This window comes from Veillonella sp. ICM51a (assembly GCF_000524355.1).
Classification (GTDB): Bacteria; Bacillota; Negativicutes; order Veillonellales; family Veillonellaceae; genus Veillonella; species Veillonella atypica.
In genome coordinates this window covers 1-48,306 of the sequence record NZ_JAPX01000041.1, presented here as the reverse complement: position 1 = coordinate 48,306, position 48,306 = coordinate 1, and the positions used below count along the sequence as shown (strand labels likewise).

Below are 48,306 nucleotides of genomic sequence, written 5' to 3'. Positions count from 1 at the left end.
TGTCTTTGCAAACACTATTTTATCAGAAAGCCATGAATCTTTTTTAGTTGCACTTAGATTATAAATTCAAGCCTAATAAAAAGGCTGCTACTACGGCTGCCACGATTGGCGAAATATACATAAAATTGGTTACATCCGAAACTTTCTCAGCATGTTCAAAGGCATAGCTCCAGAATACGAATCCTAATGCACTGGAAAAGAATGCTAGGTATACCATAGCAAGCTTCGCAGTGATTGGTGCGGCTCCAATCATTTCAATAGCATGATCTGCAAAAGGTAGTGCCATAATGGCACCTGTAAACATGGACCACATAGCGATAGTAATAGAGTTATAACCTTTCAGACTAAGCCCGCGATTTAGAATATTATAAACCGCAAACAGTATCATACCAATCAACGTCCATATGGCCCCCATTGGAATGGTCAGAGTGGAATTCCAAAAAATAATAACGGCCACACCTATAAAAGCAGTTATGGTGAAGATCCAACCTATAAGGCGTATTTTATCCTTATAGACTACCAATGCCATCAATGCTGTAGTCATCGGTGTCAAAGCCATAATAATACTAGATGTAGCGGCCGGTATTGTTCGCAACCCTTCATTAAAAACGACTTGGTAAACGAAGTTTCCTGTAGCCCCTAGCAGAATATATAGGCCCCACTCACGCCAAGATGTAGGTATATGTAATCCCTTAAATACACCAATAATTAGCATGAGTATAGCACCACCTACAACCCTCGCTACCGAGAGTGTCAATGCATCTACTGATTGCAATGCTACTTTACCAAAAGGAAACGCCGTAGCCCAAACGGCAATGGTGGCAGATGCCCCTAAAATGGCTTTCATACGATTTGTCATTAGCATCTACCTTTCTACGTAATTCCATAATCAATACTATCTAAATATTACCATAATAACACCCTACAATTCCAAGAAGATCCATCACAATATATCGAATACTTTCCATTTATTGATACAAATTTTCATTATTTAAAAATAATACAAAAATTAGTTCTTTCAAATATACACATCTAAATAAAGCAAGTTAAGTACTACACTTTCAATATATTTACATAGTGTTTTCAATATTATTAAATTACAAATAATATCTATTCTTACGAAATTTGCATAGTATGTATTGAAAATTCATATCATTTATATATTGTGAGTTTTAGATAAACATTGTACACTAGATATATCAAAATCTATAGTTATATCCATTTATGGAGGTGCAAAATGCAACATACTGCATGGAAAGATTTTAACACAGGTGTGTGGGATAAAGCGATTGACGTACGCGACTTTATCCAAAGAAACTATGTTCCCTATGAAGGGGACGACTCCTTCCTAGTTGGTCCTACAGAACGTACTACAAAATTGTGGGACAAGGTAATGAAACTATACGAAGAAGAACGCGAAAAAGGTGGCATGCTTGATGCCGATACTTCCGTGGCAACACACATCACTGCGCATGCGCCAGGATATATCGACAAAGACCTTGAAACAATCGTTGGTTTACAAACTGATAAACCTCTAAAACGCGCTATGTTCCCTTATGGCGGCCTTCGTACAGCAAAATCTGCTATCGAAGAATATGGCTTTAAAATGGATCCTCAAACAGAGGACTTCTTCAAAAAGCACCGTAAAACGCACAATGACGGCGTATTCGATGTTTACACTCCAGAAATGCGTGCCGCTCGTACAGCACACATCGTAACTGGTTTGCCAGATGCATATAGCCGTGGCCGTATCATCGGTGACTACCGTCGTATCGCATTATATGGTATCGACTACTTAATCGAAGAGAAAAACCAAGAATTCAGCATCACTATGGGTGATATGCTAGAAGACGTAATCCGTGACCGCGAAGAAATCAAAGAACAAATCCGTTCCTTGAAAGAATTAAAAGAAATGGCTGCATCCTATGGCTACGACATTTCCGAACCAGCTAAAGACGTTCGCGAAGCTATGCAATGGATTTACTTCGGTTACCTTGGTGCCATCAAGGAACAAAACGGTGCCGCTATGTCCATCGGCCGTAACTCTACATTCCTTGATATCTATGCTGAACGCGACCTTCGCAATGGTACCTACACTGAAGAACAAATCCAAGAATTCGTAGACCATTTCATCATGAAATTGCGTATGGTTCGCTTCGCACGTATCCACGAATACAACAACTTGTTCACAGGCGACCCTGTTTGGACTACTGAATCCATCGGCGGTATGGGTACTGACGGCCGTACATTGGTTTCCAAAATGTCCTTCCGTTACCTACATACATTGACTAACCTTGGTCCTGCTCCAGAACCAAACCTCACTGTACTATGGTCCCCTCGCATGCCAATCGGCTTCCGCCGTTTCTGTGCGAAATTATCCATCGAAACTTCTTCCATCCAATACGAAAACGACGAATTGATGCGTCCTAACTCTGGTGATGACTACGCTATCGCATGTTGCGTATCCCCAATGCGTATTGGTAAAGAAATGCAATTCTTCGGCGCTCGTTCTAACCTAGCAAAATGCTTGCTTTACGCAATTAACGGCGGCGTTGACGAAAAACTTAAGAAACAAATCGGTCCTAAATACCGTCCTATTACATCCGAATACTTAGACTTTGACGAAGTATGGGAAAAATTCGACGACATGATGGAATGGTTGGCAGGCGTATATGTAAACGCATTGAACATCATTCACTACATGCATGATAAATACGCTTATGAAAAACTAGAAATGGCATTGCATGACCGCAAAGTAACTCGTTGGTTCGCAACTGGTATTGCTGGTTTATCCGTAGTAGCTGATTCCTTGTCCGCTATTAAATACGCTAAGGTAAAACCTATTCGTGACGAAAACGGCATCGCTGTTGATTTCGAAATCGAAGGTGAATTCCCTAAATATGGTAACGATGATGATCGTGTAGATAGCTTGGCTTCCATGGTTGTTTCCACATTCATGAACAAGGTGCGTAAACATCCTACATACCGTCAATCCGTTCCTACTATGAGCTTGTTAACAATTACTTCTAACGTAGTGTATGGTACTGCAACAGGTTCCACACCAGATGGCCGTAAAGCTGGTCAAGCTTTCGCTCCTGGTGCTAACCCTATGCATGGTCGTGATTCTCACGGTGCCGTAGCTTCGTTATCTTCCGTTGCAAAAATGCCATGGCGCGATTGCTCTGACGGTATTTCCAATACCTTCTCTATCGTTCCAGACGCATTAGGTAAATCTGGTGAAACATTTGTATCCGTAGGCGATTTTGATATTGAGTTAGACCCTTCTCAATTGCCTAATAGCAATACAAACTTCGCTTGCAGCGAACCAAATGTTACTATAGAGGAAGATAAATAATCTTCCACCGTATTGTATGCTTTCACCGGCATCAATACTCGTATTTTGGTTGAAAGGAGGAATACCCATGAGCAACCAACAACAAGTGGATAACTTGGTAGAATTATTGGATGGCTACTCCCAAAAGGGCGGTCACCATTTGAACGTTAACGTGTTCACTCGTGAAACATTGTTAGACGCTCAAAAACATCCTGAGTTGTACCCTCAATTGACTGTTCGTGTATCTGGTTATGCAGTACACTTCAACAAATTGACGAAACAACAACAAGATGAAGTTATTTCCCGTACATTCCATCAACAAATCTAATCGAGGTTTTCTATGACAGGACGTATTCATTCACTAGAAACGATGGGTACGGTTGATGGTCCAGGCATGCGCATGGTGGTATTCCTTCAAGGATGCCCCATGCGTTGTGCCTATTGCCATAATCCAGACACGTGGAATGAAGAAAGCCAAGAAGCTAAGTTCATGACCGTCGAAGAGATTTGGCAGCAATACGAACGTAACCGTCAGTTCTATACGAACGGTGGCATTACTGTCACAGGTGGGGAAGCATTGATGCAAATTGACTTTGTCATCGAGCTTTTCACATATTTTAGTGAAAGAAACGTCCATACCTGTTTAGATACAAGTGGAATTTGTTTTGATCCCCACCAAGAGGTGGCATACCGTAAGTTACTGAGCGTAACGAGTCTCGTCATTTTGGATATTAAGGACATCGATCCTATAGTCCATAAATGGCTAACCGCACAGCCTTTAGAACCAATCCTTCAATTCGCAAAACTGACAACTGATGTAAATGTGCCGATTTGGGTGCGTCATGTGGTGGTACCTACCGTTACAGACAATGCAGATCGTCACTATAGGCTAGGCTTTTTCTTAGGATCACTACGCAACTTACAAGCCGTCGACTGTTTACCATATCATGTGATGGGGGTTGCCAAATACAAGGAATTAGGTATTACCTACCGCCTTGATGGCATCCCGGCCGCTACAAAGGATTTAGCTGCCAAAGCGAGCAAAACCGTTGTAGAAGGCATAAAAGCATATCGTAGACATTGGTGGTGTCCCATCAAAACACCAACTAATCATAATCAAGTTTGAGGATAACTACCTCCCTTGATATATATACTATATATATTAAAAACTTGATCTATGATCTAGCCCTAAACGAAAATAACCCCTGACCACACAACCGGTCAGGGGTTATTTATCTATCTATTAAGAGACAACATTAATAGGTTCACTTTTCAAAAAGGCTTGTACATTATCGCGAATAATACCCACCAAACGTTGACGCGTTTCGAGGCCCTTCCAGCCCATATGAGGTGTGATAATGACATTATCTAATGTATACAGAGGGCTATCCTCTGCTGGAGGTTCTACCTCTTGTACATCAAGGCCAGCACCGTGAATGCGTTTAGCTGCCAAGGCGTCACATAAATCCGCTTCATTAATAAGTGCACCGCGCCCCGTATTAATGATGACAGCATTAGATTTCATCTTAGCGATTGTATCCTTATTAATCAAATGTTTTGTCTTATCATTCAATGGGCAATGTAAGGAAATATAATCACTTTGCGCGAGTAATTCATCAAGGCTTACATAGCAAATACCCTCGCTATCTTCCTTTGGCGTACGCGTATGAATTAAAATGTTCATATCTAACGCCCTTGCAACCTTTACAACAGCCATGCCGATATGACCGGCGCCGATGATACCTAATGTTTTACCATTAACTTCGGTGTGAGGGACTTGTAAATGTTTAGTAAAATTGCTACGGTCGCCTTTAGCAAGCATACCGATTTGTTGCTGCATAGTAGATGCAAAATTTAGAAGCATCATAATCGCCGTATGAGCTACTCGTTCCGTACTATAAGCTGGAATATTGCACACCGTAATGCCCTTAGCACGCGCCGCATCAAGGTCGATGTTGTTATATCCAGTACCAGCTTCTACGATGAGTTTCACAGATTCAGGAAATTGTGAAAGCAACTCTGGCCCTACAGGTATTTCTTTTGTTACCACTACAGTAGCGCCTTGAATGCGTTCAATAAGCTCAGCATTTGTGCTATCGTCATACACTTGTACATCATTTGATAATACAGAAAAATCTAGCAAGTGATCATAATTCATCTTACCAGCATTAACCACTACAACTCGTTCGTTCATCATATCCTCCTAACAATTTCTATTAAGGGTAAATGTATTATATATTAATTATACTACAAGCTACTACATATTATATGCTAATTCATCATAGTCTATGCAGATTAAGACTAATTACTCCCTGAATATAAAATCAAATGAAATTTCAGCATAAACTTTCACAAAAACTATTGTTTAATTCCCTAAAAGTTATACAATAAAAGTAATGTATTTTAGGAGTGAAATGATCATGAGACCAACATATTTAACGATTGATACAAGCTTGGTTCGCGAGAACCTACGAAAAATAAAAGACAGCCTCCCAGAGTGGAGTACATCCACAGCGGTTATCAAGGCCAATGGCTATGGTCACGGTAGTGTTATGATGGGGCGTATTGCTGTCGAAGAAGGTTATGAATCCTTAGCCGTCGCTATTCCAGAAGAGTCTGTACCACTTCGCAATGCTGGCATTATGGTGCCTATTTACCTATTAGGCCTAACGAGACCACAATCCTTTGAACTTGTAGCGGATACGAATTCCATTCCTGCTGTTTGCGAATCTACCGATTTAGAGGCCCTAAACAAAGTGGCTGACAATCACGATATGATTATCCGCGTTGCCGTAGCCGTCGATACAGGCATGCATCGCATAGGTATTAAACCAGAAGATGCGGTAGAGTTCATTAAGCGCGTTGAATCCTATCCAAATCTTGCAGTAGATGGATTCTTTTCACACATGAGTAATGCCGATGCAGCAGACCAAAGTCACGCTCATGGACAGGCCCAAAAGTTCCATACAATGGTGGATGAAATTCGCGCCTTTAGACCTGATGCGGACTATCGATTTTCTCTCGCCAACAGTGCCGGTCTATTATCCGTAAAGGACAGTCTATTCACAGATGCACGACCAGGTATCATCCAATACGGCATCATGCCATCTCTCGATGTGCCAAATCGACTAGGTCTAAAACCGGTTCTCTCCTTCCACAGTGAAGTCGTTCATGTACAACATCTCGAAGCAGGCGAAGGCATTGGTTATGGATCTACCTATGTCACACCAGAGCCTATGACAATCGCTACCATTCCTGTAGGCTACGCCGACGGGTATCCACGCAGCCTATCTAATCGTGGTACCGTTCTCATCCAAGGTACCCGTTGCCCTGTTGTAGGACGCATTTGTATGGACCAATTCATGGTAGCAATACCTGATACGATTACGGTCAAACCAGGCGACAAGGTAGTACTATTGGGTTCTCAAGGTCATGAAAGCATCTCTACCCTTGAAATTGCAGCCCTTGCCTCCACCATTCCTTATGAAATCTTCTGTGGCTTCTCTGATCGCGTGCCACGACAATACATATAAAATAAAGAGGATGACACCAGTGATTTCAATGTCATCCACAAAAGCAAAAGCACCACCGAAATTCGGTGGTGCTTTTATTCTCCTATACCATACACATATGGATTGTGTGTGTTGTGTGTGTATTGTGTGTTGTGAGAGAGATATTTTATATACATCATGTATATACTTATGAATTGGGAAGGAACCCTTCATAAGGAGGCCCTAAGGAGACAGACGGCATAGGAGAGAGTCAATGTTTGTCTGATCCACCAAAGGGCCCGCATCGGGGTGCACTGGGAGATTCTATGCACCCCACGCGCCGATGGAATGACGCGATGCATGTGTATTGGTATAGTAGATTATTTATGAGCTTTATCTGCTTTTTCAGCCTTTACCGCTGGTGCAGGTTGAGCTTTTTTATTGGATTTTACGACCTTAGTTGTTTTATGGTCTTTTTTATCCGCTTTTATAACCTTTGTTGTTTTTGCATCCTTTTTATCTGCTTTTGCAACTGCAGGAGTTGTATCAGCATCCATGGACGCAGCTGCAGGGTTTGCTACAGCAGGAACTACAACAGGTTGTGCATTTTCGTTTACTACAGGTTTTGCAGCTTCAGCTGTTGCAGGTTTAGTAGCCTCAGCTGTTGCAGGTTTAGCAGCTTCAGGTGCTACAGGTCTAGCAGCTTCTGGTGCTACAGGTTTAGCAGTTTCAGTCACTACAGGTTTAGTATTTTCATTTGCTACAGGTTTAATAGCTGCAGACACATCAATTTTTGGTGCTGTTGCTTCTTGTTTTACTACTGGTGCAGTTTGTACTGCTTCTTTTACTACCGGCACAGGTTGTACTTGTGGGGCTTCTGCTGCATAAGCAACTACGCTAGTGCCTAATACACCAGCTACTGCCAATGCAAGGCTAGTTCTTACGATAGATTTCTTCATCATGTCCTCCTAAGTTTCAAATAGTTAATTGCATATAAGCTATGGAATATAACCTATGTACAATCACATCTGTTTACCACCTAGGCCTATGGCGGCTAACTGAGACCATCTTAGCCACCGCGTATGAGATGCAAATTAAGATATCAGAACAGCTCAATTTATTGCATGAAATATATATGAATTTTCGGCTAAATTTCTATAGAATTTTTACAAATGTGATTCATGAATCATCAATTCATATTATGTCTGCTGATTTCTGTGAAAGCCCATAGCATGCAACATTTCCCATATTATTAAATACTAATTTTTTCAATATGACCCACAGCTAGATCATTCATGAGTAAATTTTTAGAAAAAATACTATATTTAGCTACCAAAAAGCTACCAATAGATTTGTAATTTTTAAAAAATAAATTTGAAATACTGGTTAGTAACTCTTGCGAGTTTTCCCTATTTATTGCTCGCAATATAAATTGAAAATAGGCATGGAAAAGACGATAGATTTTTTATTTCTATCGTCTTTAATACTTTATATTCCCTTCGACAAACTTGAAGTTGTTTACTTACAGTACTCCTCTATTTTGTAGCTATATTCTTTTAGAAGTCCCCGTGAATAAATCTTTTTATTTTTTGAATCTCTAACTTCTTTCCAAAGAATAGCCGCAACTTTTAACTTGTTAGAGTAATGATTGCTAAACTCATCTGCACAAAAATCCTTTAGAAATTGATTCCATTGGCAAGCTGAATTATCATACTTGGCGTAGTCTGACTCTCCATAGTATATTTTAATCATATCTTGGATTGTAAAATTTATGTTGTTGTCCCGTTTTACTTTTCGCCAAGCTGTTGCCATATCAGCATTAAATTTAAAGGGATTAACACCTGTTACAGCTGAAAAATAATCACGAAATTTCTGATTAAAGGAAAACCCACATTCAAGTAATGATGTATTTAGGGTTATTATTTCGGTTTGATTTTTATTTCTTTTCCTCAAAAATTTTTCTACTCTATTTCCCTTAAAATATTGTTCTATAATATGATTTAATTCTTTTTTTGTACATCTGTATTCTAATCCAAGGTACTTACAAATTTGTGAAAGCTCTTCTCGATACCAGTAGTATCTGTTAAATTCTTCAAATGATTTTATATCTCTAAAATCAGGTCTATTTTCTTCCAAATGCTCACCTCTACAACTCCAAATTTCTAAATGGGGTTTTTTTATATATTAGATACTTTCAACAAAACGCAACATTCCAGATACCCTAAAAAAGCTATTAAACATATATTGACATATATTAACATACTCTAATATATAATAAGAACCCCCTAGGCGATAACCTAAAGGGTTTTTTAGAGAGGACAAATTATAATCAACTTATAGACTATCATGAATATCTAAGAGTATCAATAAAGCTGGTATTATCTATATTTATTTAATCTATCCAATTCATTGATACTCACAGAAATTCATAAAATTAGTTGGAGCTGATAATAGGATTCGAACCTACGACCTACTCATTACGAATGAGCCGCTCTACCAACTGAGCTATACCAGCATGTGTATAGTAACATCCTACTCCTATTGCAGTAAGATGTCAAATACACCTATTTTACGCCTTTTACAGATACGAGTTCACCTGTGAAAGCGTCTACATGTACTTCAATTTCTTGATGATTAGCGGCACCAAATTCTACATCGTATACAAAACGACCTTTTTCATTTTTTACAGACCAGCTATTAAGGCTAGTTGCTTGGCCTTTTGTTTGAGCAAAGGCAAAGTTTACAACTGCGTCTGGCGTTAAAATACGAGTAGGATCAAAGGCCTTTTTCTCTAAACCAACCTTGTATGCGCCTTCTTTTGTTTCACCAATTTGATTTGTATTGTAGTTGTATTTCAACTCATACTTACCTGTTGAATCAAAGCCTTCAACTTCATATTTAATTTGACCATCTTCGCCATCAAATGCAATTTCTGTAATCGCTGCTTTTGGATGTTGTTGAATGAAAGCATTGAGCAATGTATTGGCGCCTACAATGGCTGCATGATTAGCATCAACAACTGCTACTGTCGGTTGTACCGGTACAATACTAGCCGCATCAACAACTGGTGCATTTACCCCAAATGCCGCTGCTAGTGCCAATGCAATACCGCCTTTTACGAACATAGATTTCATAAATTCCTCCTACATAAATAGTATTAGTAAATATTCCATATACTACTATTATACACAATAGTTAGAACTTTCACGAACAAAATCATAATCTAAAATGACACCCACGAATAGATAGCATATGTTACAATTTAATTAGTAAAACAATAGTTAATAATATATACAAGTGAGTACTATGATTTCTTTATATCCAACCTTTTACCATACATTTCAATGCAAAGCCAATCAATGTCATCATACATGTTGTCAAAAGTGGACTATCGATGTAGATGAGGAGACGGCTAAATTATATCAAACACTGCCTACACCATTAGGTGAAGACCTACGGAAATTTATGACCGTCGATGACGAAGGCTATTATTTCATGTTTAGCGACAAACAGCCTACCTGTCCGTTGCTACTGGAAGATGGATTGTGCCGCGTGGTCTTAGAACTAGGCGAAGATAGTTTATGCGATACCTGTCATATGCATCCGCGGTTCTATAAATATATCGAAGACCTCGAGCTCTGTGGCGTCGGTCTATCCTGCGAAGAATCGGTAGAAAAGTTACTAGCTACCGAAGGCGATCAATTGCTATTCACTATCGAAGATGATGACGGCGAATTTACTGCTGAAGACCGTCCCGTACTCGAAAATATCTTTGACCTCTTAGCATTAGGTATTAATCCTGCTATTTGTCAGTTTACACTCAATCATTCTATCCACTACTGCCAAGAGTTAGTTACTATATATAAGAAAACGGAGCCTATCGATGAGGAATGGACAAAACAACTAGCCCATTTAGAGGCCATGCTGTCATCGACAACGGCATCAACTACGATGGACTTACTTAAGGCTGACACCATCGATGTATCCGCACTCAACAAGGTGTATCAATACATCTTATACCGCCAAATTGATATGCTTGCAGAATACTCGTTAGAAAGCCTTGTGCGATACGCCTTTGACGCCACAGTATTCATCGCACTGCTAACACATCAATTCGGAAATCTGCCAGAACAAATCAGACGATGGTCTGAACAAATCGAATACGATGAAGATAATGTAGCATTCTTATTTAATGAATATGAAAACAACTACCTTGCCAAATAAGAATTATCGGACAAATCATGCGTAGTTGCTATATAACGATGAAAAGACACATTCCAAAAACGGAATGTGTCTTTTTAAAATAGTAGTATGCCTAAAAATTTTATGCCTACCCAGATGATGTACGCACCGCATATAACGAGAAGTCCTTCAAAGGCATTGCCCGAAACGGAGGCCCCCACAATACGTCCTACCACGGTGATTAAGGACATGGTAAGAAGAAGGCAAATAATCGTAAGAAATACGCCTAATAACAACACGAGGACGACAGGCGCTTTAGCGAAAGCAAATAGTACACCAATGCTCAACATGTAGATACCGATTACCACTTGCGCATATGCAATACAGTGGAATACACCGGTTAAAATAGTCATCGTATAGCAATGACGAGCACGCCATAATGCATAGCCGCTGATAAGTATAGCCATAACTAAAGCTTTCACAATCAGCAATAGCCATCTGCTCACATCCCACAGAGGTGTCGTCGTATTCAACTTTTGTAGCAATCCATTGATTTCAATGATATTAACCATAGGAAGTTGTTCAATTTTCATAAATGTGGTGGGATTCATGATGAAGTGTTTCATAGCCTCCGTATATACCGAATCACCTATAGCGGTGAATTGGTAACATATAACGGCTAGCACCATCATCACGACTAATTGAGTTATGCTGGTACGTTGACGATATATGCGTACGCCATCCGTATCGATAGGCCCTACTAATCGATCAAAGAATTCAATCATATGTCCTCTTAATACTTATTAATACAACACAATACAAAGTATGCGTCAATGCACATAAATAGTACATTATTTCATGAAACGCTCATTTATTATAACATAAAAGCAAGGTATAGAATATACCTTGCTTTTAATTTTATTATATTTTTATGTTATAAATAGTTTAATTTTACTCATAAAAAGTTATTGCAAACTTCCTAAGATTTTAGTCAAATTATCATCCATTCGTTCAAGATATGTTTTATCGTCTTCCTTGCTTTCGATAGTATAAATAGTTTCTACCTTAGCGCCTACTTCTTGAGCTAATGTCTTAGATACTTCTGGACTAGCCATTTCTTCTGCGAAGATTGTGGTAATCTTATTTTCCTTGCAGTATTCGATGAGTTTAGCCAATTGTGCTGCATTTGGTTCACCTTCTGCAAACACATCTTCTACGCTATTTTGTTCTAATCCAAAGTCACGGCATAGATATGCAAAAGCAGCATGACCTGTTACAAAGTTTTTGTGTGGAGCTTTTGCAAATTGACCTTCATATTTTTGAATCATCGCATCTAGTTTTGCTACATAATCATTGTAGTTCTTTTCGTAATAATCCTTATTAGCAGGATCTACCTTTACCAATGCATCCTTAATATTTTTAACTTCAATCTTAGCATTTTTCAAAGACAACCATGTATGAGGGTCTTCTGCGCCATGTTCTTTAATTTCGTCAGGATCTGTGTTTTTAATAGCCTCTACACCGTCAGATGCTTTCACAGATACAAGTTTGTCGTTTTTAGCCGCATCAATCGCTTGTTGCGCCCAAGGTTCCATGCCGAGTCCGTTATAAACAAATACTTGCGCTGATGCTAATTGTTTCATATTCTCTGGTTTTAATTCAAAGTCATGTGGTTCCGTACCATCTGGAATAATCGTAGATACCTCTACCTTATCGCCACCGATAGCCTTCGCAAATTCAGACATAGCATTAAAACTTGTTACCACTTGGATTTTCTTACCTGCTTGTTCCTTTGGCGCATCATTACCACAGCCTGCAAATAGAGCAGCCATCAGCACGCCAACTACTAACAATACCAGTTTCTTGACCATAGTAGGCCTCCTTTTTCTAAATCCTGAGTGCTCATGCTATTATAGTATATATAGTATTCTTTAATTGCAGTTGCGACTCAGTTGCATTTGTAATATAGTTATAGTATAAACGTAGTAATAATTTTGTCAATCAGAAAAGTGGTTTTTATGTTATCAATTCAACATCTTTATTTTTCATACCAAGGTCAACCGCCCTATGTGCTAAATGATTTAAACGTAGAGGTCCATAGCGGCGATTATATTTCCATCGTAGGCGACAATGGTTCTGGTAAAAGCACCCTCTTGCGCCTCATTCTAGGTTTTCTAACGCCTGTAAAAGGTTCCATCACATGTAACACGAACAATATTCGTTATGTATCACAAAAGAATGATTTCTCCCATGCTGGATTTCCTATTACAGTCCATGAAATTCTAGATTCCTATCGCAAGCTATTGAACATCAAAGATAAGCATGAAGTGAATCGCGTTCTTGAACTCACACATATGACAGAGTTTAAAGACCGCCTCATCAGCAAATTATCCGGCGGTCAAGCACAGCGCGTTTCTATCGCACGGGCCCTTATCGGCAATCCAGATCTCATCATTCTCGATGAACCATCAACGGGCATCGACCGCAAGAGCCAAGAAGGTATTTATGCCCTCTTGCGCACACTAAATCAGGAACACCATATTACTATTATTTCTGTAGAGCATAATTTGGAAATGGCTCTTGCAAATTCGACAAATATCTATCACATTGCAAATGGTCAAGGTCATCTCTGTTCCCCTGAACAATATGCTTGCGAAATCATGCATAACACAGGATGCAATTCTGTGGACCATGAAAACTGTTCCTGCTTTACAGATGTGACGGCTCAGGCTCATGATACAACATCTAAGGAGGTGCGCCATGTTTAATTATGATTTCATGCAAAATGCCTTCTTCGTAGCAGTCTGCATTTCTCTATTATGCCCATGCATCGGTATATTTATGGTACTACGCCGGTCCAGTATGATTGGCGACACCATGAGCCACGCATCCCTCGCCGGAATTACCCTCGGTTTATTGACCAATACGAACCCTATATTAGGGGCTTTCATATTCACCGCTATCTGCGGCGCTCTTATCGAGTTCTTGCGAAAATACTTTTCTCACCACCTCGATTTGATTCTTACCATCATCTTATCTCTCAGCATCGGTACAGCCATTACCCTCATCAGTTCGGGCAAGCTGAAAGCTAACGCTAACGTATTCTTCTTCGGTAGCATCTTAACCGTAAATACTACAGATATGATTAGCATTGCAGTACTCACCATATTATCTGTGTTAACCTTGTATTTCCTCTACAACTCACTGCTCTACATCGCCTACGATGAAGAGGTAGCACGAGTAGCGGGTGTAAAAGTGGATTTGATTAACTATGTATTTGCTATCTTAATGGCGGCAGCCGTATCCATTTCCATCAAAATCGTCGGCGTTCTCGTATTAAGTGCCATGATTGCCTTACCGGTAGCCTCTGCATTACAATTGGAAAAAGGTTTTAGAACAACCTTACTCTGCTCCATTGGATTTAGTTTACTGGCCATGATTATCGGTCTATTCGGATCCTATTATCTTAACGTGGCACCAGGTGGCTTTGTATCACTTACATCGGTATTCATCCTATTGGTAGTACTCATCATCAAGAATATTAAATCCATTATTCGGAGGATGCAATTTAGTAAATAAATATTATGTGTACAAGAGTGCATACAGTTAATAGTTAATCCATAATAGAAAGCGTTATTATGAATACAACACATTGGCCAGAAGGCATAAAAAAGACCAAACAGCGCGAAGCTATTTGGTCCGTATTAAACTCAACGGATAAACCGATTACCGCCATCGAAATTGCTGAACGATTAGGCGATGACAGCACCACCTGGATGTCTACCATTTACCGCACCCTTGAGTTATTAGAAACAAAAGATATCATTACACGTACCACCATCATGGGTAGCGACATGGCGTACTACGAAATTACCCCCCATACGCACCGTCACTATGCGGTATGTACGAAATGTGGAACTATGATACCTCTACATACCTGCCCCGTCGTAGAAATGCCACAGGAACTTACAGATGTAGGGTTTACAGTAACAGAGCATCACTTAGAAATTGCGGGAATCTGCAAGGACTGTAAAAACAGATAAAACGCCAAAAGGGCCCCTAATCTAATGTACTCGGGGCCCTTTCATATGGGATATCTAATATTAATCTATATAGTTTTTAATCGCTTCATTGAACAATGTTACCTTATATTCGCGAATCTCATAGGTTGCCAATTGCTCCGCATAATATGCGTCGAATTGTACAGCCTCTTCTAAGTCCTCAACTGTTCCTTGAGCGATAATAAGGCTTTCACCAGAGTTATCTGGTCTTGTGCCAAACATTAAAAATTTTCCTGCATCAAAATATGTTTTATACCAGATATGATGCTTCTCTCTCATTGCCTCGAATGCTTCCGGCGGGATGCGATTCATATCTAGCTTGATAGAAATCGTATACATAATAGGCTCCTATATACTCTTGCTTAACCACACTATATGTATCCCTCTCTTACCTATAGTATAGCATTTTTCCTATAATGTTTCTATTTTATAGAATATAACAGGGCGTAGTCGTACATGACCACGCCCTATTTATTATGTAAAGTATAGGATTTTATAGACTTTCACCAATTACAACATCAATGGAGCAATAACGAAGCCAAGTGCTACGGAAATAGCAATGGCCAGTACGCCTGGGATGAAGAATGGGTGGTTAAATACGAGATGACCGATTCGAGTCGAACCTGTATCATCCATTTGCACGGCCCCCAAAAGTGTTGGATATGTAGGCAATACAAAGAGTGCAGATACGGCTGCAAAGGATGCGATAATGATATATACAGACCCCGTATTTTCCGGTGTAATACCTAAAGCAAGGATTACTGCCGGTACAAGTGCTTGTGTAGTCGCTGCTTGGCTATACAAAAGCGTACTAGCGAAGAAGAAGGCCACTGCTAACAAGAATGGATATGCCGTTACCATGCTAGAGGCCATGGCTTTAATTTCAGGGATATGACCTTTTACAAAGGTATCGCCTAACCACGCTACGCCGAGAACACAGACGCAAGCAGATAAACCAGATTTGAATGTACTTGTGTTGACAAGTTGTGCTGTATCTAATTTACAGAAGAATGTGATAGCCGCTGCAATAATCATCATGAATCCGACGATGGCATCGTTTCGACCGAAGATAACCGGTTTAATGATACCGATATTCTTGGAAATCGCTGTTGCATAGAATACGATACAAATGATACCGATTAAGAAGATTAATACAGATTTTTTCGCACCTGGTTTTAAATGGAAATCAACATTCTTTTCGCGAGGTGGTGCCACATGGCCTGCTGCCAAACGTTCTTGGTAAACAGGATCAGAAGACAAATCATTGTTCGTAAAGGTCGACATGATAAAGGCAGTAATCATAACCGCAATAAATGTTGTGGAAATACAAATACCAAGCAATGTTGGATAGCTAACACCGAACGGTTCAAGGAATCCGCTCATAGCAACAACCGCTGCGGATACAGGGCTTGCGGTAATACCGATTTGGCTGGCTACAACGGCAATCGATAGTGGTACGGACGGCTTGATGTTCTCGCTCTTTGCAACCTCTACAATTACAGGAATCATAGAAAATGCCGTATGACCTGTACCAGCTAAGATTGTCAAGAAATACGTAACTGTAGGAGCTAAATAGTTGATGTATTTAGGATTTTTACGCAAGATATTTTCCGCAATGCGTACTAAATAATCTAAACCACCAGCCAACTGCAATGCACAAATTGCGGCAATGGCTGACATAATGATTAAGATAACATCCCAAGGAATTTGCCCTGGAAACATCCCCATACCGAGGCTCAGCAATACGACACCGAGGCCGCCAGCATAGCCGATGCCCATGCCACCGAGGCGTACGCCCAAGAAGATGGCACCGAACAAGATAATGACTTGCATAATTACATAAATGTCCATACGATGACCTCCTTTGAATATATATACTATACATATATAGTATCATAGATATGCAAAATAATCATCGTATTTTGAGAATGTATAGAATATATTTTACATTATGCAAGTAAAATGCTTTTTATTATAGAATGATTGGCTTCAAATCTTCTAATACGCCCTCTTCTTCTGTGGCACGTTTAATACTTTCACCTACGATGCGAACCATGTCTTCCAATTGTTCCACCGTGGATGCCAATGGTGGCATAAGGATAACCACATCGCCGATTGGGCGGCAAATAAGGCCTTGTTCACGAGCTAAAACGGCAACCTTTGCACCTACCGCATCATTTGGGCGATACGCTTCGTGAGTAGCAACGTCCTTTTCAAGTTCAATACCTACAATAAGACCTCGTTGACGTACTTCTTTAACATGTTTTAACTGTTCGATAGGTTTGAGTGCCTTTGTGAAAGCCTCAATCTTCGCAGATAATCCTTCGATAACCTTTTCATCGCGGAATACTTTCAACGAAGCCAATGCAACAGCACATGCCAAGGCATTACCGGTGTAGGAATGGCCATGATAGAATGTTTTCTTTTCTTCAAATGTGCCAAGAAATGCATCGAATACGCGTTTTGTAGTCAATGTAGCGGCCAACGGCAAATAACCACCCGTAATCCCTTTGGATAAGGTCATAAAATCAGGCGATACGCCTTCATGTTCACAAGCAAAGAATTTACCTGTACGGCCAAAGCCTGTTGCCACTTCATCAACGATGAGGAACACATCATGTTTAGAAGTTAACTCACGAACGCGTTTTAAATAGCCGTGAGGCATAACAAGCATACCGGCCGCAGCCTGCACTAATGGTTCCATAACGAGAGCTGTAATTTCGTCTCCTTCTTCATTGAGGATACGTTCCAATTCTGCTAAGGAATCTTCAAATGCTTTATCTCGATCTGCTACATCACGGTATACACCAGGGCTTGGCAAGGTTAAAGGTTTGAACAACAAATTATGGAATACTTGATGGAACAACTGAATCCCACCTACGGATACAGTACCTAATGTATCACCATGATAGCCCGCATTGAGTGCAATAAATTTCGTTTTCTTTGTTTGACCTACTAATTGACGGTATTGGTACGCCATCTTAATAGCGACTTCAATAGCCGTACTACCATCATCGGATAAGAATACCTTTTCCAAACCTTCTGGTGCCAATTCAACTAATTCTTTACACAACTGCGCTGATGGAGGGCTCACCAATCCGAGCAATGTACTATGCGCAATCTTATCAACTTGGTCCTTCAACGCTTGATTAAGCACAGGATGATTATGGCCATGAATATTAACCCACAAGGATGATACACCATCATAATACTTTTTACCCTTGTCATCGATCAAATACACGCCTTCACCGCGTTCGATAACTACAGGTTCTTGTGCTAACCAGTCTTGCATTTGTGTAAATGGATGCCATACAAATTCGTGGTCCCATTGTGCAATTTGTGAAAGTTGTTTCTCTGCCATCATAACACCTCATACTTAAGATTTTATATCTATACTATCTACTTAATTCCAGATTCCTTGTATATGGAGCTTTCACTAAATGCCCCATACAGTTTGCCAAATCTTAGCCGAATCTAAGAATGAACGCCCCCAACCAAGTTTGATATGAGCTTGATTAGGTCCTTGATATGGAGGAAGTACACCGAGCACCGGAATACCGGTATACCGTTCCATATCCTCAATATTCGTCTTTAATAAGAATGGATCCACCACAGTCGTATCATTTACAATGATTCCTTTTACATCAATATGATGCTGTTTTGCATACTCATACGTTAACACAACGCGATTGATAGAACCTAGACGCCCATCAGCAACCAATATGGCAGGATATGCAATATCCGTCATAAGATTTGTAAACGTAATATCCTTAGTAAGAGGCGTTGTAATTCCACCAGCCCCTTCTACAAATGTAATATCGTGTTGATTTACAACCCTTTTCACATGATTTACAATCTCTGGATAATCGATGTCCACACCGGCCAACTCTGCCGCCAAACGCGGTGAATAATCCCCTGCCAATGCAATAGGATTCACCTCGCGACGACGCGACTCAGGAATACCTACAGACTGCATCAAATAGGTAGCATCCTTACTTTCAAGCCCCATGCATATTTCATCTTCATCCATCGTTCCGCATTGAGAAAACGGAACCGCACTAGACGACACAGGCTTAACCATGCCCACATCAAAACCATCGTCCACTGCTAACGCCCCAAGCAAACCTGTGACAAACGTCTTACCTACATCCGTATCCGTACCAATAATAGAAACACCTAACTGTCTCATACGAGCACCTCTTTACCATATCGAATCAGCATTAACAACTATGCATATATAATTAGTTGACAATTTAATTACAGTATAAAACTTACAAATAGAACAGTCAACTATATACAATCTATACAGGTTGACAATTTTCGCTATAACAAGAGCCACTCATACCTTCGCAGCGACATTCCACTATTAAATATAGAGAGATTCCGCTATATTGAGCGGGTAAGCATAACCCAATGAGACTAGTTTACACGCAAAGTAAATAGAAATAGAGGGTCCCTTTCCACAGCGACTTTGGCCCTGCGAAGGCCGCAGGCCGGAGTCAGACCCGGCCGGTGTTTCTCTCATTAAATACAGAGGAATTCCGGAGTATTGTGGTTATACGTAAACTCGATGGGACCCAATTATATCTACAGTTATAGCAAGAGCCACTCATACCTTCGCAGCGACTTTGGCCCTGTTCCGTAGGAACAGACCCGGCCGGTGGAGCGAGACGGTGTGAGTGGCTCTTGATAACCTAAATGTAGAATTGTAATAGGGCCCCATCGAGTAGATGATTAAACCTCAATATAGCGGAATTCCCCTGTATCAGGATCCATCATCCCCCCATAGAATCCCATACCTCTTGGGAATAATGGATGGTGACGCAAGAATTTAACTGTATAGCGTACATTTTCTTCAGAAATGTGGAAACGGTCCATCCAATCGATAAGACCTGGTTCAATCATGCGAATGGCATCTTCATTAATGCCTTTGGCTTTCATAGATTCCATAAATTGTTCTGCGGAAAAGTCAATCATACCACAGTTTTCGTGACCGATGACGATTACATCTTCGATGCCCATACCGTATGTAGACACAAGCAAGCTTTGAACGATGTTATCAATCGGTTGCGTTACGCTGTTGCCGGCCGTCTTAATGGTGATAACCTCGCCGCGATCAAATCCTAAAGATTCTTCGAGCATCCCCACTAAACGCGTATCCATACATGTTACAATGGCTAATTTCTTTGTAGGATGACTAGTTAAACCCTTTTGAGCAAGCTCAGGATGTTTAGCTACATATTCTTTGTTTTTTTCAATAATGCCATTAATATCAATCATAATGCACCTCGCATATTCTATGAGACATGTTGATGTTCTCTACGTATTTTACTAGGAATCATATTTCATTAAGTATAATTATCCCGTATAAGATTATATAAAACTTTCACCATAAGATACAATACTATAAGCTATGTATACAAGATACTTAATGAGGAATCCCCCTCGATTAATTCCCCCGATTATGTTACTATTAAGTCGTAGTTTATTTATACATCCTGCGCGATACCGCAGCGATGTATGTACCAAGTAGGTACAGTTAGGAGGTTTTATGATGGGTATCAACGCAAAAACACTGCCAGGCATATTGCTCTGTGCAATTCTAGCCATTCCATGTTGGCTATTAGGACAGCATTTTCATTTTATCGGCAGTCCAATCTTCGCTATTATCCTCGGTATTATTATTGGTTCATTATTCACATCTTGGAAACGAGAAAAAACGGGCGCCGGCATTGGATTTACGTCTAAAAAAATCCTACAATGGGCCGTTATCCTTCTCGGCTTTGGTCTTAACATCACCCAAGTATTGCATGTAGGTTGGGTTTCCTTACCAATTATCATCTCAACCATTGCCACATCGCTTATCATTTCTTACATCATATTCAAAGCCACGCATATCGATTCTAACACAGCCGTTTTGATTGGTGTCGGTTCTTCCATCTGTGGTGGTAGTGCCATTGCTGCGGCGGCGCCTGTTGTGAAAGCTAGCGATCAAGATATTGCACAAGCTATTTCCGTTGTATTCTTCTTCAACGTAGTCGCTGCATTCATATTCCCACCTCTTGGCGATGCTATTGGATTGTCTAACATGGGCTTTGGCCTCTTTGCGGGCACAGCCGTTAACGATACATCATCCGTAACAGCTACTGCTGCTGTTTGGGATAGCATGAAGGGCACAGGCACGCAAGTTCTTGAATATGCAACCATCGTTAAATTGACACGTACATTGGCAATCATCCCTATCTGTTTAGGTCTTGCTAGTTATCAAGTGTACAAAGCCAAACAAGCGGCTAAGGCAAGCGATAACGCTGAATCTGTTAATATTGCAGCTATCTTCCCTAAGTTCGTTCTTTATTTTGTCATTTGTTCTCTTATTACAACTGTATTGTCCTATGCAAATGTAGATATTCACTTCTTAGACATATTCAAAACTATTTCTAAATACTTTATCACCATGGCCATGGTTGCTATTGGGCTTAATACAAATCTTGTTAAGCTTATCAAATCTGGTGGTAGTGCCCTTGCATTAGGCGCTGCATGCTGGATTTGCATCACCCTCGTCAGCCTAGGGATGCAACATGTTATCGGTTTATGGTAAAATAGAATAAAGCTTCGTTTAATACAGAATAGATTTCTATGTAGTACTTTATAACACTACACAGGGGTCTATTCTTTTATTATACGTACCAAATTTACCTAAACGTATCATCCATCAAGAAAGGAGGATTATCTATGTATTTCCTGCAAGGTTTATTAGTAGGTCTCGCCACGTTTGCACCGATTGGGATGCAAAATCTATTTATCATTAATACGGCCCTCGTCCAACCATTGCCACGTATCCTGTTAACTATCACTATCATTGGCCTATTCGATATGACCTTGAGTATGGCGGCCTTTTACGGCATTGGGGCGCTCCTCGAGGCATGGCCAGTCTTCAACCTGATCATTCTCATTGCAGGCGGCTTGCTCGTAGCCTACCTAGGATACAAAACATTTAAAACTACACCTTCACTCAAAAAGGTTGATACGAACATCCCCATCAAAAATATCCTGTTAATGGCACTTCTCGTTACATGGGGCAATCCGCAAGCAGTCATCGATGCATCCATGATGCTCGGCGCCTTTCGCGCTAATATTCCTGCTGAAAGCATATATCACTTCTTCTTTGGATTTCTCGCGATGACACCGATTTGGTTTGGATTCCTTGCTGGAACCATGTATGTACTAGCTAAGAAAATTAAGATATCCCATCTCGTATGGATCAATCGCGTATGCGGTACCGTATTAATCATATATGGCATAAAGCTCGTCTATGATGGCATTCTAATGATGCTGTCCATATAAACACAAAACAGGTATCGCCTGAAATCACTACACCATAAAGCTGTGTGGTTTTAGGCGATACCTGTTTTATTCATATATGTTGTTATTTAAAACTCATCGAGAACCTGTAGAAAAATATCTTTAAATGCCTCTGCATAGGTATTAGGATTTTGTGAACTCACATAGAAATAGTAATCCTTTTCTATAGGTTTACCATTATTTAATATACATTTTCGCTCAATACCTGGAATGGTATCCACTAGATACTTGAATCGGTCTACCAATAATATACCTTGTCCAGCACCAACGAGAAAACGAGCTTCTTCAAGATTTTTAACTTGTAGGAACGATCCCATAAATCCCATCGATTTTCGATAGTTTTCCTCTTCATCTAACCGTTGGTCATCATGACATACAAGAATTAACGGCAAATCTAATAATTCTTTCAGCTCTACAGACCCCTCCGGGGTATACCCCTTGGGCACCTCTGCTATAACGGTGGCCTTACTAATAGGATATGCTACATAATCATTATCCGACTTAATTTGCCAATAGTCATTAAAAATAATATCCACCAAATTATCATCGAGCATTTGATTCAATTCAGAATGGCTGCCACTATACATACGCACATCGAGGTCACGATACCGTTTTGTAGTGCGCATTAATGCCTGCTGCAATGCAATGCCACTATAGCGATTTAAATAGCCAATACGCAAATACTTACGCTCATTTTTACCGACACGCACCGTCTCATCTTGTAAATTTTTAACGCGCGTCATCAGCTGTTTACCATTCCGATATAAATATTCACCAGCCGGTGTTAGATGAAAGCTACGCTTTTCACGTATCATCAATGGAACGCCAAGACTAGCCTCCAAGGATTTAATTTGTTGTGAAATAGCCGACTGAGACACATAGTGCTCATAGGCTGCCTGTGTAAAGCTGTTATGCTCTACAACAGAAATAAAATACTCCAATTGTTTTAATAACATGATGAACTCTCTCAATACACATAATCCCAAACAATAAACCTGTCACTATCCAAACATCTAGATACTCTCACGCAACAGGCTACGCCACACAAATATAGCGGCTATAAAAAAGATACTAGCAGTACTCCAAAATACCATGCCGTAACCAAACCAATTAGCAATCATACCACTAATCATAGGGCCCAACACATTGCCCATCATGGCTACACTAGATACAGCACCAAAGACAATACTTCGCCGCTCTTTGGGAACAGCCTTTGAAATCAAGGTATTCGCTATAGGCGTAATAAAGCCCATAAAGAATCCTGCAATGGTTCTAAATATACCTAAGCCCCACACATTTGGCATAAGATATTGGAGGATAAAAAATCCGCCTACACCACAGGTGGCCGTCAATAATATATTCGGCATAGACATCCATTTAGTAATGCGCCCGATTGAAATCGATGCTAGTGCACTAAACAGACCGGCTCCAAAGATAATAACACCTACAATGGTAGCCACAAAATCATCATTTACTTGCATATAGTGTTTAATGTAAAGCGGCAATATAGGGCCTATACCGGTAATACCAAAATTACATAAAAATTGCATAACCACGAGCAATCGTACACGTGGGATAGCAAGAAATGATTTAATTAATGCCCATTGGGACTCATTACTATCTACCTTATGCGTATGCTGTAGATTAGGCATAAGTAGGTACACAGCTAACAAGCACAAGCCTGATAAGATTGAAAACATAAAGAACGGAGCCCGATAGCCTAATAAATCGGCAGCAAGACCGCCCATAAGAGGGCCAAAAACCAGACCCATCACCATCGACGCTTGATACAATCCCATCGCCCATGGTACGCGTTCCTCTGGTGTGATTAATACAATGATACCAAGTCCAATGGGTACAAAACCACCCACTAAACCTTGTAAGGTACGCAACACTAACAGCTGACTCGGCGTTTGTGCAAAACCGGCAGCCCCTACAGCTAGCATCAGGGTGGCAAGGATGAACATCATCACCCGCCGAGGCCCTAGTTCATTGGCTTTCCTGGACCAAAAGGGAGCACTCAAGGCTACCATACAAGGTGTTACACCAGATACAAGACCGGCCCACATAGCAGCCTCTCCTTGATTGGTCAACCCTAAATCTACCAAATATAAAGGTATAAATGATAATACGCCGATAATAGTAATGCCCGCACCGACTTGTATAGCGCAAATCAAATAGATGATGCGCTTCCATGAAATATCCATACAACCTTCAAGCAATTAAATAATATACATTATTTAGAATATATTTACCTAAATATATTAAGATAACTTACCTATATATTGTATCGTAAACAAGAAAAAAAGACCATCTCTTATGCACTAATAAGTAAAGATAGGTACGAAAAAAGCTCTCATCTCTTAGTAATAGACGAGAGCTTCTATTTATAAAAAATATATACTATATTCTTAGTATTGTTTTTGTTTAATCATCCAGTAGATGTAGTAGATTACCAATGCATATGTTAATACATCAAATACAGGTAAGAATGGTACCATTTTGGACAAACGACCAAAACCATGAACATGAATGTTTGCTGCAATGATGGCAATAAGATTTAAACGATGAATCCAAATCGCTTTCTTACGAGATACGGATTTTGCCATATTTCCAATCCAAGGTGTTAAGTATAGTACACCAAAGATAAGAGCAATAAACATGGCTCCAAGGGAGATATAACCGCCCCAAAAACCTAAGAAAGAGTTTACGGCCTTTAAGAAGTATACATACCAGTGAGCACAGACTAAGACAACGCAGACAATACCTACTATACGATGTACTTCAAACATTTCTTTTGGATTGTATCGTTTGATAAACCATTTTGGTTTTGTTGCAATATATGTCAACACAAGCCAAGCTGCATAAGGGATTAAACCTAAATGAACCTTCCAGTTACCAAATGGTCTGCCGCCAGTCACATACCCATATTCTACCATTCCCATTAAGATGAGTGCTAACACAGCAATCCAAATAAGAATATGGTACTTACTCTTAAATTGTTTCTTCACTACTTCTGCCATTACCGAGACTCCTCACAGTTAAATATATATGATGTTAAATAATTCCACATAAGATAATACCAATTTTCATTCTCATAGTAAAGTGAAAATGTATACCAATCTCACATAAAAACATGAATATTACTCATATAGCAGGAATATGCCCATATTATAATATAGACTTTAAATACTATCCAAGAGCAGATAAATACTAAAAGCCCTCACAGCCGTAAAAGCGACAGCTTTCACAACCATGAGGGCTATAAAAAAAACTAGTATACCGCATGCAATCGATATAAAGTTTCAAGTATTCAATTATACACGATCACGTTTGCGATATACGATGAACGGACGTGCTAAGTAGTTGAGTGGAACACTCAAGCAGTGTACCAAACGGCTAAATGGGAAGATAATAGCTACCACCATCCACGCTAACATGTGGAATTTAAACATGAATGGTACGCCTTCCATCAAGGATGGATCCGGCATAAAGGAGATTAGGCTACGGAACCAAGGGCCGATGGATACGCGGTAATCAAAGAAACCAGATGCATTAAGCAATGTACCAGCCATACCGCTAAAAATAGCTAATGTTAAGAACAAGTATAACCATTTATCAAGGCCAGATGTATTAACTTTCATAGCAGGCACAGTAAAGCGACGTTTCATCAAAAGCAAGAAGCCTACGATGAAGATGATACCCGCTACAGCACCCATGTATAACGCACCTTGATGGTACATATGGTCATTAATACCGATTGCAGCAGTCCAAGTTTTAGGGATCAACACACCTACTACGTGACCACCGATAACGCAAAGCAAGCCAAAGTGGAACAATGGATTGGCAATGCGCAATTGTTTTTTCTCTAAAAATTCACTCGATTTTGTAGTCCAGTTTCTTTCAAAGTAGAAGAAACGAACCAAAGTACCTACGATTAAGAAGGTGAAAGCGATGTAAGGCAAAGCGCCCCAAAGGAATAGATTCATCGTGCACCGTCCTCCAATCCATTTGCAACAGACAAGATAATATCAAACAAGAATGCATAAGGCAATTTAGCCTCAATGAAGCGTTCTCTAATGTATTCCAATTTTGGTTTACAATAGTCGTAAATTTCTTTTGCTTTTTCATCATCGATAACGGCACATAATTCAAGAAGTGCTGGAATATAGTCTGGCATTTCTTTTGGCAAATCATAGTCGTTTTCTAGGAAGAACGCTTTAAATTTAACGAGTTCTTCTGCTTGTTCCCCAGTACCTTGCAATTCATAAGTCGATAAATACATCGTTGTATTTTGACTAAAATCAAAGGTACGAACATATTGGTCTTCAAATTCTTTTTTATCGGATTCCTCTACATAGTCGAAGAATTCTAATAAACCTTGGCGAAGTTGAGGATGCCCAACGGATTGGGCGTCCTCTCTCCATTCAGGTAATTCGTTATACCATTGTTCATCAGGATAGCGTAGAAGAAATGACGCAATAAGAGCGATTTTCTGAGCATCCTTCATTATTGACATCCCCCTGTTGGGCAAGCAAATCCGCGATTATGTTGCATTTCTAGGCGACCTTCGCGAGATACTTTCACATCAGCTGGGATAACAAAGCGATCATTATATTTGGACAATGCCAACAATTTGTACATACCGTACATTTGATCTTCTGTTAAATCAACTTTGTGTTCAATAGGACCGTCACCTGTTTCACGACGACGCATGTATTCACGCATGTCGAGAACACGTTGCAATGTACGAGCTAAGATTTCTGTATTACCTGCTGTAAACAAGTTAGCAAGGTATTGTACAGGTACGCGCATTTCATGTGCATCTGGCAAGTATACATCAGATGTTACACGTTGCAAGATTGGGCTAAGTGGTGGCACATACCAAACCATTGGTAATGTACGGTACTCAGGATGCAATGGCAATGCCACGCCCCACTCTTTTACAAGTTTGTATACAGGAGATTTTTGAGCTGCTTTAATCCATGCTTCAGAGATGCCTTCTGCACGAGCCGCTTTGATAACCTCTGGATCATGAGGATCCAAAATCAAATCTAATGTATTTTCGTAAATATCTTGTTCATTTTTTGTAGCTGCCATAGCTTCTACTTTGTCCATATCGTAGAATACAACGCCAACATAGCGCATACGACCTACACAAGTTTCAGCACAGATTTGAGGCAAACCATTTTCTAAGCGTGGGTAACAGAATACGCATTTTTCGGCTTTATTAGTTTCCCAGTTATAGAAGATTTTTTTGTATGGACAAGATGGAACACAATGTCTCCAACCGCGGCATACATCTTGAGATACGAGAACCACACCATCTTCGTCGCGTTTATAAATCGCGCCAGATGGACATGCAGCTACACATGCAGGGTTCAAGCAGTGGTTACAAAGACGTGGCAAGTAGCGCATAAATACTTCTTCGTAGTCAAATACGATATCTTGACCCATCTTAGTTAAGTTCACATCGGAACGAGCATGTTGACCACCTGCTAAATCGTCATCCCAGTTAGGACCCCAAGTAACTTCCATTTTTTGTTTAGTCACAAGGGAACGAGGACGAGCAACTGGTTGGTTGTTTTTACGACCACCATGAATCAATGTTTCATAGTCGTAAGTCCAAGGTTCGAAGTAATCCTTCAACTCTGGTTGTTCAGGATGGAAGAATAATTTCATCAAACGATTTGTTTTAGAACCTGTAGAAAGAGCTAATTTACCGGAGTTATCTAATGTCCAGCCGCCTTTCCATTTTTCTTGGTCTTCCCAATGACGTGGGTAACCTACGCCTGGGCGAGTTTCCACGTTATTGAAGTACATATATTCCGCGCCTTCGCGGTTCGTCCATGTATTTTTACAAGTGATAGAGCATGTATGACAACCCAAACACTTATCCAAATTTAGGACCATAGATACTTGAGCCTTAATCTTCAAGCCAATCTACCTCCTTCATTTTACGAGCCACAATTGTCATATCACGTTGGTTACCAGTTGGGCCATAGTAGTTAAAGCCATAGCTCAATTGGCCATAACCGCCGATCATGTGTGTCGGTTTCATGTGAATATGAGTTGGTGCATTATGCGTACCACCGCGTTGTTTCTTAACTTTCGCGCCAGGAACGTTGATGTGACGGTCTTGGGAATGGTGCATATAGGAAATACCGCGAGGGATACGTGGGGAAACTACAGCACGAGCTGCAACGATACCGTTTTTATTGAAAGCTTCTACCCAATCATTATCCTTAACGTCAATTTCTGCTGCATCGTCTTCGTTGAGCCAAATAGTTTGACCACCGCGGAACAATGTCAACATTTGTTGGCTATCGAAATACATACTATGTGTAGACCACTTGTGATGTGGTGTTAAGTATTTCAATGTGATTTCAGGAACACCTTCTTGTTTGTAGTCACCTTGTACTGGTTTATAGGACAATACCGGTTTGTACAACGCCATAGCTTCACCGTAATCGCGCATCATTTCATGGTCACAATAGAAGGATTGACGACCTGTTACGGTACGGAATGGTACCTTATCTTCTGTAGATGTAGTAAATGGAGAATAACGACGGTTTTTATCGTTCTTACCAGTACTTGTTACAGAGCTAATGATGAAGCGTGGTTGACGAACCATGTCATCGAAAGTAATTTTTTCTTGTTCACGACCTTTTGCGTTCTTTTCAAGACCAGAAAGGCCTGTTTTTTCTTCCATTGCTTTCCAAGAGCGAACAGCCAATTTACCGTTTGTACAAGAGGACAATGTCAATACGGCGTTACAAGCGTCCTTACATTCGTAAATGCTAGGGCGGCCATGAGAAATGAATTCTGGATTATCGATGACACCATTTTGTGCGTACAATGTTTGATATTCATCAGATACATCCCAAGCCATGCCATGAGCCCCCATTTTGTTTTCGATGTTAGGTCCCAATGCAATGTATTTTTCAAAGATTTTACTATAATCGCGTTTTACATGAACGAGGTTCGGCATTGTTTTACCAGGAATTGGTTCACATTCGCCTTTGCTCCAGTCGAGAACCTTACCTTCTGGTTGAGCCACTTCACCTGGGCTATCATGACCAAGAGGTAATGCTACGATATCTTCGTATTCTGTGAAGCCAGACTCTTTCGCTACGCGAGATACTGTTTCTGCAAGGGTACGGAATGTATCCCAGTCAGATTTAGTTTCCCATGCGCAATCAACAGCCGCTTGGAATACGTGTACATATGGATGCATATCTGTAGAAGACAAGTCTTCTTTTTCATACCATGTAGCCGCTGGGAATACAATATCAGAATACAAGCCTGTAGAAGCCATACGGAAGTCGATGTCGATTAAGAGGTCAAGCTTACCAGCTTCATCTGCTTCGCGCCATTTGATTTCTTCTGGTTTTACTGGTGCGTCATCATCTTCGAGAACACCATGTTTTGTACCAAGTAAATGTTTCAAGAAATATTCGTGGCCTTTAGAGGAAGAACCGATAAGGTTCGCACGCCATACAAACAAGTTGCGTGGGTGGTTTTCTTTAGCCGCTGGATCTTCTACGCAGAATTGTAATTCTTTATTTTTCAACGCTTGCGCTACATATTGGTTAATTTCTGCTTCTGTACCAGCACCCGCTGCACGAGCATCGTTAATCAATTCTTGACTGCCTTTATTGAAAGTAGGGTACGATGGCAACCAGCCTAAACGTGCAGCCAATACGTTGTAATCACCAGGGTGACGGTAACGAGGCTTAGCTAATTTAGATACGCGGTCTGCCAAGTCGATGCAATCAGAACGATATTGTTCTGTAGCAAAGTAGAACCAAGATGTACCATTTTGCAAACGAGGCGCTTTACTCCAGTCGTTAGCTGTCATGATACCGCCCCAACCTTCAACAGGACGAAGTTTTTCTTGACCTACGTAGTGAGCCCAACCACCACCGTTAACACCTTCTGTACCACAGAACATGATGAGGTTCAAGATTGTACGGTAAATGATATCCGCATGGTACCAGTGGTTGATACCACCACCCATGATAATCATGGAACGACCTTTAGTTTTTTCTGCATTATCTGCAAATTCACGAGCTGTAGCAATAGCGATATCTGCTTTTACGCCAGTGATTTTTTCTTGCCATGTAGGTGTATAAGGAGTGTCATCTGTATAAGATGTTGCCACTTCACCACCGATTCCACGGTCAATACCATAGTTAGCAAGAATAAGGTCATATACGGTAGTTACTTTTACAGGACCGTCTACAGTTTGTACTGTAATAGTTGGAATAGCACGTTCAATAACGCCTTCGTGCTCTTCATCACCAAAGTATGGCAACTTAACAACAGTCACATCTTGGCGTTGGTCAAACACGGATAAGCGAGGGTCAATTTTAGCCCCTGTATTACGGTTTTCAAGGCGTAAGTTCCATTTTTGTGGATTTGTGTGACGGTCGCCCATTGTACCATTTGGAACAACGATTTCATTTGTTGTTTCATCAATTAATACAGTTTGGAAATCAGCACCGTCTTCTTTGCTACCTAAATCCTTAGCGTTTAAGAAACGACCTGGTTGTACTGCACCGTTGATGTCTTCAACGCGTACAAGGAATGGCATATCGGTAAACTCTTTAGCATACTCTTTGAAGTATGGAGTTTCCTTATCGATATAATATTCTTTTAAGATAACATGACCCATTGCCATAGCAAGAGCCGCATCAGTGCCGGCTTTCACATTAAGCCAAGCATCGGAAGAAGTTGTAGATTCCGCATAGTCAGGAGATACAGATACAACCTTAGTACCTTTGTAACGGACCTCTGTCAAGAAGTGAGCATCAGGCGTACGAGTCAACGGTACGTTGGAACCCCAAGTCATGATGTAGCCAGCATTGTACCAGTCACCAGATTCAGGTGTATCCGTTTGTTCACCCCAAACTTGTGGACTGGATGGTGGTAAATCGGCATACCAGTCATAGAAGGACAATGGTGAACCACCCATTAAGTTAAGGAAACGAGCACCTGCTGCATAGGACAACATGGACATCGCTGGAATTACAGAGAAGCCTGCGTTGCGGTCAGGGCCGTATGTTTTTGCTGTATATAGTAAAGATGCTGCAGTGATTTCTGTCGCTTCGTCCCAAGTGGAGCGCACAAAGCCACCCATACCACGGGCAGATTTATATTTTTTCGCTTTTTCAGGGTCTTCTACGATAGATTTCCATGCTTCGATAGGATTTTTAGCTGTTTTCTTAGCTTCTCTCCAAAGCTCAGCCAATTCGCCGCGTACATATGGATATTTTACGCGCAATGGGCTGTATAAATACCAAGAGAATGTCGCACCACGAGGGCACCCACGTGGTTCGTAATCCGGCATATCATCCGGTGTTTCCGGATAATCTGTAGCTTGGTTTTCCCATGCTACGACGCCATTTTTAACGTAAATGTTCCAGCTACAAGAACCAGTACAGTTTACGCCATGTGTTGTGCGGACTACTTTATCGTAGGACCAACGGTCACGATAAAAATTTTCCCATTCGCGACCGCCTTCTTCTGTGATTTGGTGACCGCTTGGAGATACGTCCTTCTTGCGAAGAAACTTGAATTTCTGAGACAATAAACTCATCTCGTGTCCTCCTTAAAACTACAAAAAAGCCCTTGCGTTAGCAATGCCAACAACAAGGGCGAATATCCACAATTATTCGATATTACTGATATTAGGATCGATCGTGTCGCTATCTAAATCGAGTAATCCGATTAATGCATCTAAGTCACAGATTACCAGATGGTGTTTATCATAGGCTACATAGCCTAATTTTCGTAACTCACTGAGCATGCGGTTTAAACTTTCCCGAGATGTGGCAGCAAATTCAGCTAACTCTTGATTTGTTAACGCGATGTCTATATAGATACCGTCATCACGTTGAATACCATAGCTATTAGCTAAACGCAATAGTGTCGAATAGAATGCACCTTTTTTGCCATACAACAACAAATCTCTGTATTTGGCTTGTTGTCGCCGCATATGAAGTGTATAGATTTTCATCATTGCAATGGCCAGTGAATGGTCCTTTGCAATGGCTGGTTCCAAAACATCATAACGGATGGAATATACCGAGCATTTTTCACGTGCAATCGCATTGAACACGTAAGTCCGGGTGTTCGTCTCGTACAAAGGAATTTCACCAAGCACATTATTTGGCCCCACCAACCGATGAGCAAAAATATGACCACTTGCCTCAAATTTCTTAATACTAAGTCGCCCTTCACAGACAATAAAAAAATGATCTGCTATATCACCTTCGTGAAACAAAAACTCGCCTTTTTCAAGGTGAATTGTTTCTCCTGGCAATGCAAGTAACTGGTTAATTAACTCCTGTTCCATACTATCACCGTGCATCTTTCAGTGTCATTTGTCCATATTGATTGTGAAAGTAGCTTTCACAATCAGCCATGCACAAAAGGCACATATACTATATACTTTACGTATATTATCCCTATTATAACCGATTAATTCTCATATAAGTGTGTTTTTCGTCACATTCACATTATATTCTGTCCTATATAATAATGTGTGATTTTAGGCACACTCTCTATTATTATAGTACCACATTTTACAAGGCTTTTAAACGAGATGTGCCACATATTCGTGTGAAAAGATCTACCCTTTATCACATGTGTTTTAGTTAAAGGAGAGCTCTCATGTCAGAACTAAAAATGCCTCAAGTAGGGGCAAGCCGTAGCGAAATTGTGGCTAATTGGCAACCAGAAAATCCAGAATTTTGGGAAAAGTTTGGTAAAAAAATTGCTAAACAAAACCTGGTTATATCCACAATTGCATTAACCCTTTCATTCTGTGTATGGTATTTATGGGCAACCATTGCAGCACAACTAAATGGCGCTGGCTTTAACTTTACAACAGATCAATTATTTACATTAGCCGCATTACCAGGTCTTGTAGGTGCTACATTACGTTTCGTATATACCTACATGCCGGCCTTAATCGGTGGTAAGAACTGGACATTTATTTCCACACTTATTTTATTAGTTCCTGTTGTATGGCTTGGCTTTGCCGTTCAAGATACAACAACTTCTTATACGACATTCATGATTTTGACTGTCCTTATCGGTTTAGCGGGCGGCAACTTCTCGTCCTCCATGGCGTACATTGGCAACTTCTTCCCTAAATCCGAAAAAGGTACTGCTCTTGGTATCAACGGCGGCGTTGGTAACCTTGGTGTTTCTGTAATCTACTTCTTGGCTCCATTTGCTATGGGTTCTACTGCACTAGGTAGTGTATTTGGTGTAACACCAGCTATCATCAAAGGTAACGCAGTATACCTTGCCAATGCAGCTTTCATGTGGATCGTACCACTCGTTGTTATCCTTGCACTTATGACACGTTTCATGGATAACTTACCACTAGAAAAACCAAATCCTAAAAATCTTGTACAAATCTTTGGGAACAAACACACTTGGGCGTTTACATTACTTTATACATGTTCCTTCGGTGCTTTCTCTGGTTATGCAGCAGCACTTGGTCTATTAGTAGGTAAAGAATTCCCAGAAGTACCATTTGCTTCTATCGCATTCGTAGGTCCACTTGTAGCAGGTGCACTTCGCCCTGTAGGTGGTTGGTTAGCAGACAAAATTAACAGCGGTACAAAAGTTACCTTTGTAAGCCTTCTCGGTCTATGTGCAACAACAGCGCTAATTGCGGTTGGCGTAGATATGCACAACTTCCCATTCTTCTTTGCTATGTCCGTGTTGACATTCGTATGCTGTGGCTTCGCAACTGGTGCTACATTCCGTATGATTCCTCACGTATTTGGCAATCCATTGCTTTCCTCTTTAATTACAGGTTTCGTTGCTGCCGTAGCTGCATACGGTGCCTTTATTACACCTAAAATCTTCGGTTTCGTATACTCCACATTCGGCAACATTCACCCTGCATTCGCAGTACTACTAGCATTCAACATCGTAACAGTTGCGGTTTGCTTCTGGTTCTATGTGAGAAAAGGGGCAAACATGAACGTATAAATTCATGTTCTACCTTATAGCTACGGAATAGAAAATATAATTTACTATCTAAGCTTGGTAATAAAAGACACCCACAATTATCCTCCAGCTACTTTAACGGTCTGCGGCCTAGGGCCTTGACCTAGTAAAGTCGGATAATTGTGGGTGTTCTTTTATTGGAATTTAGATCTGTATTAGAGCATCACATAGTAAATTATATTTTCTGCCACAGCAATTACGGTCGCCCATGAATTTATGCGTTCGAAACAAACACAACGGTCTGCGGCCTAGGGCCTTGACCTAGTATACCTCTTCTAGAAATTAGTACAGGCCTGTACTAATTTCTAGGCGAGCATGTATTGATGCACCAAGGAAGTATGTGAGCCTTATATGCTTATTTTCTTTGTAATCCACGGCAAACGAGTTCAAAGATAACTTTCTGTGCTTCTAACCATTCATCGCTTTGGGACCACTTATATTGTTTATTAACAGCATATAGTCCGTGCACTAAAAATACAAAAACGGATACACCCACGTCAAATGAAGTCCCAAGTGCTTCTGCCATAACAAGCCCTTGCCGATCTTTTTCACTCCGTATAATTCGTTGCAATACATATTCTGAAATTTGGTCATCTAAAAATAAAGGTAAATACTTTTTATGTCGTATAATACGCTGACATAAGGGCAATCTATCAAAAATAGAATCGTATGCTTCTCTCAACGAAACAGAATTAGAAGCAGCCGATAAGGTTTGAGCTATAGTTTGTAAATTATTATTATCTACCATTCCTGGTCGCGAATAAGCGATTGCATCATCTACTAAATCATCAACAATTTCCATGATATTGCTATAATGTAAATAAAAAGTAGAGCGAGTTATACCTGATGCTTTACACAACAATGTTACGGTTACAGACTCAAAAGAATGGTTTTCTAAACAACTAAGCAACCCTTCTTTTAACAACATTCGTGTCATTTCTTTTCGAGTTATCATATAACCTCCTACATAGACACATTTATACAATGTGTCTATTAACAAACACAGTGTCAATTATTGTTGAGACTAGTATAACAAAACAAGGTACACTAATTCTAGAGATTACAAACAGTAATCTATTTGATTAGATTTTCAAAATACAATTAAGGAGATACCTATGACACAATATACTCACATTAGAAATGCTACAGGAAAATTAACAATAAAAAACACAACATTTCTTATTGATCCATTCTTAGCACCAAAAGATACTTATCCTGGCTTTGAAGGAACATTTAACTATCAACAAAGAATGCCTATGGTTGATTTACCTGTATCAATGGACAATCTATTAAGCAATGTAACTGCGGTAGTAGTTACACACACACATCTCGATCATTGGGATGACACGGCAATTAAATCTATTCCAAAGTCACTTCCTATTTTTGTGCAAAATACAGCGGACAAAGAACTTATTATCTCCCAAGGCTTTAATGATGTACGCATCATTTTTGAAAGTCTTGAGTTTAATGGTATCACATTAAGAAAAACAGGTGGTTCACACGGCACTATAGAAATGTATGCAAATCCAGTTCTCGCACCATTAGCAGGCGATGCAATGGGCGTTATTTTTGAAGCAGCAGACGAACCAACTGTGTACCTTGTAGGCGATACAGTTTGGACAAGTGATGTAGAGAAGGCTCTCCTTCGCTTCGATCCTAACGTTATTATTATGAACACTGGATATGCTCAAGTTTTAGGCTTTGAAGATAGTATTATTATGGGTACAAAAGATATTGGCCGCATGGTAGTACGCAAACCAGAAGCTAAAATCATCGCTGTTCATATGGATACAGTTAATCATACAGCAACAAGCCGTAAGGATGTGCGCAAATTTATCAAAGGCACCCATATCGAAAGCCATGTAGCAGTCCCTGAGGATGGAGAAACTATTATACTATAAGTTACTATATACCTATGTTGTTTTTATGTTGTTATTGAGGTATACTATAAACATAAAGAGAGTCATTGACGTGTGCAAGCGTTAGGCTCATCTAAAAATTAGTAAAACGAGATGCGCCTAACGTGTAAGTATTACCAGTACTTATTACGTTAGGCGTTTCTTAAGTTTATTTGAATAAACTTAAGATAGATACAACTATGGAAATTACAAAAAGAATTATATAAACCTTCTCGAATTTACTCATAGTATCACCACCTTTCGGTGATGAACCTAACTCACGTCAATGACTCCTGTTATTAGTATAACAGAGTTATAAATGACGTAATAGATTAAGTTGATGAACTTTTGATTAAAAGAGATAGCGGACAAATTGTCTGCTATCTCTTTTTTCTACTTTCACACATATTTATTAATTAGGCTAAAACGTAGAAAATAAAACTCATCATTTAGATTTACTAATTTAGAGTTTACCTCTAATGAAATAACCCTCTCAGTACGTCCGACTTTGCTCTGTCTTTTCTCCCTATACAAAAAAGACCCTCTTCAGAATCCGACTTTGCCCCTGTTCCGAAGGAACAGATCTGGGCGGTGGAGGATTATGGAGAGGGTCTTTTGTTTATATTATTTTACTTCTGCCCAACCTAAAGCAGCCCGTTTTGCATCCATATCTGCTAAGATTTTTTCTGCTACTTTAACAGGATCAGTATTTACATACATAACGGAACCTAAGAGATCTTTAGTGTCTTCTTTAAGCCATTTTGTAACAGCATCAGAGCCTTGTGTAGGTGGCTCAACGCAGTGGTAGGAGTTAATCCCCATCAATCGGAAACCGAGGGATGCACCAACACCTTTTTCGTTAGACCATTCAGGACTAGACATAGCAAATGGTAATTGAGGCAAGTTAAGGCCTAATTCTGCTGCGATACCACCGAAGATACCAGAGGAACGCGCATTATCTACACATTCGCCAACATGCCATACTGGGGGTTGATCATCGCCCAAGAACTCTTGCAATGCAGGGCTACATTTCTTAATAGCATCTGTATTACAATAGCCAAGTTTCATCAATGGGAAGGATGCGCAACCATTAGTTAAGATAAGGCAGCCATTTTTAATAAGTGTATCAACAACATCTACAGTTGCTTTTTCATAGATAACACGAGGATTGGAACAACCTACTACATTAACGATACCACGGACTTTACCTGATTTTAAAGCCTCTGCCAATGGTTTGAAGGAACCGTAATGTTTAACAGTGGATTCCGGAGAGAAACCAACTTCTGCAGTGATTTCATATGGCGGGATGAATACAGGCATCCCTTTACGTAATTCATGAGCTTCAAGAGCGCGATCCAAGATTTTGCGAGCCAATTCTTTAGTTTCGGACAAGTTAGTATGATGATGATCGTAACCGATATGTTCTGCACCTGGCAAGCGAGTTGCATCAGATGTTGTAATAACTTTTGTATTGAAACAACGTGCTACGTCCATAATGGCAGGAAATACGTCTTGTACATCTGCTACCCAACAATCAAGAGCACCAGTACCAAGTACAAGTTCAGCACCGATTGCATTACACAATGGGATAACGTTTTCATAACGATACATACTGGATAAACCAGAGCAACAAATCCCATAGAATTGGATACCTTTCGCACCAATAGCTTTCGCTTTTTCTAAGTACTCTTCAGAGGCACCAATTTTACAAATTTGAGATACCAATGTTGGCAAGTGACCATGAACAGCTATGTTAACATACCCTTTTTTCAAAGCACCAATATTAACCTTTGATGTACGGCGGCCGCCTTGACCAAATAATGCATCAGTAGCAATATCTGCAGCTACTACACCAGTGAATGTGAAAGCAAGACCACAACGCAAAAATTGTTTCATATTACTTTCCCAATCGCCATCTCCACCTACACATGTGCGATGGTATGCATCAAAGGCTTCGTTGTATGCGGAAACAGGCAAGATATCTAGGTTTTTCCAAACTTCACGACGTTCAGCAGGAGCCATAGCTGTAATCGTCTTATATTCACCTGGCAACGCACGACTCAAGTCTTCTAACAGAACATCTGCTAAATCATTAGCTACATCTTTTAAGGAACGGCCTTCTTCAGGAATGTTGAAAGCTTTACATACGGTACGGATTTTTTCTTCGCCCAAAATCGGAATATCTAATTCACCAGTAGCAGCAGCCTTCAAAGAAATCAAGATTTCACGAGCATGCGCACCATGTTGAGTCAAACCACCAGCAACGGCACGTGTCATGTTACGAGCTACGATAAGATCAGCATTAGCACCGCAGACACCGCGAGGGCTCTTAGGTGTAATTTTACATGGACCCATGAAGCAAACACGACAACATACGCCAGCAATACCGAAAGTACATTGTGGTTGTTGTTTGTCGAAACGGTCAAACACTGTATCGCAACCGATTTGCTCCATACGAAGAATCATTTCACGTACCGCAGGGTCTGGTGTTTGTTCAATTACATCCTGTTTTGTAGGCCAGGTTTTACGATACTCAGCAACGGCTTTCATGTAGTCGTTTACACCATGTTCATGAGGTACCCCTGGTTCATGAGTGTGTGGCACCCATTTATCCGTCGGCATAGCCTTTGCATGACTATGGTCGTGACCATGTTCATGATCGTGGTCGTGGTCGTGGTCGTGACCATGATGATGATAACCGCCACAATGGTCATGGTCATGATAATGTTCGTCATGACTGTGGTCATGGATGTTTTTGTTTTCCACATCTTTATTCATAATAAACCTCCTAGGGGCCTACATAGGCCAACTGACAATAACAAGAAAACATATTCTACATTTACTTCTAGTTAATTCCACCATAATGATGGGCTTTAAGTCCTATCTTCAAAATATGTTTTAATCTATTACAAGTATATTTTCTGAGAGGACAATTGTCAATCTAATTTTATACATATTATAAAAAATATCACCTCTAATCCCCCATTATAACAACGTTTCTCAATTATAAAATTCATAATAATTTCATGAAACAAACTCATTTTTAATTCCTATTTATTAAAGGAATTAAAAGCACTCATGAGAAATAAACACCTTATAATATTAATTCTATATACACCAACAATTCTCCTGCATCATTTTCACAAAATCTTACTGCTCCATCTAAAATATTTAAAACATTAGCTCCGCTTTAGCGCAGTAGCGTGCCTCTCTTAACGCAGATATGATAAAAACTTTAATGTACTTACTGAATAAGTAAGGATGAAAAAATCCTCCTCAAACGACTTCGGGCTCCGCTTCAGCGCAGTAGCATGTCTGTTCTAACGCTGGTGTGCTAAAAACTTTAATGTATTTACTAAATGAGTAAGGATAAAAAAATCCTCCTCAAACGACTTCGGGCTCCGCGTAGCGCAGTAGCGTGTCGGCTTGAGGAGGATTTTTTATCCGCCACCGTATTTAGGTATTACATTAAAGTTTTTAGTACATCAAGTACTTCGTGTGGTAATTCATTTTTACTGTCTTTGAGTTTTTCCACGTATTCAGAGCGGAATTCAAAGGCTTGGTGTAGTTGGTGATGGTATTCACGTACATCAAATGGTGGTTCGAATCCTGGCACTTCTACGTAGGATAGGTTTTCATAGGCACCGAATGGTTCGAATTGTAGGTCTCCTTCTACTAGGCGTTCTAATAAATCAAGGGTCACTTCTTTAGGGATTTTCTTTTCAAGGAAGAATCCTGTGTTCATGATATAGCAATCTACGCCACATTCTTTGAAGAGTTTTTTATAGCTTTCATAATCACGAACTAACGGATAGGTACGGAATGGGTTTGCATATGGCTCAATAACGAGTGCATTTGGATCGACGTTGGCATCGAGTTTTTCCGCAGTAGAGCGGCGTGTTGCAAGGGTTGCGCCCATAGTGGAAGCCAATACAGGGTCGTCGATTTTAAGGATTGGTGGCAATGTTTTATCTTTCATCAGCCACACAATGGCATTAACCGGTTCGTCCACGTGGTTTACGCGATTGTCTGTCCAGAATTGGGATTTAATAGCACGGCCATTGTTGTTGCGCACGTCCTCAGCCAATACGACCTTATTACCATTTTCATCGAGGGTAACGCCTACGTTTTGCAATGTTAATAAGTATTTATTAGCAGGGTGTTCCACAGGATAGTCCTGCATTTTATCAAAGTATGTTGGTTCCATCGCAACGGAGGACAAATCATTTGTATTGATGATATATGCATCATCATGCAAGATAGAAATATCATAGCGACCATTGTGTTTTTCGTGAGTCAATGTAGATTTACCAGAACCGGATAGACCAAATACGCCGATTGTGAAAGACTCACCATTTTTAAGGTTATAGCGTTTCATACCGCCGTGGCAAGCTACGTAGCCATAACGGTTTGCCAAGGACCAAGCCAATGTCAATGTGCCTTTTTTATGTTCCCCAAAGTAACGCATGCCAAGAATCATAGCACAGTTATGAGCAGGGTCAAAAATAGCAAGACCACCTGGATGACCTGGTACTACATAGTCAGGGTCAGAGTAGATATAAATATCCCCTTCCTGGATGTCTTTACTGTTGTTATAGAACTCTTTCACTGCATCGTCAAAGAATTTAAAGTTCATAACCCAAGAATACATGATGGATGCATGATCCTTTGGAATCATAAGATGAGCACGAGCCGTGAATTTTTTATCAAGACCAACCACAACTTGTGTAGAAATCCATTCTTTATTGCGACTATCATACACAGCATCACGAGCGATACCGGCTAATTCGACTTCATCAATACCTTCATCACCAATGATACGGCGAGCCTTCGCATAGCGGCCAGTCGTTTTACCATCATTAGTTACGAGAATTTTAGCATCAGCTGGTAAACCTTGTTCTTCTGGTTTAAATACAGGCATATCAAGAAGAATGACACCTGGTTCTTGCGTTGCCAATGTATACGCTTCTGCTACAGATGTAACAGGTTTTACGTTATTGCCATAAAACGCAGTTTCAATGGTGCTGCGTAATTTAGAAAATAACGGATTTGTCTTGATTTCACTTTGATTCCAAATGCGACGTGTTGCCATTCTAATCCTCACCTTTATCGTATAACTTTATAAAAACCTATCGGTACGTGTATTGAAAATACTTCTAATAATTTCTATTTTACCTGTTTTTAACAAATTTGTATACATGAAAGTACCCATACAGAACAATTATTACGCAATATTTATAATTAGTGCAACACATTTATTAGTGAAAGTTACCTTCATATCAAAAACAAAACGTTCACACTAACAACTACAACTTTCACTAACTACAATAACAATAAAACGCATCCCCTCAAACAATACGTGTATGTAAAGTCACAAATCATTTGAGAGAATGCGTTTATAAAAATTCACTATGTACTTATGCACCTAGTTCAATATATTCGGTTTTAGATGCCTCTACAGGATTGCCATTACTATCCGTAGCCGGTGTAAATTTCCATGTAGAAATTGTGTTCACAATGGATGCATCCGCATCACTACTACCAGTGGACCCTTGTAATTCTACATGAGAAACGGATCCATCTGTATTAATAGTAAAATTTACATTAACAACAGTTGTATCACCGGCATAACCATGTAGCACATCAGAATCAAAGCCTGGTGTAGATACTGCTTTTGGCGCTTCATAAGGTGTGGCCGCCAAAGAAACAGCGGTAGACATGGACATAATTAATGCCGTTAAAGCAACACAACGCAATACATTACTCATCATCTTTCTCCTCATTTAGTCTTATGACCACTCTCATTATTGAGTCCTAGACTGTTTCACTCCTTATTTTGCCTTAGGACCATTCGCTTTCGCATTCACATCAGATGCATGATTATCGTTAGACTGTGATTTGTCTACCGTCAATTTACCATTGCCGGACTTAGCTGGAGCATTACCCTTTGGCAATGTAATTGTCATGCCGATGATGGATGCATGGGCTTTTTGATCTGTGCCAATAGCCGGCGTAAATTCCCATTGTCTAATAGCAGCTTTCACAGCCTCATCAACAGGACCATAACCAGAGGATTGTTCTACAAAGACATTTTCAACCTTGCCTTGTTTGTTAATTAGGAATCGTACACGCATATGATCTGCTACGGTAATTCCATTTGGAATAGCTGGCATCGTAGGTTTAACGATGGATACCTCACGAGGTGCTTCTGTAAATCTACCCGCAGCCGCATCAGCATGAGCAGGCATCATAGCACCTACCGCAAATGTAAGAACAGCAGCACACGCGAATCGAGTTAATATATTCATGGTTTGTTCCCCCTCAAAATTAATATAATAAATATACATATATAATACTCGATAAAGATGAAGAAAAAAATACCTAACTGCAAAATGTCATTTATTAGTAAAAAATATATGTATAAAATAATTTTTATTGATAATTTTTCTCATTTGTGATATATTGATTTCAAGATAACTGTTCGGACTTACATATCAAGTTGATATGACAAAAAAATTACACAAAGGAGGTTCATCATGAGACGTAGAAAGCGTATTCAAATGAAGGTCATGATGGTACTTGGTATCGTTGCCCTCGTTGGGCCAAACCATCTACAATCTCTCATCCACTAAACAATCGTGACCTTAGCAGAAAACTGTATAACTGCCACTAGCCGCTACGTTAGTAGCGGCTATTTTTCCGCTTAAATAAGGGTAGTTAACAAGATAACCAAAGATGTTAAACTCAGTACCTATAAAAGGAGGTTTATTATGAAATTCAACCGAATCGTATTAGTCGTCGTATCATTAGCACTGATGTTGTTCGCATTAGCAGGCTGTGGAAAAGATGCAGCGCAAGACAGTCAGAAAAAATTAAACGTTGTAGCTACTACTACAATGTTAACGGATTTAGTAAAAGAAATTGGCGGTGACCATGTGTCTGTACAAGGACTCATGGGGCCTGGCGTAGACCCCCACCTCTACCAAGCGAGCGCCGGCGATGTAACTGCCATGTCTAAAGCAGATGTAGTGGTGTACAACGGCATTCACTTAGAAGGTAAAATGGGTTCCATTTTCGACAATTTAACGAAACAAAATAAAGCTACCATCCGCGTGTCCGACGCTATTGATCCAGCTACTCTACTCGACTTTGACGAAGAAAATGGCGTGAAAACTAAAGATCCTCATATTTGGTTCGATGTAGCGAATTGGAAACTTGCTGCCAAGGCTGTATACGAAGGACTTTCAAAAGCAGACCCAGCTCACAAAGATGATTTCAAAAAGCGTTATGATGCGTACCTCACTAAATTAGATGAAACAGATGCGTACATTAAAGCACAAGCAGAATCAATTCCTAAAGAATCTCGCGTTCTCGTAACAGCACACGATGCCTTCCAATACTTTGCTCGCGCGTACGGCTTTGAAGTAAAAGGTTTACAAGGCGTTAGTACCGCTACAGAAGCAGGCACACAAGATGTGAATGAACTTGTTCAATTCATCGTAGATCACAAAATTAAAGCAATCTTCGTAGAATCTTCTGTTCCGCACAAAACAATTGAAGCCGTTCAAGAAGCAGCTAAGGCTAAAGGCTGGAACGTTGCCATCGGTGGCGAATTATACTCCGACTCCCTCGGTTCTGAAGGCACTGAAGGTGGCACATATATCGGTATGGTAAAAGCCAATATCGATACCATCGCTAAAGCACTTAAATAAACAATGATAAAAGGAGGTCTCTATGGAATGGGCCGTTGAAGTTGAAGATATGACCGTAGCCTATACGACAAAACCCGTATTATGGGACGTAGATATGAAGGTACCCATCGGTTCCTTAGCGGCCATCGTCGGACCTAATGGGGCCGGTAAATCTACATTATTAAAGGCCATGTTAGGCCTATTAACAGTTATCTCAGGTAGTGTTAAGTTTTATATCGACCACCACCTTGCGATGGACAAAAAGGATAACAAGAAAATCGCCTATGTCCCTCAAAGCGGTAGCGTAGACTGGGACTTTCCTACTACCGTATTAGACGTTGTACTTATGGGCCGCTATGGTCATCTAGGTTGGTTCAAACGACCAAGTAAAAAGGATAAGGAGCTCGCCCTCTCCATGATTGAAAAAATGGGCATGAGCGACTATGTAAATAGGCAAATTCGTCAACTTTCAGGTGGGCAACAACAGCGTGTATTCCTCGCGAGAGCCCTCGTACAAGAGGCAGATATTTACCTCATGGACGAGCCATTCAAGGGCGTCGACAAAACGACGGAGCACGCCATTATCTCCCTTTTACAAGAAATGAAAGCGCGCGGCAAAACGGTGATCGTCGTACATCACGATTTAAATACGGTGCCTCAATATTTCGACTGGGTAACGATGGTCAATAAGCAAACTGTTGCCTATGGTCCCGTAGCAGAGACCTTTACTGATGAAGCCATCGAGCGCACCTACGGCAAGGGGAGGATTGTATGACCATTCTCCAATCCTACACGACACAGATGGTATTGCTCGGCACAGCGCTCTTGGGCCTTGCCAGTGGTATTGCAGGTACCTTCGCAGTACTGCGCAAGGAAAGCCTCATCGGTGACGGCCTCTCCCACGCGGCACTGCCCGGTGTAGTCATCGCGTTCTTACTGACCGGTATAAAAGACATTGAGGTACTCATTATAGGTGCTGCCCTGTCCTCTATCACTGCGGCATGGCTCATTACCATCACCGTAGAAAACAGTAAAATCAAATTCGATGGTGCTCTGGCTACTATACTATCTGCTTTCTTTGGTCTTGGTATGGTTCTACTCACCTACCTTCAAAGTCTAAACAATGCAGGTCAGGCGGGGCTTTCAAAATTTATATTTGGACAGGCCGCCACCATATTAGCTCGCGATGTGTACATTACATCGGCAGCAGCGCTCATCATTATCGTTTTAACAGCCTTATTTTGGAAAGAGCTAAAGCTCATTTCCTTTGACGTAGAATACGCTAAAACATTGCAAATTCCCGTCACCTTTACACTCATTTTATATCGATCCCTATTGATCATGACCATCATCATCGGCATTCAATCAGTAGGTGCTATCTTGATTAGTTCCCTACTCATCGCACCGGCCGTAGGGGCCCGTCAGTGGACGAATAAGCTAGGTACCATGTGTATACTAGCAGGATGTTTCGGCATGGTATCTGCTATTGGCGGTACCATTTGGAGTACAACAGTACAAAAACTGCCTACAGGTCCTGCCATCATCGTCATTCTGTCGGTTATCGTACTATTGAGCCTTATTTTTGCACCTAATAGAGGCATCTTGTGGCAATTCCGGAAAAGAGGTGCCCCATGACAGTACATACAGAGATTTTACTCATCGCCATCGCGGTATCCATCGCGTGCGCTATCCCTGGTGTATTCCTCGTGCTGCGCCGCATGTCCATGATGGCCGACGCCATTACGCATACCGTATTTCTCGGCATCGTGCTCGCTTTCTTTGTAACGGAAGACTTAAACTCTCCCTTGCTTTTAGTAGGGGCAACCGTAGTCGGCGTAGGAACAGTGTGGCTTACAGAGATGATTCATAACACGGGCCTCGTCAACGAAGACGCATCCATTGGTATCATCTTCCCCCTCCTCTTCTCCATTGCCATCATCCTCGTCAGTCTCTACAGCGGCAACGCACACCTTGACGTAGATACGGCACTTCTAGGGGAAATCGCATTCGCCCCGTTCGACAGATGGATTCTAAACGGTACCGACTTAGGTCCTGTATCACTATGGATATCCCTAGGGGTAGCGGTAATCAACCTCGTATTAGTTATGCTCTTCTACAAGGAATTGCAGCTATCTACCTTCGATCCACTATTAGCAGGGCTCTTCGGCTTTATGCCCGCCCTCATCCACTACGTGCTGATGACCATGGTATCCCTTACCGTGGTGGCTTCATTCCAAGCAGTAGGCGCCATCCTCGTTATCGGCCTCATGATCGGACCTGCGGTTATCGCTTATTTATGGACGGACTCTGTGAAAGCCATGCTCACTAGCAGTATCATCATCGGCATTATCTGTGCTGTCATCGGTACAGAAGTCGCTTTCACCCTAGACGTATCCATTGCAGGTGCTATCGCAACAACGATCGGTCTCGCATTATTAATTGCCGTTATTTGCACGCCAAAGACAGGCTATATCGCAACCTATCTTCGCCAACGCCACTTGCGTCGTCACTATCGAGAAACGATGATGCTCTGCCACATCTATACCCATATGAATACACCTGTGGCGGCCATTGAAAACGGTATCGGCACCATTCACGAACACTTGAACTGGAAGCCAGACTATACACACCAAGCCGCATCACACCTTAAGAAACAAGGCTTGTTGTATGTAACAAATGGGTACTATATGCTGACCGATAAAGGCGTGGCGCAAGTTAAAGAAATTATTTAAATACAATACCATTACTTTTCCCAACAAAAAAGAAGCTGAAACCAATGCTAATCTGCAAGATTTCAGCTTCTTCTTTTATATTTAATTATATGGCTAGAACACAACACGCATCTGATACCACTTAGCACCGCCGTGATCAGATACAGACTCGCCTTCATTTACAAAGCCAAACTTGGCGTAATAATGAATCTTTTCTTTCTTACATGTTAAAATAACGCCTTTTCGATTTTCTTCTTTTGACAATTTTATGAAAGCCTCAATCAACTGCCCCCCTACACCACGATTGCGATACGCTGGCATTGTATTTAGGCCAAATATCATCTGCCATGCCCCATAAGGATTGTGCATAGATGCATCAGCAAACATCTCATCGGTTAGGACTTCATCATCCGTTACAAATCCATCGATAAAACCGATAGCTGTATCACCATCAAAAATGATAAGGAAATGGTCTGCATAATGAGCAAGGCGCTCTTTAAACGCTTCACGAGGGGCTGCTTCGGCTGGTGGGAAACAGGTGGATTCTATATTTGTAACAATGTCTAAATCATCAGTAGTGGCTTTTCGTATATTCATCTTGTATCTCCAAACATTTCTTCTATATCTTTATCCCATTTATCAAAATCTTTTGGCATTTTAAATTTACCTTTTGCAATGCCTATACGTTTCGACACATCCACTTTAGACTCTGTTTGTCTAGTGTCTTCAGATAGTGTAAGCTGCGCTACAGTCCGTCCATCTTGTTTGATATACACAACAGACTCTTCTCCTGTCTGTAGTTTTTTTACAAGCATAGGCAATTCTGATGTAGCTTGTGTTATTGTTACTTCACACATAGTTTTGCCTCCTCTCTGTAAAATTTAGTTACTCAATTATATATCATTAAAGAGCTTTGCTCATATAGTTTACTATAACTTTCTCATCTCACGCACGAATGCCTCCGCCTCCTGTAAGTTCTTTGGGAACTCAAAATACATGTATCTTTCAGTACCATAAATGGGATTCCTAAAATCATAGCCACTTAACAACAAATACTCTATAATCTTCCACTCTTTATCATTAGATTTTTTAGGAGCTTTAAACTTCTCATTTACAAAGTACATTTTACCTTTACATATAGGACAGGTTTTATTTGTATTAAATAACTCATAATTCGTGCCCTCCGATAAGGCGATTCGACAGTTAGTACATACATTTTTATAGCCCATGATTATTTTCTCCCATTTGTTTATGTTGAAAGATTTATTTTACAAGCTCTCATCAATTATATATAACATGTCACCTGTAAAGTATATGTTCATTATACAATGTACAGGATTTCCTTCGGTCCATAACCAACCTTGGAATACAGCTCGGCCCCAGTTATAAGTCTCTGTAATGACCTCGAATTCACTTTCACTATACTCCTGTTGATACTGAGGTAACTCAATCCTTTTACCTGTGAAAGTATCTAATATTGTATGTAAATGTCAATATAAGAATGTACAATTTTGACGATGTACAATGTACAGTTATTCCTTCT

At 40.4% G+C, this 48,306-nt stretch carries 43 protein-coding genes, 1 tRNA gene and 1 pseudogene; 16 read left to right on the top strand and 29 right to left on the bottom strand.

Annotated elements, in window-relative coordinates; all coding sequences use genetic code 11:
- Positions 1 to 58 precede the first annotated feature (58 nt).
- Entirely contained in the window at positions 59 to 859 is an 801-nt protein-coding gene (locus HMPREF1504_RS07230) for a DMT family transporter (protein WP_232203337.1), read from the bottom strand.
- 378 nt (positions 860 to 1,237) lie between these two features.
- Here HMPREF1504_RS07230 and pflB point away from each other — a divergent pair, with 378 nt between their 5' ends.
- From pflB to pflA, 3 genes are all read left to right on the top strand, one after another.
- Positions 1,238 to 3,355 (top strand): formate C-acetyltransferase, encoded by a 2,118-nt coding sequence (pflB, locus tag HMPREF1504_RS07225; protein WP_005381464.1) that lies wholly within the window; start codon positions 1,238 to 1,240, stop codon positions 3,353 to 3,355.
- A gap of 67 nt (positions 3,356 to 3,422) precedes the next feature.
- Entirely contained in the window at positions 3,423 to 3,662 is a 240-nt protein-coding gene (gene grcA3, locus HMPREF1504_RS07220) for an autonomous glycyl radical cofactor GrcA3 (RefSeq protein WP_005376651.1), read from the top strand.
- Between the two features lie 12 nt (positions 3,663 to 3,674).
- Complete coding sequence (gene pflA, locus HMPREF1504_RS07215; RefSeq protein WP_038124756.1) at positions 3,675 to 4,460, top strand: pyruvate formate-lyase-activating protein; 786 nt, start codon at positions 3,675 to 3,677, stop codon at positions 4,458 to 4,460.
- Positions 4,461 to 4,577: 117 nt separating this feature from the next.
- Here pflA and HMPREF1504_RS07210 read toward each other — a convergent pair whose 3' ends face one another.
- A complete protein-coding gene (locus HMPREF1504_RS07210) occupies positions 4,578 to 5,528 on the bottom strand; it encodes a 2-hydroxyacid dehydrogenase (protein WP_038124754.1) in 951 nt (316 codons plus the stop codon).
- 226 nt (positions 5,529 to 5,754) lie between these two features.
- Here HMPREF1504_RS07210 and alr point away from each other — a divergent pair, with 226 nt between their 5' ends.
- The gene (gene alr, locus HMPREF1504_RS07205; RefSeq protein ID WP_038124758.1) at positions 5,755 to 6,867 is read left to right on the top strand and encodes an alanine racemase; all 1,113 of its coding nucleotides are present in this window, start codon (positions 5,755 to 5,757) and stop codon (positions 6,865 to 6,867) included.
- Positions 6,868 to 7,205: 338 nt separating this feature from the next.
- Here the strand turns inward: alr and HMPREF1504_RS07200 are convergent, their stop codons facing one another.
- The 4 genes from HMPREF1504_RS07200 to HMPREF1504_RS07185 form a co-directional block, all read right to left on the bottom strand.
- Complete coding sequence (locus HMPREF1504_RS07200) at positions 7,206 to 7,787, bottom strand: hypothetical protein (protein ID WP_232203338.1); 582 nt, start codon at positions 7,785 to 7,787, stop codon at positions 7,206 to 7,208.
- A 556-nt stretch (positions 7,788 to 8,343) separates the two neighbouring features.
- A complete protein-coding gene (locus tag HMPREF1504_RS07195) occupies positions 8,344 to 8,961 on the bottom strand; it encodes an SAP domain-containing protein (RefSeq protein ID WP_005376691.1) in 618 nt (205 codons plus the stop codon).
- Positions 8,962 to 9,264: 303 nt separating this feature from the next.
- Positions 9,265 to 9,340, bottom strand: a tRNA-Thr gene (locus HMPREF1504_RS07190).
- A 49-nt stretch (positions 9,341 to 9,389) separates the two neighbouring features.
- Positions 9,390 to 9,959, bottom strand: a complete 570-nt coding sequence (locus HMPREF1504_RS07185; protein ID WP_005376688.1) for a PepSY domain-containing protein — start codon at positions 9,957 to 9,959, stop codon at positions 9,390 to 9,392.
- 172 nt (positions 9,960 to 10,131) lie between these two features.
- Between HMPREF1504_RS07185 and fliB the strand changes: the two genes are divergently transcribed.
- Positions 10,132 to 11,049 carry a flagellin lysine-N-methylase gene (fliB, locus tag HMPREF1504_RS07180; protein WP_005376671.1) on the top strand — a complete coding sequence of 306 codons (918 nt, stop codon included), beginning with the start codon at positions 10,132 to 10,134 and terminating at the stop codon, positions 11,047 to 11,049.
- A 74-nt stretch (positions 11,050 to 11,123) separates the two neighbouring features.
- On the opposite strand, the gene HMPREF1504_RS07175 is transcribed toward fliB, so the two are convergent.
- Positions 11,124 to 11,792 (bottom strand): hypothetical protein, encoded by a 669-nt coding sequence (locus HMPREF1504_RS07175; RefSeq protein WP_038124750.1) that lies wholly within the window; start codon positions 11,790 to 11,792, stop codon positions 11,124 to 11,126.
- Between the two features lie 180 nt (positions 11,793 to 11,972).
- Entirely contained in the window at positions 11,973 to 12,878 is a 906-nt protein-coding gene (locus tag HMPREF1504_RS07170; protein WP_009661805.1) for a metal ABC transporter substrate-binding protein, read from the bottom strand.
- 147 nt (positions 12,879 to 13,025) lie between these two features.
- On the opposite strand from HMPREF1504_RS07170, the gene HMPREF1504_RS07165 reads away from it, so the two are divergent.
- The 3 genes from HMPREF1504_RS07165 to HMPREF1504_RS07155 are packed head-to-tail and all read left to right on the top strand — an operon-like array spanning position 13,026 to position 15,050.
- Positions 13,026 to 13,775 carry a metal ABC transporter ATP-binding protein gene (locus HMPREF1504_RS07165; RefSeq protein WP_038124747.1) on the top strand — a complete coding sequence of 250 codons (750 nt, stop codon included), beginning with the start codon at positions 13,026 to 13,028 and terminating at the stop codon, positions 13,773 to 13,775.
- On the top strand, positions 13,768 to 14,586 hold the full coding sequence (locus HMPREF1504_RS07160; protein WP_038124745.1) for a metal ABC transporter permease: 819 nt from the start codon (positions 13,768 to 13,770) through the stop codon (positions 14,584 to 14,586). The genes HMPREF1504_RS07165 and HMPREF1504_RS07160 overlap by 8 nt, the downstream gene beginning before the upstream one ends.
- Positions 14,587 to 14,645: 59 nt before the next feature.
- Complete coding sequence (locus HMPREF1504_RS07155; RefSeq protein WP_038124743.1) at positions 14,646 to 15,050, top strand: Fur family transcriptional regulator; 405 nt, start codon at positions 14,646 to 14,648, stop codon at positions 15,048 to 15,050.
- Between the two features lie 60 nt (positions 15,051 to 15,110).
- Here the strand turns inward: HMPREF1504_RS07155 and HMPREF1504_RS07150 are convergent, their stop codons facing one another.
- From HMPREF1504_RS07150 to HMPREF1504_RS07130, 5 genes are all read right to left on the bottom strand, one after another.
- Positions 15,111 to 15,407 (bottom strand): YciI family protein, encoded by a 297-nt coding sequence (locus tag HMPREF1504_RS07150; protein WP_005376658.1) that lies wholly within the window; start codon positions 15,405 to 15,407, stop codon positions 15,111 to 15,113.
- 171 nt (positions 15,408 to 15,578) lie between these two features.
- Positions 15,579 to 16,919: an anaerobic C4-dicarboxylate transporter gene (locus HMPREF1504_RS07145; protein ID WP_038124740.1), complete on the bottom strand. Its 1,341-nt coding sequence runs from the start codon at positions 16,917 to 16,919 to the stop codon at positions 15,579 to 15,581.
- Between the two features lie 121 nt (positions 16,920 to 17,040).
- Positions 17,041 to 18,429, bottom strand: coding sequence for an adenosylmethionine--8-amino-7-oxononanoate transaminase (gene bioA / locus HMPREF1504_RS07140; protein WP_038124738.1), 1,389 nt, complete (start codon positions 18,427 to 18,429; stop codon positions 17,041 to 17,043).
- A 75-nt stretch (positions 18,430 to 18,504) separates the two neighbouring features.
- Positions 18,505 to 19,257: a dethiobiotin synthase gene (gene bioD / locus HMPREF1504_RS07135; RefSeq protein WP_009661821.1), complete on the bottom strand. Its 753-nt coding sequence runs from the start codon at positions 19,255 to 19,257 to the stop codon at positions 18,505 to 18,507.
- 545 nt (positions 19,258 to 19,802) lie between these two features.
- Positions 19,803 to 20,348: a carbonic anhydrase gene (locus tag HMPREF1504_RS07130; protein WP_005376646.1), complete on the bottom strand. Its 546-nt coding sequence runs from the start codon at positions 20,346 to 20,348 to the stop codon at positions 19,803 to 19,805.
- A 274-nt stretch (positions 20,349 to 20,622) separates the two neighbouring features.
- On the opposite strand from HMPREF1504_RS07130, the gene HMPREF1504_RS07125 reads away from it, so the two are divergent.
- Both HMPREF1504_RS07125 and HMPREF1504_RS07120 read left to right on the top strand, forming a co-directional pair.
- Positions 20,623 to 21,666, top strand: coding sequence for a YeiH family protein (locus HMPREF1504_RS07125; RefSeq protein WP_038124736.1), 1,044 nt, complete (start codon positions 20,623 to 20,625; stop codon positions 21,664 to 21,666).
- A 134-nt stretch (positions 21,667 to 21,800) separates the two neighbouring features.
- Entirely contained in the window at positions 21,801 to 22,412 is a 612-nt protein-coding gene (locus tag HMPREF1504_RS07120) for a LysE/ArgO family amino acid transporter (RefSeq protein ID WP_038124734.1), read from the top strand.
- An 86-nt stretch (positions 22,413 to 22,498) separates the two neighbouring features.
- Here the strand turns inward: HMPREF1504_RS07120 and HMPREF1504_RS07115 are convergent, their stop codons facing one another.
- From HMPREF1504_RS07115 to HMPREF1504_RS07080, 8 genes are all read right to left on the bottom strand, one after another.
- The gene (locus tag HMPREF1504_RS07115) at positions 22,499 to 23,386 is read right to left on the bottom strand and encodes a LysR family transcriptional regulator (RefSeq protein WP_038124731.1); all 888 of its coding nucleotides are present in this window, start codon (positions 23,384 to 23,386) and stop codon (positions 22,499 to 22,501) included.
- Between the two features lie 57 nt (positions 23,387 to 23,443).
- Positions 23,444 to 24,637 (bottom strand): MFS transporter, encoded by a 1,194-nt coding sequence (locus tag HMPREF1504_RS07110; protein WP_038124729.1) that lies wholly within the window; start codon positions 24,635 to 24,637, stop codon positions 23,444 to 23,446.
- A gap of 204 nt (positions 24,638 to 24,841) precedes the next feature.
- Positions 24,842 to 25,453: a hypothetical protein gene (locus HMPREF1504_RS07105; RefSeq protein WP_038124727.1), complete on the bottom strand. Its 612-nt coding sequence runs from the start codon at positions 25,451 to 25,453 to the stop codon at positions 24,842 to 24,844.
- Between the two features lie 294 nt (positions 25,454 to 25,747).
- Entirely contained in the window at positions 25,748 to 26,419 is a 672-nt protein-coding gene (gene narI, locus HMPREF1504_RS07100) for a respiratory nitrate reductase subunit gamma (protein WP_005376692.1), read from the bottom strand.
- Positions 26,416 to 26,940: a nitrate reductase molybdenum cofactor assembly chaperone gene (gene narJ / locus HMPREF1504_RS07095; protein WP_005381454.1), complete on the bottom strand. Its 525-nt coding sequence runs from the start codon at positions 26,938 to 26,940 to the stop codon at positions 26,416 to 26,418. Before narJ ends, narI begins: the two co-directional genes overlap by 4 nt.
- A complete protein-coding gene (gene narH, locus HMPREF1504_RS07090; protein WP_038124724.1) occupies positions 26,940 to 28,367 on the bottom strand; it encodes a nitrate reductase subunit beta in 1,428 nt (475 codons plus the stop codon). Before narH ends, narJ begins: the two co-directional genes overlap by 1 nt.
- The gene (locus HMPREF1504_RS07085) at positions 28,357 to 32,031 is read right to left on the bottom strand and encodes a nitrate reductase subunit alpha (RefSeq protein WP_038124722.1); all 3,675 of its coding nucleotides are present in this window, start codon (positions 32,029 to 32,031) and stop codon (positions 28,357 to 28,359) included. The genes narH and HMPREF1504_RS07085 overlap by 11 nt, the downstream gene beginning before the upstream one ends.
- A gap of 72 nt (positions 32,032 to 32,103) precedes the next feature.
- Positions 32,104 to 32,790, bottom strand: coding sequence for a Crp/Fnr family transcriptional regulator (locus HMPREF1504_RS07080; protein WP_038124720.1), 687 nt, complete (start codon positions 32,788 to 32,790; stop codon positions 32,104 to 32,106).
- A 317-nt stretch (positions 32,791 to 33,107) separates the two neighbouring features.
- Here HMPREF1504_RS07080 and HMPREF1504_RS07075 point away from each other — a divergent pair, with 317 nt between their 5' ends.
- Complete coding sequence (locus HMPREF1504_RS07075; protein WP_005384381.1) at positions 33,108 to 34,445, top strand: MFS transporter; 1,338 nt, start codon at positions 33,108 to 33,110, stop codon at positions 34,443 to 34,445.
- Between the two features lie 373 nt (positions 34,446 to 34,818).
- On the opposite strand, the gene HMPREF1504_RS07070 is transcribed toward HMPREF1504_RS07075, so the two are convergent.
- Complete coding sequence (locus HMPREF1504_RS07070; protein WP_038124718.1) at positions 34,819 to 35,418, bottom strand: TetR/AcrR family transcriptional regulator; 600 nt, start codon at positions 35,416 to 35,418, stop codon at positions 34,819 to 34,821.
- A gap of 160 nt (positions 35,419 to 35,578) precedes the next feature.
- Between HMPREF1504_RS07070 and HMPREF1504_RS07065 the strand changes: the two genes are divergently transcribed.
- Positions 35,579 to 36,364, top strand: coding sequence for an MBL fold metallo-hydrolase (locus tag HMPREF1504_RS07065; RefSeq protein WP_005384379.1), 786 nt, complete (start codon positions 35,579 to 35,581; stop codon positions 36,362 to 36,364).
- Between the two features lie 621 nt (positions 36,365 to 36,985).
- Here the strand turns inward: HMPREF1504_RS07065 and cooS are convergent.
- From cooS to HMPREF1504_RS07045, 4 genes are all read right to left on the bottom strand, one after another.
- A complete protein-coding gene (gene cooS, locus HMPREF1504_RS07060) occupies positions 36,986 to 39,139 on the bottom strand; it encodes an anaerobic carbon-monoxide dehydrogenase catalytic subunit (protein WP_038124716.1) in 2,154 nt (717 codons plus the stop codon).
- A gap of 685 nt (positions 39,140 to 39,824) precedes the next feature.
- Positions 39,825 to 41,453 (bottom strand): phosphoenolpyruvate carboxykinase (ATP), encoded by a 1,629-nt coding sequence (locus HMPREF1504_RS07055; protein ID WP_038124714.1) that lies wholly within the window; start codon positions 41,451 to 41,453, stop codon positions 39,825 to 39,827.
- A 325-nt stretch (positions 41,454 to 41,778) separates the two neighbouring features.
- The gene (locus HMPREF1504_RS07050) at positions 41,779 to 42,129 is read right to left on the bottom strand and encodes an energy transducer TonB (RefSeq protein WP_038124712.1); all 351 of its coding nucleotides are present in this window, start codon (positions 42,127 to 42,129) and stop codon (positions 41,779 to 41,781) included.
- 63 nt (positions 42,130 to 42,192) lie between these two features.
- Positions 42,193 to 42,669: an energy transducer TonB gene (locus HMPREF1504_RS07045; protein WP_005378233.1), complete on the bottom strand. Its 477-nt coding sequence runs from the start codon at positions 42,667 to 42,669 to the stop codon at positions 42,193 to 42,195.
- Between the two features lie 462 nt (positions 42,670 to 43,131).
- Between HMPREF1504_RS07045 and HMPREF1504_RS07040 the strand changes: the two genes are divergently transcribed.
- From HMPREF1504_RS07040 to HMPREF1504_RS07025, 4 genes are read left to right on the top strand one after another with little or no spacing between them, the layout of a single operon-like run.
- Positions 43,132 to 44,073 (top strand): metal ABC transporter solute-binding protein, Zn/Mn family, encoded by a 942-nt coding sequence (locus HMPREF1504_RS07040; protein ID WP_038124710.1) that lies wholly within the window; start codon positions 43,132 to 43,134, stop codon positions 44,071 to 44,073.
- Positions 44,074 to 44,095: 22 nt separating this feature from the next.
- Positions 44,096 to 44,827 carry a metal ABC transporter ATP-binding protein gene (locus HMPREF1504_RS07035; protein ID WP_038124707.1) on the top strand — a complete coding sequence of 244 codons (732 nt, stop codon included), beginning with the start codon at positions 44,096 to 44,098 and terminating at the stop codon, positions 44,825 to 44,827.
- A complete protein-coding gene (locus HMPREF1504_RS07030) occupies positions 44,824 to 45,687 on the top strand; it encodes a metal ABC transporter permease (RefSeq protein WP_005381446.1) in 864 nt (287 codons plus the stop codon). The genes HMPREF1504_RS07035 and HMPREF1504_RS07030 overlap by 4 nt, the downstream gene beginning before the upstream one ends.
- Positions 45,684 to 46,784, top strand: a complete 1,101-nt coding sequence (locus HMPREF1504_RS07025) for a metal ABC transporter permease (protein WP_038124705.1) — start codon at positions 45,684 to 45,686, stop codon at positions 46,782 to 46,784. Before HMPREF1504_RS07030 ends, HMPREF1504_RS07025 begins: the two co-directional genes overlap by 4 nt.
- Before the next feature lie 93 nt (positions 46,785 to 46,877).
- Here the strand turns inward: HMPREF1504_RS07025 and HMPREF1504_RS07020 are convergent, their stop codons facing one another.
- The 3 genes and pseudogenes from HMPREF1504_RS07020 to HMPREF1504_RS10565 all read right to left on the bottom strand — a co-directional run.
- A complete protein-coding gene (locus HMPREF1504_RS07020; protein WP_038124703.1) occupies positions 46,878 to 47,360 on the bottom strand; it encodes a GNAT family N-acetyltransferase in 483 nt (160 codons plus the stop codon).
- The gene (locus tag HMPREF1504_RS07015) at positions 47,357 to 47,620 is read right to left on the bottom strand and encodes a type II toxin-antitoxin system Phd/YefM family antitoxin (RefSeq protein WP_038124701.1); all 264 of its coding nucleotides are present in this window, start codon (positions 47,618 to 47,620) and stop codon (positions 47,357 to 47,359) included. Before HMPREF1504_RS07015 ends, HMPREF1504_RS07020 begins: the two co-directional genes overlap by 4 nt.
- 411 nt (positions 47,621 to 48,031) lie before the next feature.
- Positions 48,032 to 48,244 (bottom strand): annotated as a pseudogene (locus HMPREF1504_RS10565) (hypothetical protein); the annotation flags it as partial.
- Positions 48,245 to 48,306: the final 62 nt, after the last annotated feature.

Excerpts from the sequence above, each read along its gene's own strand:
- HMPREF1504_RS07165 (WP_038124747.1), top strand. The coding sequence starts at position 13,026 with ATGTTATCAATTCAACATCTTTATTTTTCATACCAAGGTCAACCGCCC.
- HMPREF1504_RS07115 (WP_038124731.1), bottom strand. The coding sequence starts at position 23,386 with ATGTTATTAAAACAATTGGAGTATTTTATTTCTGTTGTAGAGCATAAC.
- HMPREF1504_RS07050 (WP_038124712.1), bottom strand. The coding sequence starts at position 42,129 with ATGAGTAATGTATTGCGTTGTGTTGCTTTAACGGCATTAATTATGTCC.
- pflB (WP_005381464.1), top strand. The coding sequence starts at position 1,238 with ATGCAACATACTGCATGGAAAGATTTTAACACAGGTGTGTGGGATAAA.
- HMPREF1504_RS07085 (WP_038124722.1), bottom strand. The coding sequence starts at position 32,031 with ATGAGTTTATTGTCTCAGAAATTCAAGTTTCTTCGCAAGAAGGACGTA.
- narJ (WP_005381454.1), bottom strand. The coding sequence starts at position 26,940 with ATGAAGGATGCTCAGAAAATCGCTCTTATTGCGTCATTTCTTCTACGC.
- HMPREF1504_RS07045 (WP_005378233.1), bottom strand. The coding sequence starts at position 42,669 with ATGAATATATTAACTCGATTCGCGTGTGCTGCTGTTCTTACATTTGCG.
- HMPREF1504_RS07145 (WP_038124740.1), bottom strand. The coding sequence starts at position 16,919 with ATGGACATTTATGTAATTATGCAAGTCATTATCTTGTTCGGTGCCATC.
- HMPREF1504_RS07120 (WP_038124734.1), top strand. The coding sequence starts at position 21,801 with ATGTATTTCCTGCAAGGTTTATTAGTAGGTCTCGCCACGTTTGCACCG.
- HMPREF1504_RS07170 (WP_009661805.1), bottom strand. The coding sequence starts at position 12,878 with ATGGTCAAGAAACTGGTATTGTTAGTAGTTGGCGTGCTGATGGCTGCT.
- HMPREF1504_RS07020 (WP_038124703.1), bottom strand. The coding sequence starts at position 47,360 with ATGAATATACGAAAAGCCACTACTGATGATTTAGACATTGTTACAAAT.
- alr (WP_038124758.1), top strand. The coding sequence starts at position 5,755 with ATGAGACCAACATATTTAACGATTGATACAAGCTTGGTTCGCGAGAAC.
- HMPREF1504_RS07075 (WP_005384381.1), top strand. The coding sequence starts at position 33,108 with ATGTCAGAACTAAAAATGCCTCAAGTAGGGGCAAGCCGTAGCGAAATT.
- HMPREF1504_RS07200 (WP_232203338.1), bottom strand. The coding sequence starts at position 7,787 with ATGATGAAGAAATCTATCGTAAGAACTAGCCTTGCATTGGCAGTAGCT.
- narI (WP_005376692.1), bottom strand. The coding sequence starts at position 26,419 with ATGAATCTATTCCTTTGGGGCGCTTTGCCTTACATCGCTTTCACCTTC.
- fliB (WP_005376671.1), top strand. The coding sequence starts at position 10,132 with ATGATTTCTTTATATCCAACCTTTTACCATACATTTCAATGCAAAGCC.
- HMPREF1504_RS07025 (WP_038124705.1), top strand. The coding sequence starts at position 45,684 with ATGACAGTACATACAGAGATTTTACTCATCGCCATCGCGGTATCCATC.
- HMPREF1504_RS07130 (WP_005376646.1), bottom strand. The coding sequence starts at position 20,348 with ATGATTGATATTAATGGCATTATTGAAAAAAACAAAGAATATGTAGCT.
- HMPREF1504_RS07015 (WP_038124701.1), bottom strand. The coding sequence starts at position 47,620 with ATGTGTGAAGTAACAATAACACAAGCTACATCAGAATTGCCTATGCTT.
- HMPREF1504_RS07105 (WP_038124727.1), bottom strand. The coding sequence starts at position 25,453 with ATGGCAGAAGTAGTGAAGAAACAATTTAAGAGTAAGTACCATATTCTT.
- HMPREF1504_RS07160 (WP_038124745.1), top strand. The coding sequence starts at position 13,768 with ATGTTTAATTATGATTTCATGCAAAATGCCTTCTTCGTAGCAGTCTGC.
- HMPREF1504_RS07030 (WP_005381446.1), top strand. The coding sequence starts at position 44,824 with ATGACCATTCTCCAATCCTACACGACACAGATGGTATTGCTCGGCACA.
- HMPREF1504_RS07080 (WP_038124720.1), bottom strand. The coding sequence starts at position 32,790 with ATGGAACAGGAGTTAATTAACCAGTTACTTGCATTGCCAGGAGAAACA.
- pflA (WP_038124756.1), top strand. The coding sequence starts at position 3,675 with ATGACAGGACGTATTCATTCACTAGAAACGATGGGTACGGTTGATGGT.
- HMPREF1504_RS07040 (WP_038124710.1), top strand. The coding sequence starts at position 43,132 with ATGAAATTCAACCGAATCGTATTAGTCGTCGTATCATTAGCACTGATG.
- HMPREF1504_RS07175 (WP_038124750.1), bottom strand. The coding sequence starts at position 11,792 with ATGATTGAATTCTTTGATCGATTAGTAGGGCCTATCGATACGGATGGC.
- HMPREF1504_RS07110 (WP_038124729.1), bottom strand. The coding sequence starts at position 24,637 with ATGGATATTTCATGGAAGCGCATCATCTATTTGATTTGCGCTATACAA.
- HMPREF1504_RS07210 (WP_038124754.1), bottom strand. The coding sequence starts at position 5,528 with ATGAACGAACGAGTTGTAGTGGTTAATGCTGGTAAGATGAATTATGAT.
- HMPREF1504_RS07150 (WP_005376658.1), bottom strand. The coding sequence starts at position 15,407 with ATGTATACGATTTCTATCAAGCTAGATATGAATCGCATCCCGCCGGAA.
- cooS (WP_038124716.1), bottom strand. The coding sequence starts at position 39,139 with ATGAATAAAGATGTGGAAAACAAAAACATCCATGACCACAGTCATGAC.
- bioD (WP_009661821.1), bottom strand. The coding sequence starts at position 19,257 with ATGAGACAGTTAGGTGTTTCTATTATTGGTACGGATACGGATGTAGGT.
- HMPREF1504_RS07155 (WP_038124743.1), top strand. The coding sequence starts at position 14,646 with ATGAATACAACACATTGGCCAGAAGGCATAAAAAAGACCAAACAGCGC.
- grcA3 (WP_005376651.1), top strand. The coding sequence starts at position 3,423 with ATGAGCAACCAACAACAAGTGGATAACTTGGTAGAATTATTGGATGGC.
- HMPREF1504_RS07065 (WP_005384379.1), top strand. The coding sequence starts at position 35,579 with ATGACACAATATACTCACATTAGAAATGCTACAGGAAAATTAACAATA.
- HMPREF1504_RS07185 (WP_005376688.1), bottom strand. The coding sequence starts at position 9,959 with ATGAAATCTATGTTCGTAAAAGGCGGTATTGCATTGGCACTAGCAGCG.
- HMPREF1504_RS07070 (WP_038124718.1), bottom strand. The coding sequence starts at position 35,418 with ATGATAACTCGAAAAGAAATGACACGAATGTTGTTAAAAGAAGGGTTG.
- HMPREF1504_RS07125 (WP_038124736.1), top strand. The coding sequence starts at position 20,623 with ATGGGTATCAACGCAAAAACACTGCCAGGCATATTGCTCTGTGCAATT.
- HMPREF1504_RS07230 (WP_232203337.1), bottom strand. The coding sequence starts at position 859 with ATGACAAATCGTATGAAAGCCATTTTAGGGGCATCTGCCACCATTGCC.
- HMPREF1504_RS07035 (WP_038124707.1), top strand. The coding sequence starts at position 44,096 with ATGGAATGGGCCGTTGAAGTTGAAGATATGACCGTAGCCTATACGACA.
- HMPREF1504_RS07055 (WP_038124714.1), bottom strand. The coding sequence starts at position 41,453 with ATGGCAACACGTCGCATTTGGAATCAAAGTGAAATCAAGACAAATCCG.
- bioA (WP_038124738.1), bottom strand. The coding sequence starts at position 18,429 with ATGGCAGAGAAACAACTTTCACAAATTGCACAATGGGACCACGAATTT.